Source organism: Bacillus bruguierae (genome assembly GCF_037104725.1).
GTDB lineage: Bacteria > Bacillota > Bacilli > Bacillales > Bacillaceae_G > Bacillus_A > Bacillus_A bruguierae.
In genome coordinates, this window is the sequence record NZ_JBAWSX010000002.1 from 1 (window position 1) to 55063 (window position 55063).

A 55063-nucleotide genomic window follows, 5' to 3' on the forward strand; every position below is an offset into this window, starting at 1 on the left:
CAATGGCATGATAATCATTGGTTATCTGATTACTTTTCTTGTGTAGAAAATCTTTTCTTTGGTTTTTTGCTTTTGTTGTTACTTTTTGATATTCTTTCACTTGCTTTTCATAATTTTTACTATATACGATATTTCCTGTTTCATCTGTTTTTGCATTGTTCTTTTTGCGTGCTAAGGATTTATTTATTCTTCGTTGCCTTTTTTCTATGATTTTGTTATACCGACTGTACTGAGCTATTCGTCCTTCGCTATCTACATACAATTCGCTTTGACTGTAATCTAGTCCAATTACTTCGTCAGCAGTCACTAATTCTACTTGATTTTCATTTGGACAAAAATAATCAACAGAAAGAGAAACAACATATTTTGTTCCTTCTCGCTTAATTGTTGCTTTTTTAATAATTCCATCAATCGGTAATTCTCGATGTAGATGAATAGAAATACCTTCTTGAAACTTTGGAATACATAAAAAATAAGAACCGTTTTCTTGTGTGATTTTTATGTTTCCGTTAGTTTGATTCGTAGTATAGCTTAATTTTCCCTGTTTTTTACTATGGAATTTAGGCATACCTTTTATATCTTTCAACGTAGGAACATAACCGATTGTTTGCATCTTTTTACGAACTGACTTTTTATATTGAATAGGTTGTTTCGCGTAGGTTTCATTATATTTTTTAATGGCTGCCTGAAATCTCATTTTTGCGTCATTATAAACAAAAGAATCATTACTTTTATCTAAGTAATCATATTTGGCCGTGATCGTTGTATAATTCGGAACTTTATAACGAATACATCCACTTTCAAAACCGATAGATTCTAAATATTCATACAAACCAGAGACATATTCGTTATACACTTTTCGTTCACATCCAAACGATTTTTCTAATTTCGTTACTTGTTCAGGTGTGGGAAAAATAGCGTATCGAAATGCATAGGTAGACCATCCATCCGGTAACGACTTTTTTGTTCCTTTTATATGTACACCCTCTTTTGTGGTTGCCATATACTTTCTCCTTTCTTTCTTATTTTCATATTTATTATATCGCATAGCCTCAAAAGTACATACAAAGAACATATGTAGGCGATCACCTACCGAAAATTCATCCCCCACCTAATCGCCGGGCTACGCACTTCTCGCTCCTTGGGGAAGGGGAATATGTTAAAAAGTGTAGATATTAATAGTAAACCCTAGAAGTGGCAGAGTATTAGACTTGTTCGGGGGTCATTTGCTACATTTAGGAAGAGGTGAAACGAATGCATAGAATGTTGATAGATAGAGCTAGCGGGAAAACTTGGAGTATTCAAAGAAACGATAGCATACTTGCCACTTCGACTGGGGGCAGAAAACCCCGGGAGAAGCAGTTTGACAATGCTGAGCAGGCAGCCAAGCAGATGGAGAAGGAAATTTGGCAGAGACTGAAGAAAGGAATGATCTATCATAATTTGGAGGTATCGGCAGGAGAACCGGTGTTGCAGTTATATTTGGGAAAGGGATACACAGGGTTTCTTCCTTTTGTCCCTATACCAGGAACTAATTCATCGTATGTTGGATATGTTATTGGTCAGTTTCAGCGAGAAGAGATTTATTTAATAGACGAGTACGGAGGGAAACAGGTCGTTTTTGAGCTTGGAGAAAATCATCTTGTATACGATATGTACTATTGTCCTTATGCGGGTGAGTTGGTATTGAATGATTGTCATTCGATAAGAGGATATGAGGTGGAAAGCCGGAAGCTTAAGCTTTATTCGGAACCACTGTATACTGAATTAGCGGTAGGGAATACGCTGTCCTTATCCGGTGATAGAGTACTCTGGTATCATGATTCCAAGCTTATTGTGTACGATCTTATAAAGGAAAAGGTGGTCTGCCAGATAGCAGTAAATTGCGAGGTGTATGGAGGGCACAGTACACAGCTATGTGCTGCGCTGTCGCATAGCGGAGATAAGTTCGCTTATTGTACGAATAGTAGGGAAGTAAAAGTATATGATATTGCCTCTGGTCAAGAAGTAGTACTGCCCAAATCTATCCATGCTATGACAACAAGGATAATCTTCTCTCCGGATGATCATCTTTTGTTTACTCAGGAGCAATACGGGCATTGGAATTTACTTGTATATGATTGGCAGGCTAAGGAGAAATGCGAGGATTGGCAGATAGGTGAGACTAGGAGTTGTGCGATTCATGTGGGAAAAGGACTGGTAGCTGCTTATGATAGAGGGAAGGTACGACTGTATGAACTTGTAACAAAACGGCTTGTAGCAACAATCGTGATTGAGCATGTGGTGAAGTCTTGCAATATAGAATTCACTGAGGACTATTTGGCTGTTTATACAGATTATGGTTGTTTTAGTCTTTATGCATTGTAGGGAAAAGACTTCATCTTGCCGAAGTTTTTGCGAGGTGAAGCTACGTGCCAAATTTAGCATCTAGCATAGGATTTGTATGAAAACTAGAATAAATTTCTTACGTTAGAATGCCATTTAATCCGTATGCAACTTATTCAACGATAGGGTGCAATTGTAGACCAACGCTAATATTAGTCTAAAAAGTAGACACAACAAACTGCTTTTCTACATTGAGTCAAACTTTATTTTAAATTCGCATTTTTCGTATAACGTATAATTTTTTGATATAGTAGCATTGCTATTAACCTAACAAGAATAAACTAACTCAAAACGATAAAAATTGAGCAATTTGCACAAAATTTTTGTTGTGGATAATGATGAATTCTTGACTTGATGAGTATGGGGTGCTGGGGAATATTTCTATAAAATGAATGAAGAGAATAAAATATAAAGTCTTCATGGTAGTTCAAAAAGGAAATCTGGACAACTTAATTGACTTACGGCGGGAACTAAGAGACGAACTTTTGGGTAAAGAAGAGTGTTATCAGTGGACTTACCATAAAGGTGCGGTGAAATTTACTGACACTATAGTATGAAATTAGGAATGTTATATTTTAATAGATTCCAAATTTATTTTATGTGAATTCACTCTTTGGGAAGGTGATTATCATTATTAAGCTATCGAAAATCGCGCAAAATCTCGAAGATCCAATTTTTATTATGTCTTATTACAAAGGTGGTTGGAATCATGCGGAATGAAGCGATATTAGTGGTTGATGACGAGGAAGGCATTCTGATTATGCTTGAGAATCTTCTTCGAAAAGAAGGATATATCCATGTTACTAAAGCCAGTTCCGCTGCTGAGGCGCTCATGGCTGTTCGAACAACACGCTTTGATATAATTGTTCTTGATGTCATGCTTCCTGATATGGACGGATTTTCTTTGTGTATGGAGTTACGCAAGACCATAAGAACCCCTATTCTATTTCTTAGCGCTCGTTCCAGTGATTTGGATAAGTTACAGGGTCTGTATTTAGGCGGGGACGATTATGTAACTAAACCGTTCAATCCGATGGAAGTTATCGCACGAATTCAGGCGCATTTGAGGCGGAGCACTCTCTATGCGTCTGATGTTGTAAGCGCTGAGGATTTGTATCAGTATCATACTTTTTCGGTTAGCCGTACTACCGGACAACTTATTGTTAACAATGTGGATACTCCTTGTCCGGCCAAAGAACTTGAACTACTTCTCTATTTTTGTAAACATCCAAATCAGGTATTTACCGCCCAGCAATTATATGAGCAAGTGTGGGGGACAATGGTGCAAGGGGATGAGAAAACAGTCGTTATCCACATCTCTAGACTCAGAAAGAAGCTTGAAGCTGATCCGTCCAACCCTAAGTTGATTGTTACGCTAAGAGGAATTGGGTATAAATTTGTTCCACCTACGGGAGGTTAGAACAATGAACTTTATGCTTCGCATAGCATTGCAACTGCTAATGGCTTTCTTTTTTCTGTTTGTTTGTATTCATATAATTGTTATTGGAACAGCCTGGCTTTTTTGGCCACAAACAATCACGGATGGAAACAGTTCAGATATCTTTACAATTTATGTATTGGTGGTGTGCGCCCTACTTTTTCTTCTGACCTTGCTTCTGATTGGGTGGTATCTTGGGAAGCCGCTTTATTTCATTATTGTTTGGATTAGACGTTTGGCAAACGGTCAATATGATTTTCCCATGCACTGGGATGAGATCCACTCTCGCAAAAGCGGAACGTTGAAATTTCCATATGCAGTCTATAAGGAAGTGTTCGAGCATTTACGGATGCTTGGGAACACACTCCAAAAAAATGAAAAAGAGTTGCGGGAGTCGGAACAAGCGAAACAAGAATGGATTCGAGGGATATCGCATGATTTAAAAACACCATTAACCTACATATCCTGTTATTCCAGCATGCTGATAAATATGAAATATCAATGGAGTGAAACGGAACAGAGGGAATTCTTGTCTATCATTCAACAGAAGTCAGCTCACCTGAAAGAAATGGTGCAGGATCTCAATGAAACGATTCAGGGCCAGATTCCTCTAAAGGTCGAGGAAGTGGATATCGTCGAACTTGTACGCAGAGCGATGGCGGATGTCAGTAGTGCACCTTGGGCGACCGGTCATCTGTTCATGATGGATTCGGAGCCAGAACAAACTTTTATAACTTGCGATCCAAAGCTTTTGACACGCGCTATTCGTAATTTACTTGTTAATGCCGTCGTTCATAATCCAGAAGGCACCGAGATTGCAATTTGTATTTCGCAGCTTTATGACCGGATGGTGGAAATCCAGATTAAAGATAACGGGATTGGATTTAGTGAGTCGTTTGTTAAAAGTGATGCAGTAATAATACCCTCCGAACGCTCGGGCTTGGGATTGTCCATTGCGAGGCAACTAATCGAAGCCCATGGCGGAAAATTAATCGTCATCAGTAAGACGAATGAAGGGACTTCTTTGTCGATTAGGTTGTTATTGGCGCAAATTTAAGGTGAAGTTAATCGTCTGTTTACCTCCTGTTTACTAGCGTACCATATACTAAAAGAAATATCATATAAGGAGTTGTGATCTTCATGGAACCTGTAAACTTGAATACTGCATCTCATTCCAAGATGACTGGTGCGAAACATGCATTGTTTCGCTGGTGGAGGCGTTGGCCAGAATGGGTTCGATATGCGGCACTCATTTGGACACTCATTTATGGTACGCTAGGGATGTATTGGTCACTTGGAGGCTTAGGTTTTCCATTAGGCTTGATGAACGATCCGAATGCGTTAAATTCATTTTTTAAACATGTTACAGCTACTGATGCAGGGCCAGTCATTGCTATTCTTTGTTTTTTTGGTGTGGTAGTGCTTTTTATGTTCAAGTTCAAAGTGCGTGGTTTTATCCGAACGATTCTAATTTTTTATGCTTGGAGCGTCGCGATGATTCTTTGCTTTATAATCACGGATACCCGTCCAATTATGTTAGTAGCCTATGCTCCTATTTGCTTGATTGGGACTCTTTTCGGGCTATCGTTACATTATTTCGATCACATCACATGGCCGGTGGTAAACCAATTTATTTGTCTTGTAGGAGGAGTGCTATGGGCAGCGACGGCCTTGTCATTTCAACGACAATCCAGAGATGCTTGCAGACATTGTGGGCATAAAAACGGCATGAGGCGTTGGATGGCTTCTAATTCTATGGCGCGCTGGGGAAGATTAGCAACTTATGTTGCGATCTTTGCCCCTGCTTATTACGATATTACCCGTATTGCATGGCTGTTTGGAATACCTCTAGGAGTTACAAAGGAATTATTTCAAAGTCTTCAAGAGTCAGGGGCTGTATGGGCCGGGGCGGGCCTAGCTTTGGTATCGATTAGTGGAGCCTTTCTTACTCGCGGACTTATAAAGCCGTGGGGAGAAATCTTTCCTCGTTGGATTCCGTTTTTGGCTGGGAAGCGCGTACATCCTGCTCTGGCCATCGTTCCTGCTGGATTTGTCTCCATACTGTTAATCGCCGCTGGTATTCAGATCGTCCTTAATTTCTCTTTTAGCAGTGATTTTCAGAACTGGGGAGCATCAACGCCTCTCTTGTTATTTCCAATTTGGGGAATCGCGTTGGGAGTGGCTACAATTTTCTATTATTACCAAAGGAAGGAGCGCTGTAATTACTGCGGTCTATAGGAGAGGACTTCATTAACGATGAATGCTAACATATTAAGCATTGTACCTGTAACTTTGTAAATCCGCAAAATCCTCATACTACTCCAATAACTAACTTTACTGTTGTTTATTTTGAGAAAAGATTAGCTAAAGTATAAAAATACTCACTCGATTGTTTTTTTGTGTAAAAAAGAGCCTTGTTCTATACGAAGAAAATGAATAGTAACGCAAATATACTACTAGCATTCTTGTAAGAAAAAATGGTTAAATCCTATTTTCTTCTCAACAACATGACATTTTTATTTCTCAACATGATAATCATCATTTATATGATAATATAAAAACTGTAGTTCCCTTAATCACCGTTCCTGTAACATCAATATGTAGAGGAGCAAACCCTCATTTAGAGGGTTTGTTTTATAAAACACATAAAAATTTCACGTACTATATTTGTTGTGAAATTTTTATTTTGACAAATATACTTATGGGTGCCACCGTCTGCTCAAGTCATAAAAACGCTATCCTGGGGCAATAAAAAAGCAATTAGAGTACATCCAGATAGATGCAGAGAAGTGTGTGAATCTCTAGATGTATTTACGTTTTATCTGATAAAGAGTATAGCTGATGGCAAGCGTGATGCAAGAAAATAAAATAGCAATGCTAGAAAAAGCGAGTAAGTAAGCATTATACTTCGCTATATTTGCGATAATTGCATGACTATCAAAATGAAGAATGCCTCCTATAACGTTGAAGAGAAATAGGAATAAGAAGATCGTAATCAGTCCATCTAATGCACCTTGTATGTCTGGCTTACTTAAGGCAATATGCGTAGAGATACAAATTGCCAAGATAAGAAAGATCCAAAAGTAAGGGTTTAATAGATTACTAATCGTAAAAATGCTTTTCAATAATAGGATTGAAGATAAACCAGTATGTTTGATCATATCACTCATAGCGCCGCTTGGCTGAATATTTGTTTCGATACCATTCATAAATACTGAGTATGAGTGGGGGATAAGACAATACATGAAGCCAACTAGCGCTGCAATTCCTGAAAAAATAGGGGCAACACCGATGAAAAAATTACCTATTTTTTGATATATACTTTTAGGGTTGTATTCGTGCTGCACATATCCTAAATACCCGTTACTTGTATTCGTTGGAAACCACTGAATACCCACGATTTTATGCCCGAATAAGACGCACATAAATGCATGTCCAAATTCGTGAATGGGTGTTCCAATCCATGAAGTGAAGAGGAAGCCATTTCTTCCGAAAGCTCTTGTCCAATATGTTCGCGAACGATTTTCTAAATATCCTAATACAAATCCAACTAAGACAATATATCCTACTAATGAAGCTAACTGTATAAAGGTTGTAATAAGTATAGTAAAAAAGAAGTTTCCTAATTCCATTTTGTCACCTTATCTATATGTGATTTTATAAATAGTAGATTACATGAATTCCTTAGCATCAGTCTACCATTATTTTTGTTATGGAAATAGAAATGAAGAAAACCCTCTTGCATTTGCAAGAGGGCTCTTCAATTTATAAAAGGATCAACCTTCTAATAATAATGATTTTGGATCTTCAAGCATTTCTTTAACCGCAACTAGGAAGCTAACAGCCTCTTTTCCGTCTACGATACGGTGATCGTAAGAAAGGGCGATGTACATCATTGGACGGTTTTCCATGCGCTCTGCATCGATTGCAACAGGGCGTAATTGGATTTTATGCATACCAAGGATACCTACTTGTGGGCTGTTTAGGATTGGTGTTGACATAAGAGAACCGAACACGCCACCGTTTGTAATTGTAAATGTACCACCTTGTAGTTCTTTTAATGTAAGTTTGTTATCACGAGCTTTTTTACCAAGATTACTAATTTCGCTCTCAATTTCAGCGAAGTTTAATTGGTTTGCATCACGTACAACAGGAACAACTAATCCATCTGGAGCTGCTACAGCGATTCCGATATCGTAGAATTTCTTAATGATAAGTTCATCACCTTGAATTTCAGCATTTAATAATGGGAATTGTTTTAATGCTGCTACAACTGCTTTTGTGAAGAATGACATGAAGCCAAGACGAGCACCATGTTTCTTTTCGAACGCATCTTTACGTTCTTTACGTAACTCCATGATAGCTGTCATATCAACTTCGTTAAATGTTGTTAACATTGCAGATGTTTGTTGAACTTCTACAAGACGTTTTGCAATTGTTTGACGGCGGCGGGACATTTTTACGCGCTCAACTGGTTTTTCAAACTCAGTAGTTGCAGCTGGTTTTGGACTTTGTTTTTCTTGTTTTGGCTCTGCTTTTGGCTCTGCTTTTGGCGCAGTAGCATGTGCTTGAACATCATGTGGTCTAACGCGGCCAAGTGGATCAGTGCTGCGTACTTCGTTTAAGTCGATTCCTAATTCACGTGCCATTTTTCTAGCAGCAGGTGATGCGATAGGACGATCTGTATTTGGAAGACCTTGCATCGGTGCTTTAGTTGGCGCGGCAGTTGGAGCCTCAGCTTTTGGTGCTTCCGCAACTTCTTGTTTTGGTTCTGCTGGAGCAGGTGTACTTACTGCTGCCGCTGCATTTGCATCTAAAACTGCGATAACATCGCCAATTTCAACTGTATCTCCAGGTTCTCCTAGTAATTGTGATACAATACCTGAATCTTCTGCAATGATTTCTACATTGACTTTATCTGTTTCAAGCTCAACAACGCTTGCGCCTTTCTCAACTTTGTCGCCTACGTTGATCAGCCATTGTGAAATAGTTCCTTCTGTAATAGATTCTGCAAGCTCAGGTACTTTAATTTCGATCATTTTAAATGTCCTCCCCTATTTTGCCTAACAATTGATTTAATATGGTTATATAAATAATCTTCTCTAACCGTGAATGGGGGAGACCCCCATTCACATGAAGTTAACAGTATTACTTATTGTGAACAAATTCTTGTTCTTGTTGTAGCTTGAAATTGATATTAAGAGTTTGATTAATAATCAATTCTTGTTCTTTTCTATGAACATGAGGATCGCCGCCTGATGGACTTGAACGGTCCGGACGTCCAATATAGTTCGCTTTTACTTTGTCAGAAGCAAGTTCGAATAGAATTGGTGCAACATAATGCCATGCGCCCATATTTCTTGGTTCTTCCTGTACCCATACGATTTCTTCCAAGTTTTCAAAACGCTCAGCGATCGCTTGGATTTTCTCAGTAGGGAATGGATATAACTGTTCAACGCGAACGATATGCACTTCATCTAGCGTATGTTCTTTCTTGTTCGATTCAACATCTACTGCTAAATCGATTGCCATCTTACCTGTAGTTAATACAAGACGCTTCACTTTACTTGTTTCTGTTCCAAGGTTCGGTTGCTCTACAACTGTTTGGAAGCTACCTTCACTTAACTCAGAAGCAGGTGAAGATGTAAGTGGATGACGTAACAAGCTCTTTGGCGTCATAATTACTAATGGTCTTACATAATCAGTTCCAAGACTTGCTGCTTGGCGGCGCAGGATATGGAAATATTGCGCTGCACTTGTTAAGTTGGCAACTGTCCAGTTATTCTCTGCAGCAAGCTGTAAGAAACGTTCTGGACGAGCGCTGGAATGCTCAGGACCTTGCCCTTCATAACCATGAGGAAGGAGTAAAACAAGTCCGGATTTTTGACCCCATTTTGCTCTTCCTGCTGAAACGAATTGATCAAATAATGCTTGCGCTGTATTAGAGAAGTCTCCGTATTGTGCTTCCCACATTGTCAATGTTTCAGGAGAAAATACGTTATAGCCATACTCAAACCCTACAACAGCAGCTTCAGAAAGCGGACTATTATGAACCGCGAAAGAAGCGCGTGCTTGTGGCAAGCGATGCATTGGTGAATATGTTTCGTTTGTTTCTGTATCATGTAATACAACATGGCGCTGTGCGAATGTACCACGCTCTGAATCCTGTCCTGTCAGACGAATTGGCGTACCGTCTTGTAAAATCGAAGCAAACGCTAACGCTTCGGCATTTGCCCATTCTAGTTTACCGCCATCTTTAAATGCGCTCTCACGACGTTCAAGGATTTTCTTTAATTTTGGATATACATTAAAACCTTCTGGCCACTGTAGAAGACTCGTATTTAATTCTTCAAGTGTTTCTAATGGAACACCTGTCATCATTTTTGGAATTCCATTTGCAACTACTTCTGGAACTTCAACATTAGCAGTTACTTCTTTTTTATCTGAAGAAACTTGATTATATTCAGCTTTCAAATGCTCTTGTATAAATTGCGTAATTGTTTCTACTTCTTCAGCATTTAAAATGCCTTTCGCCTGTAACTCTTCAGCATATAAAGCTCTTACAGTAGGATGCTTGCTAACCTTTTTGTATACTTTCGGTTGTGTAACTGCTGGATCATCCATTTCGTTATGACCAAATCGGCGATATCCGATTAAGTCAATTAGGAAATCCTTTTTGAACAGCGTACGGTATTGGAAAGCAAGAGTAGCTGCAATCAGACAAGCTTCAGGATCATCAGCATTTACGTGTACAATCGGAATATCAAAGCCTTTCGCAAGGTCACTTGAATATCTTGTAGAACGAGAATCATAACTATCAGTTGTGAATCCGACTGCGTTATTAGCGATAACATGAATCGTTCCGCCTGTTTGATAACCTTTCAGTCTGCTTAAATTCAGTGTCTCAGGTACAATACCTTGACCAGGGAACGCTGCATCACCGTGTACTAAAATTGCGAAAGATTTAGAAACATCTTGCTTTGGATAACCTGCTTGTTCGCGATTTTCCTGAGCAGCACGTGCAAATCCTTCTACAACTGGATCTACAAATTCAAGGTGACTTGGGTTATTTGCTAAAGTAACTCGTGTAAGAGCGTCTTCAGATCCAACCAATTGCTCTTTACCTAAGTGATACTTCACATCGCCAGTCCAGCCGATATTGTTCTTATCTTTATCTTGCATTGGTGCTGAATGTTTAAATTCAGTAAACATGTGACTATATGGTTTTTCTAATGTATGAGCAAGTACGCTAAGACGTCCGCGGTGAGCCATCCCGATCATAATATCTTTTACGCCGCCCTTAGCGCCTTCAGAAATCATTTCATCAAGCATAGGAACTAGCATATCAACGCCTTCGATAGAAAAGCGTTTTTGACCAACAAATGTCTTATGCAAAAATTGTTCGAAACCTTCGACCGCTGTCAATCGTTTTAAAACAGCAATTCGTTTCTCGTTTGATAGTGGATGATACAAAGAAGATGATTCCACCATTTGTTGTAACCATGCACGTTCTTCACTATCTTGAACATGAGCGAACTCATAAGCTAAAGATTTTGAATAAACATCTTTTAATCTATTAACAGCATCAAACGCTGTTTGAACATCCGCAGGTGCATCTGCCCAAACCATTTTTGCTGAAATCGCTTTCAAATCATGTTCACTTAGTCCATCTAAAGAAAACTGCCCATCCACTTTTTCTTCCAGCGGATTAATATGTGCAGAAAGGTGACCATATGAACGGATATTTTCTAAAACCTTGGCAGCTTTTAGAACTTTTTCTATATCTGTATTGTTTTGAGAAGAAAAATGAGAGCCGCTAGTAGTCTCCTCTGTAAAATCTGCATAAAAAGGAGGAGCACCCCATCTTGCAAAAAGCTCTTCTAACTCTGGATCAACAGAACCTTCCCCGGCTACATAACGATCGTACTGTTCAATGACATAGCCAAGGTTAGGACCATGGAACTTAGCCCAAGGGCTGTTTGTATTTGTATTCTTCCTCGTCATTTGACAAAACCTCCTACTCGTTAGAACCAGTAACGAGTGCAATTCATTTTATACTCTTATGTTATTACGATAATTTACATAATACAAAACGTTATTACTTATCTGTTTTGTAAAAAAACATTCACAATTACTTATCACCCAGCGGATTTCTTCGTATTATCAAGGGATTTTACAGTAAAATACTAAATATAGTATGGTAAATTAAACCTAGGGATAAAATGGTGATAGAAAAAATAGGTTAAAAATAGTTGAAAATTTGCGAATATTCAAGTGGTAACGTTCCAAATTATGTATATTAAAATAATAAGCGCTTTCAAAAATATTATACAACAATATAACAAAGTATAATAGAGAAAATGGCGAATTTGTGAATTTTTTGTTAAATTTTTGTTAACTAAAAGATGAAAAGTAATAGAAGAGGGAAATATGATTGATAGATGTAAGTAGAATGATAGAAATGATATAAAGATATAAAAGATTATCTCCTACTATATTTTATATATTCTTGCTAACGAGTTATTGATACTATTTTAATTAAGTATCCGCGTTATTTATTTAAAAGCTGGGATACGAACAAAAAGTTACACATTATGGACCGAGACTATATAGTTTCTTATTGATTGCAATATCATATTGGGTGTTCTTTTTGCAACTGACGAGGTAGTTTAGTAGAGTGAGTCTTAATGATAGAATTCGTTTAAAGAAGCAGTGGTTATAAAACAATTACAAAGTATGGAGATATACCATGAAAGTCAATCAAAGAAAGAAAAGATTAGAATATTTACTGGAACAACATAAGATGAGGCAACAAAAAGATTACGGTGCTTTATTTGATGAATGTTTGATATCTCTTGGAAATAATGTAACGATTTTTTCAAAAGAAAGAAGTATAGAATTATACTCGACATTTCAAGATAAAGTTCCTTTTACTCAGTACGCTCGGATTGATTGGAGTAAAATTAACAACACCAAAAATATTAATCATGTAATGGAGTTTGCACACATTTTAAAGCAAGAATATGTTTATATTTATTGGAGTTACGGCACCTTCCCTGTACTAAGAGTACAAATTGATAAGGTAATAAAGGTTTTCCATGATGTAACAGCAGTGAGTGCGGATACGTATCTTTATGTTCCTAATAAATATGTAATTGAGATTTATCATGAAGGTGAGATGAAAATAGGTTTTTTATAATCTTCTGTTGTTTAAATAAGGGTGAGTTAATTGAAGAAAAAAGTAAGACAAATTATAGAAGAACGCAAAACAGTTCATCTTGAAAATAGCTTTTTAATTGAAAAACATTGGAAAGAACTTGCGGACTTATTAAGTAAAGATATTGAATGTACGATTAAGTTCCTCGATAGTGCTTCAGAAGAAGAAGTAGAATGGATTAGCGAAGTATTTGAAGATATAAATTGTGGTACGAAGAATAAAGAGTATGTGGCCTGTTTGAAACGTTTAGTAAAAAAATTCCCCAATTCAACAATAAAACCTTCTGTTGAAATAGCGGAAAAAATGATGCTTTAAATAAAAGCACATTATATAGTTGTTAAGAAGCCTATTTAATAAAACCTGTTTCTATCTGAAAATTTGATGAAAGAAGGAGCAACTACTGTAGGAGCAGTGATTCTGACTGTTGTAGCAGCTGGATTTGCTGTTTTCACAGAAGGTGTGAAATGGGATGTTGATTTAGATGGTGAAGATGATAGCATTAAGGATATGATGAAAACGAGTGCGAAAAATGCTTGGTCAACAATAGTGGGGTGGTTTAAAGAACATGAAAAAAAGTATGGATTTTAATAAGAAAGCCTTTGCACATTATATGGCTGTTTATCCTGTAAATGAAATAAGAGTCCACGTAATTGGCCTGGTCCTTTTGGGGGCAGACGTGTTTGTTCTTTTGCCTGCTTTCGCGAATCCTTTTCGATTACTCTATGTATATATAGTAACTCCTCCAGTTGTTTTTTTAAATTTGTGGGCGATATGGATTGCTATCAATCCTCGGAAACGACAATTACAATACACTCTATTTCGAGGAGTATATGGCATCATATGTTCAGTCGGATTATTGGTTATAACTCAAAAATATGCATATGAAGTGTTACAATTACAAACGCCAATCTATTTTATTTTTTCAGTTGGTTTGTATAGTTTTGCTTTGTATCATTTTTATAAAAATCATATTAAAAAACTTCAGGAACCAAGAAAGAAATTAAATGTATGGAAAAAAGAGACTGGTAGTGTAAAAGTAGCAGCTTTTGCAGTAGGATTTGGACAGTTAATTGCTAATATAATTCTTAGCATTGCAACACAACAGATGGGAGCAATTGTATTTATGTGTGTATGCACAGTGCTTTCGTTTGTTTTCTTTTATATGATTATAGAACTCCATAAGTATTATTATTTACAGAAGCATATAGAAGGTGGGGGAAAAATACGTATAGGCTTTTAAAGAGAATTTGTTGAAAGCGCATTCCTCTTATAGTCGATTAAAGGCTAGAAAAAATAGAAGGGAGAGTTAATCTCATGAATGTGGAATTACATTTAGATAGCAGGGAAGTCTTTTTTCTATTTCGAATGATAGGGATGGAAGAAGTTAAAGGATTTGAAAATCCATACAAAGGCTATACCTTAGAGCAAATAGATCAAGAGTGGGAGGAAGTGAGAACAACTCTTCTAGAAGATGGAGTATTGGAAGAAATAGACGGTAAACGCATCATTGAAGCAAGTGCATTGTATTTTTTAGAGATTTGTAAATGCAATGACGCGGTTGTTAAACTTAAAATACAAAGTAAGGAACAGGATGTAGATTCATATTATTATATTTCATTAGAGAAACCCGAATTTATGATTCTTGAAGAAGAAAGAAATTTTGCTTCAAAAACTACATATATTTTTAGGCTAACAGAAGGATTGAATGAGTATATTAATACGATTGGAAGCTGGTTAGAAGATGCAGAAGAGCAGTTTATAAATATGAATGCGCGCATTCAAGTAGCAACATATGACCAATTAACTGAGTTGTCTTCCAGCGTTCCGGTTGGAAGTCTAGAACAATTTTTAATAGAAAAAGAGGAAGTAACAAAGGAATTTGTAGAAGTATTTACATCATCATTGGAAAATTCTGAATGTTTAGGTGAATATACTATTTTTTTAAATGAAGATGGGAAGCACAATAAAAAAAATATAAGATTTTTAGTAGGTCCAGGTTGTAACTGGTTCATGGTTCAAAAACAAGATGAGTTAGAAGTCTGTAATTTAAATGATGAGGTATTTTTAGAAAGATTGTTTTTTGAAACAACAGGAATTACTATGACAGTTGGTTCAAAGTATACCATGAAAGCTAGAGTGAAAAGAGGGATAAATAATGCTTGGGCAAAAACGATAGGCTGGTTCAAGTGAGATTCTGCGCTATTAAAATAATACTTAAAAATATATAAGGCGTATGAGGAAGAGCGGGAAATTATGCAATTTTCTAAAGAAAGGTTGTTACAAAGTGGTTCTATTGTTCCGTTAAAAGAAGAGACAGAAAAGAGTGTAATTTACGGAAGAAAACAAATGTTTATAATTGAAGAAGCTGTTATGTATGACTATATTGGTTGTTTTTATCTAGAAGGACACATGAATCCTGATTATGCATTTGTATTTAATTATAGATATATTTAATAAATTAAATTTATGGGTTTTGTAAATGAGTTAGAAGAGGCATTTGTAGGATTGCATAATTGAATATGTTCTAGAAACAGGGAAAGGAACCTATGCAGGTTCCTTTTTCAATATGTTAATGATATTCATCTGCATTTTGGAATTGAGTAGTGGTTTATTGTAGTTTCTGACTGGTTTCGTATAAACCGTGAATGTATTCACTTAAAGATCTGTATATCGGTTTTCCAATTTGTATTTGTATATCGTGGTGGGATATCTATTCTATATTTCTCTTATAATTTAGTTTTAATAAACTCTTAAAGTCTAGTTCAGCAATTAAGACACTTAATAATATAAGTGTTGCACCTATGTAACCCTTAAATGTGAGAGTTTCACCTGTAAAAAAGAAAGCGAAACCTGCAGAAAACACAGGTTCTAATGAAAAAATAAGACCTGCATGTGTAGGACTCGTATGTTGCTGCGCGATGACTTGGACAATGAAAGCCATCGCTGTACAAAATATGCTTAATACTAAAATTGAAAACCATGATTCAAAAGTGTTAGGAAGTTTTGGGGTTTCCATAATCATTGAGAAAATGATACTAAATAGACCAACAAAACCGAGTTGTAACACGCCAAGAGCAATTGAATTAACATGCTTGGTCATTGTTCCAGTAACGATGATATGAACAGCATAAAATAAAGCGCATAAGATACATAATATATCACCATAACCTATTTTCAATTCACTATTTAATGTTAATAATCCTATTCCTACTATGGTTAAAACGATTGCCAATACAACCTTTTTTTCAGGTCGTTGTTTTAAAAATATAGATGATAATACTGGAATGAATATGACTGTGAGACTCATTAAGAAACCAGCATTAGAAACAGTTGTATACTTTGTACCAAAAGTTGCAAAAACATAAACGATAAACAAAATAGAAGCTAATATAAACGCATATTTTACAGTTTTAAAATCAATTTTGATTAAATGTTTGTAAAATATGATGCCTGATAAAAGGAAAGCAATAATAAAACGTAATGAGATTAAATTATATTCTTGTATGTAAGTGAGTCCAACCTTTGTAAGTAAGATGGATGCACCCCAAAAAAATGTAACCAGTAGTAGCATTAAATCAGCTTTTAATTGTAGTTTCATCTCTATTTCCTCGTTATTTATAATTTGAAATTCTATACACTCTTTTTATTTATTTTAATATTAATTCTGAATATTTAAAACAAAAATATCCCATGTGAATTTATAGGTATAACTTTTGATAATAAAGAGAGCGTAGTGTGTCTTTTAGTAAAACATACCTAAATAAGTATTGCTAAAAAACATTGACAGAATATTAATGCAACCTCTATAATACAAAACATACTTATTAAAGAACGTAGCTACGTCATATAAATTGAAATATAATTGAGCAATGAAGGGAATATAAGTAGTGCTTATCTCACTGTTTTAGAGAGCTGATGGAAGGTGCAAATCAGTACAAAGATAAGGATGAAATTCGATCCTGGAGCATTTTTTTCGAAGTAAAGGGTGACCTTTATGAGGAAAAGACGGTCAAATATGAGATCGTTAACAAAGTTGAGAGGCAGACTGAGTCTGCAACTAGGGTGGTACCGCGATATATTCGTCCCTACTGATACAATCAGTAGGGACTTTTTTATTATATGGAAAACATAATATAGGAAATGCAATGAAAGGAATACAGTAATACTTATTTCCCTGTTTCAGAGAGCTGATGGAAGGTGCGAATCAGTACATAAATAAGTGTGAATTTCAATCCCGGAGCATCTTTTTTGAAATAAGGGGCGACTTTTATAGAGGGAAAGACGGTCAATAGATCGTTAACAAAATGAAGAGGCAGACGTAAGTTTGCAATTAGGGTGGTACCGCGGTGTAAATCGTCCCTGTCATTTAGGACAGGGATGATTTTTTTTATTAAGAGAAAACTACAATGGATTCTATTAAAATCTTTTGTAAAATAAAAAATTTTTATATAAAAATGAGAGGAGAAAATTATGGGATTACAAAAAAGGTTATTGCCGCGGCATGTCCGTTTGATGGCACTTGGAGGAGCAATCGGCACAGGTATATTTAAAGGGACTTCTGAAACAGTATCAATAGCGGGGCCAGCAGTTATTTTTTCTTATCTGTTTGCAGGGTTATTGTTGCTTGTGGTAATGAGTGCACTTGCGGAGATGGCCATCGCTTATCCAGGAATGAATATGAAAGGATTTATCCGTAAAGCACTTGGACCAAAAGTCTCATTCGTGATTGGATGGATGTACTGTTTCATGTTGTTAGTTGTATGTGTCATTGAAGTAATTGCTGCAGGAAGCTTTCTGCAATATTGGTTTCCAGCTATGTCTTTATGGTCTTTAAGCTTTATTAGTGCAATTTTCATTGTGGCTATTAATTTTATGAATGTAAAGCATTACGGCGAGTTTGAATTTTGGTTTGCTGGAATTAAAATTACGATGATTGTTCTATTTCTTATTTTAGGCGGAGCTATTTTATTTGGAGTAATTCCAAGCAATGAAACACACTATATGCAAAACTACGTACAGCACCAGGGATTCTTCCCACACGGCTGGTCAGGAGTATTTTCCGCATTGTTAATCGTAATTTTTTCTTACGGTGGTTCCGAACTTATCGGATTGACTTTAACAGAAATGAAGGATACAGAGAAAGTATTACCTAAAGTGATAAAAGGAGTATTTTGGAGAATCGTATTATTCTACACACTTCCAATCCTTATCATTTGCGGATTAATTCCATGGAATGAAATTGGCAACCAAGCAAGCCCGTTTGTACAAGTATTATCGGCAGTTGGATTTAAAGGGTCCGCTCATATTATGAACTTCGTCCTTATTACTGCTGTATTGTCCGCGGCTAATTCCGGTATCTATGGCTGTACACGTATGCTGCATTCCTTAGCTGCAGAAGGGGAAGCACCGAAACAGTTTTCATATGTTGCAAAGAACGGTGTTCCAGTATATAGCGTAATCTTGAGCTCTATCGTTCTTATCAGCGGGACATTTGTCGCATACTTTTCACCTGACCGTGTTTTTGGGTATTTAATGGCAATTCCAGGATTTACAGTATCAGTGGTATGGATCAGCATATGTTTATCGCAGCTAAAACTTCGCAAAACATATACAAAGCTACCGCATTTTAAAGTATGGGGATTTCCATATGCAACTTTGTTTACTGCGATTACATTAAGTATTTGCTGCGTGGCGTTTACATTCAGCGATCAAAACCGAGCGAGTATTTTTATTTGTTTAGGCATTCTAATTATCTTAATTCTATGCTCTGTTTTTGTAGGCAAAAAGAAAAACGTATAGTAATACTACATTTTAAAGATAGATGAAAGGCAGACAGTTGTATGGTCTGCCTTTTTATTGTAAGAACATCTATAAAGTGAAACTTCCGTCAGTGGGGGTTTTCTTCATCCCCCACCTATCTTCTTTGCTTCTCTCTGAATCTTGAGGTGGGGGTCTTACTGCCCGTTAATGCGGGATAAATGAGTGACCATTTTTACGGACATTTTTCTCTCCATAAGGTACACTCTATTAGAATAAATGCTTGAACTATCTTAGTGGAAATAGTTGCTGAATAAGCAAGTGTAATTATTGAATAGGTAATAAATAGAATTTTAATTGTAATAAACTAAAAATTAAGGAGCCTGTTATGACAATTATCGATAAATTAAAACTAACGAAATTCAAAAATATGGCCGTAATCAATCAACCAAGCGACTACAATGTCTTTACTGAACAACAAACGACCCTTTCGAAAGAGCATGATGCGATTTTTATTTTTGTAGAAACACTTGATGAAATGGTTACACATACACAATCAATTCTTAATAATGAGCAGCTGTTACTTGAAAAAGGCTATGTATTTTTCGCATATCCGAAAAAAGGGAATACTCGCTATGAAACCTTTATTCACAGAGATGAAATGTTTCCAGCAATGAACGTTGGAGAGGACGGATATATAGGGAGTAGCGATATCAAGTTCGCACGTATGGTAAGCATGGATGACATTTTCACTGTTGTTGGTTTAAAACGTGAAAAAAAGAAAGCAAAGAAAACGGCGAATGCCAGCCAATGCGTTGCAGATTATGAAGACAATGTCAAAGATGTTGAAGAATTACTAGCCGATCATCCGAATGAACTTAAATTTTACCAAAGCTTAACCCCTGGATATCAAAAAGACTGGGCACGTCATATATTCTCGGCAAAGCAGCAACAAACGCGTGATAAGCGCCATCAACAAATGGTTGATATCCTTTCACAAGGATACAAAACAATCGATTTGTTCCGTCGGAAGAAGAAATAAAGTGAAGCTTTTATTAGTGGGGATTTTCTTTATTCCCCACTGATGGTTAGTATATCACCATAACCTATTAGTAACAGTAGTTAGTCTGCCTAATTTTAAAGGAGAATAAGCTCCTTTATTTTTTTTAAGCATAGCATGTAAAAGACTATGAAATATTTATAAAAGTGGGTGAAAGTATGCGATTAGATTCTCAACGTATTATAGGTTTCCCAGGCATGGGCATGGGCGGTTTCCCAGGCATGGGCATGGGCGGTTTCCCAGGCATGGGCATGGGCGGTTTCCCAGGCATGGGTATGGGTGGTTTCCCAGGTATGGGCATGGGCGGTTTCCCAGGCATGGGTATGGGTGGTTTCCCAGGTATGGGCATGGGCGGTTTCCCAGGCATGGGTATGGGCGGTTTCCCAGGCATGGGCATGGGTGGTTTCCCAGGCATGGGTATGGGTGGTTTCCCAGGCATGGGTATGGGTGGTTTCCCAGGCATGGGCATGGGCGGTTTCCCAGGCACGGGCATGGGTGGTTTCCCAGGTATGGGTATGGGCGGTTTCCCAGGAATGTAATAACCTTTATTTTTAATACTTTATATCTGGATAGACTACACTTAGTTGGATAGAAAAGTTAAGATCAAATAGATTAAATTTAACCTGAATTAGGAGAATCAAGCTTAAAATGAAGCCTAAATAAAGCCCCAATCCCTTCAAAATAAAAGGATTGAGGCTTTTTATTTTGTATAATCCCGACTGAGTTCGAATTAGCAATAGCTATTTTATCGCTTTTATATGTTTAACACGAAGCACTTTTTTAGCGTTTGTTCTGCTGCGTAAATAAATTTCACTAGCTAAGCTTCTCAATAAGTAATGATGCAGCATTAATTTTCTGTCCACTTAGAATTGGGAGTAACACATTTGTAGTCGGTCCTATATTTCTAAGTTGTAGTGTTGAACATCTAGGAATATGGATAATAGCTTGTCCGGTGAGCATTAGACTCGCTCCATCCACTTGTCTTTGTATACCATAATTAGTAAGTCGCCCACCTACTAAAGAATTATTTAAAATTAAACCATATACTGAAATAGAAGCAGGACCATCAATTAATAATATAAATTCGATTTTATAATCTCCTGGTTTAGGTATTATTAGGGTGTCACTAGGTGGGGTAAACACTATATGATTTAATGGGCCATTTCTATTAAATATTACGTTTGCACCTGATTTGACCTCTATAGGATTGTTACCCACAAGTGTAACGTAACCATAAGCTGGCTTCGGCAATATTATGCATCTCCTCATTTATTCTTTTTATCATTTTATGTGATCAAGTTAAAAATGAGTGTATGCTTGTCTAGTAAAAATTAATTTATATCCTTAAACTATAGTCAGTACATAATACCGGATCTTTTTTATTAGGGAAAGGGGAGGTAAAGCGTAAATTCGAAATAGTAGATGGTATATGAAGTCAGCCTTTTAAATTATTTTACTCCTGTGTGTTTTCTTTTTTAAATTCTTTTCGTTTATCTAGCCAAATATGAATTAAACGTACTAATTCAACCGTTTCTATCTCACAAAATTCCCCCTTACCATCTTCGGCTAAATTGTCTAGTACGATAGTTGTATCTTTTCGAACTTCTAAACCGCAAATGTTGCCATTTACTTCACCGTAATTCTTTTCTCCGTTTAAAACACTATGTATTTCTTCTAAAATCCACTCTCCAAAGGCAGAAACTTCAACTCCTAAAAAAGTTTCAACGAGTTTAATTTCTTGGGGGAGTCTTATAACTAATTTTCTATTGTTAAGTACCTCAAAACTATATTGATATTTCATTACTATTGTACTCCTTTATGCTAAAAATAAAATTTAATCTATTGGAAAAGGAGAGATAACTTTCCCGTTGCTATCTATATACTATAGAGGAAACTCGATTAATACTGTTTGAAACAGGTGCATCTTTCTGACAAAGACGCTCTCCGAAAATTGCAACCCTATCGTCTGTTATTAGTTGGAATCACGGTTTTGTAAGTAATTTTCATACTCCGCTAACCATACTAACATCAAGTTTTTTAATTCAATCGTTTCAATTTCGCAAGTATTCTCTTTTTCTTCATAATAACGATGAACAATTTTAGTATAATCTGCTTGTATTTTCAAATCGCAGCTATTTCCACCTATTTCAAGATGGCTAACTTCGCCATTTAATACTCTATTAAGATATTGCAGACCATGCTCACTATGGATATCGTCTTCTAACAAATCTGAGACTAAAGAAATTTCATTTGGTAAACGAATTCTTAGCCCACCAAGCGGATGATGCCAAAATTCATATGAATATTTCATTGATATAACCTCACTATCTTTTTGTGTATTGTGGATAAGTAATGGCATTTTCTTCATTCTCAATAATCATCTCAACCTTGAATGAGGAAAAAGTTTACCCTTGTAGAATTCTATCACCTATAAAAATAAAAATTGGATACCATAGTCACAACAGAATTAAAAGAAAAGGATATTAAGAGGCATGAGCCTCGTACAAATACCGAGCCCATGCCCAAGAAGAAGCTTAATTAATTTGTCTAACTTTATGCAGATCACTTCATAGAAACTGCTTTTCTTTTAGTTGTTATCTTTATAAAATTTTTGCGCTTTTCCCCAAGCTTCAATTAGCTTTCTTAATTGGATTGTTTCAATTTTACATATATTAGGATCGTGGATAGAATATAAATCGGCAATTATAGTCTCAGCCTTTTTTACTTGAACTGCGCATAATATACCTTTAAATTCATTATATTCTTTTAAGTTGTTTAATACTTCATCAATTTGTTGTAACCACCAATTAATTGGAATGCCTTGTATATCATTTTCTAAAAATGTTGCCACAATTTCTAGTTCTTTTGGTAATTCTATTTTTAAAGAATCTAGGCCTTCATTTTTTATTATATTATAGTTATATTTCATATTTTGGTACCTCGTATTCTTCAATATATTTGATAAGTGGTTATGGTTGTATCATTAGATGGTGAGTGGTTATTTCAATCATACAAGGGAAAAAAAGCAATCTCACCAATGCAAGCATATTGCCAGTTAAATAAAGCAGCAGACTTTGCGGGCCTGTAGTCATAGTTTAAGGAAATTGTTTGGATATTGGTACTATAAACAATGTAAAGATGTAACCGAGTTGTAAAAGATATTAAATCACAGTCATCCTTCGATTACATTACGATACATCGGAATAACAAAAGAACAAATAGAGGACAGATTAAAAACGTTATCTGATTAGATAGCGTTTTTTATTTTCTTTGATAGGTAAATGAAAAAACATAGGTAAATATTCTGGATTGTTGCATAGTATTTTGGAGAGGTGATGATTTATGGGCAATAAAAAATGGGGAGATAGGGATTGGACCTGGTTAGCAGGGATTTTAATTGTGATAATTATTTTTCTAATAGCTAATGTTTTTGATTATGTACACATTGAAGCCAATTTTTCTATAATATCTAGTGCAGTATCAATAGCTTTAGCTCTTGTAGCTATTTTCATTGCACTTAAACAAGATAGCGACAATCAACGAGTCAACAATCAAGTTTCTTATGTGTTACATGAAATATCAGCCAATGTAAAAAAAGTGGATGCTAAATTAGACCCTAATGTACTAAAAAGCGTTAGTAAAATTAGTGAAGAAACAGTAGATGAATATAGTCAAGAAATTGGAAAAAAAGATTCATATACAAAAGAAGAAGTTGATGAAATTCTTAATAAATTTAGTAAAGATATAACAGTAAATATTAAAGGAATTTTAAATGAGAATGCTATAAAAGCAGAGGCTAATAGTGAGTATTCCTGTAGACATGCTCACGAGAGAATGTTTTGAGTATAATTGAAGAAAACATTAGAAAATATTCACTGGATGTACGAGAAATAATAGTATACAAAAATAGGGGATTTGTAAGCGGTAAATACTCTCCGTAAATACAAGCATGAGATTCTTAACTCTAATGTTGGATTAATAGCTATATATTTAAAGTTAAGCACTCGGTTATTTGAGTGTTTTTTGTTGTGTGAAAATTACTAAGTAAGGCTTTGTTTTTCCTGCTGTCTCAAAACAATTTTGAGGCTAGGCAGGTGGGAAATATAAAATTTAAAGTAATGCATTACATTTCTGTCATTTCAGGAGGATGTAGTGCGAATTTTGAGAAGAAATTATATTTAAGTCAGAGAAGAGCGATACAGTTGACGCTTGGTTTGGATTTCGATGAAGAGAAATTTCGTCAAATATGTAAGGAAATGCTTCAAGCATGTCCTTACATATTTGAACAGTTCTGTGTAATTAGTCTTGATATGAGAGGCTATGGATTAAAATCAGTTAAAGCTAATATATTAAATGAAAATTTAGATCCGTTTGATGAAGAAGACTGGAGCAACCTTATTACTGTCGCTTCTAGTGATAATGATAGCAAACAACAAGAACAGCAGCAACATGATATGACGGTTCCGTTGAAAAAAGCACAAGAAAACGCCCTTAGGTTTCGCTTTATGTGCTTTTCTTATTTTTATATTGTATGAATTTCGCATACTATCTTGATTACAAAACGTATATTTATCGTTTTGTAAAATAAATAATTCTGATTTTTCTGTTATTTGTTTAGAAACAACGAAACTAAGGATAAAGTCCATAAAGACAGAAAATTCTGGTAAAATTAAGTTTGTATACATAATATGGATGAGGAGGATTTATATGTCGGTAACTATGGGTAGCGAAAAAGTTACAAAGTTATTGAATAATTGGTATGTTGAAATTCGTTCAAGAAACATTACTAAAGCACATTGTATGAAAGAACAGATTGATAGCATGATCCAAGAATTAAAAGAGGAAGAACGGGAGTCATTAGAGGGGAAGAATTTACTACTATATTATTCTCTTCTCGATTTTCGATATAGTTACTTAATTGATAATGTAAGTTTATCTCAAGAAAGCTTTGATAAGATTGAGTCTTTCAAAATACCAAAAGATGAGTTTCTATCTTATTATTATCATTTTTTTAAAGCAATTCATAAGGGTGCAACGGGCAGATATAATGAGGCAAGCGAACATTTTGATAAGGCAGAAGAATTTTTAAAGGGTATTCCTGACGAATTGGAAATGGCTGAATTCTATTACAAATTAGGTTCATTTTATTATGATATATATCAAGGTCTTTTAGCGATTAAGTATGTTAGTAAAGCAAAAGAGATTTATCGTAAATTTAATGGATGTGAAATAAACATTGCTTTTTGTGAAAATTTATTAGGTTTAGCTTGTACCCATTTAAAGGAGTGGGAACTAGCAGAAGAACATTTTGCAACTGCGATGAATCAATTTCAAAAGATGGATGAAGAATATTATATTTTAATGGTTCGACACAATTTTGGTTTGTTATATGCAAGTCAAAATCTTTCCACATTAGCAATTCGTTATCTTTCTGAAGTGGTTGAGAAGAAGCCTAAACATTATAAAGCTATCTTTGTTAAAGCGAAAGAGCATTTTAAACTTAAGGAACATGAAATAGTAAGAGAATTAATTGAAAAAGGATTGCAAATTTGTAATGAGTTGAAACATGAGGAATATCAGCATCGTTTTATGATTTTAGATGCGCTGAATGAAGATCTTCCTGCTGAAAAACTTGAAAAAGTAGTATTAGCAGGAGCTAAGTATTTTGAAAGAGAAGAGTTATATACGTATATGCAAGACTCTATGGAAGAGTTAGCGATTAAGTTTTATCAAGAGGACAACCATTCTAATGCTAGTAAGTATTTTTATTTAAGTACACAAGCGAGAAAAAAAGCAGTTGATAAGGAGGCATTGAAATGAAAAAAACAATGACTATTTTAATGGGGATGGTAACGGTATTAACTTTAACATTTGGCGTGCAAATACCAGTAGAAAAACAACAAACTCCGGAATTTACAAGATATGCAGATGGAGATCATCACTAAAAGTACTTTGTTATATTTTGATTGAAGTGAGTTCGGAAATGAAATAGTTGCAAAGAAAAAGCCATACGAATGATGAAGTGACCCAAAAAAGTTAGACAGGTTATTTCATTAGGAAACTTTCTGGACATGAGCTCGGTATTGTACGAGGGCTCATGCCCAAAAAGTTTTGTCTTAATTCTTTTCTGATTATAGTATTCAATATACTTTGCTAGTTCTTGCTTAAATTGTCCAACACTTTCAAATTCTTTTAGATAAAGAAATCCTGATTTCATGATGCCAAAGAAGTTTTCAATCACTGCGTTATCGTAACAGTTCCTTTTACGTGACATACTTTGTGTAATGCCACGTTTATTGAGAGAATGACGGTATTGTTTCATTTGATAGTGCCAACCTTGATCAGAATGAATAAGGAGTGTGACCACCTAACAGAAATAAACACTTTTTGCTAAAGAAGAGTGAACACATTTCTGGAAATTTGTGCACAACTGTGGTCGCTTGACATGGAGCCTCTGCGTACAAGATGTTCTTGCAGAGCCGCATCATATAAAGGAATTCGCAAGGATACCTAGCCTATCATGCACGCTTCTCCATGTAAAGCGGATGCTCCGAACTGGAAAAAGTGTTCAGCCTTATCAAACAGTAAAGTGTCCAATCTTATTTAGCGGTCACAAGGCTTTAACTCAGTATCTAACAGGGCTGTTTATTGCGGTGATCTTTGTAGGAAATCACACATTAAATACAACAATAAAAAGGGTTAAATAACGACAATTAGAACTAAATAAACCTAGTCATATCAAGCGTTTCAGAAGTCAAAAATTAAGATCAGGTAGTTTAGTATTCAGACCGTATCTAACTGTTGTTATCATGAAAAGGTGGTTATGTTAATGAAAAAGATCAACTATCAAGCCTTGTTAGATAAATATTATGTGCTGGTACAATCACAGCTATAGATCGTTGTCGCTTAAACCTTGAGGCTAGTTTATTGTACAAGTATAGCAAGTGCCATAGGAAATTTTACGTTATGCCCCTGAATATGATTGACGTGTTTTAGTTTAATAACAAAAGTTGTTTAAATATTAAGAATAGAGTAATTGCGTTCAATCCTTATTCTAAAGTGGTTCATTATTCGTATTTGATCTTCAGTTAACCTCTCTTTATTCCAGTACATATGCATTAAGCTATATTCGAATATTTCCTTTAATTTAATAAATAGAGAAAGTTTCCCTAATATCTCTGGAGATATATCATTTTCCTCTTGATATCCGTCGATTATTGCTTTCGTAATAGAACGCCCATAGTCAACTATGTTGCCATTCCCTACAAACGAATACTCCAACGCACTATATATTGGAACAGCTAAATCAAATATATAATAATGTTTTTCACAATCTTGAAAATCAACCATTGTCAAGTTCGAATCATTATCTACCAATATGTTTTCTAACCATAAATCCCCGTGTAGTAAACCATATGTTGAATGACATTTTGGCAAATCTTTAATTGTAGATAAAACCTCATGTGCAATTTCTCTAATAGTGCTCTCTTCTTTAGGTATATATTTATGAAAATTATATTCCTCATTATCATGCCAATCGTTGATATATTTAGTTGGCATTATATTTTCAAATTTCTTTGATAAACGATGTAATCTACCAATTTGCCGACCTAATTCTTTTAATACATTGGCATTCCATTGACTTCTTGGTAGGTGTACACCAGAAGCTGCAGTATATAAAACAGTTAAAACATCCTTATCAAGTGTTATCTTTTCTACTAATTTACCGTTTAAAGAAGATATGGCAGGCGGGACACCAAATCCTTCATTATATAAAAAGTTTGTATAGTTAACCTCTTCTAACTGTTCATCATATGTTTTATAGTTCGTTATTCTAGCGAAGAAGGTACCTTGTTCTGCAATACACCGATACATTTCATTTGTTACTGATTCAACTTTAATAAAATTCACTGGATATATTTCGTTAAGTAATTCAAGTATCTTTTGTTCCATATACGTTTTAATTCCTCCAATCCAATATAGATAATGACTTTCTTACAAAACTAATCTGCTTCGTTAGTTTAATAATAAGGTAATTCTTCCAACTTCAAAAAAACCTCCTTTGCACTTAATAGTATATCAAAACTAGGAAACTTTTCCGTATGATTATAAGTTATTTCCATTTCTCGTGCCTTCTGTATTTTCTTAGCAGGATTATTCTTAATGACTTCACATTCAATCATATAATTAAGAAAAGCACGAATACGTTGCAACTTAGAGTTTGTAGTGGTTGCGTTGTTCCCCTTCTTTTGATAATGCAAGATGTATCGCTTCATAATGTCCAAGTTTTATAGATTTCTTGCACCAGAACCTTTTATAGTCCTTCCACCAAAAATACCCTTCAAAGTAGCCTTTTTTTAAGTGACTATTTTGAAGGGTATATATTATTGTTGATTGAAAATTGTAGTTTTAATATTTTTTTCGTTTAAAAACTTTTCGATTTCTTTTTGCTTTCTACCATTAACTTTAGTAAAGTGCTTTGTAAAAGAAAAATCTGTCTTTAACAAGTTACCATTTTGCGAGAGTTTGTCTATTTCCTGTTGCATTTCTAATAAAAGTGCCGTAAATGATGAAATATATTCATAGATTTCCTTTGAAGGTTTTTGATAATCATCAGGTATATTATTATTACTAATAAAATCATGGAAATTCGCATCATTTTTTTTTCGCTAGATCCATTAGTTTTTGTAATTTTTCTCGATCGGATTCAGTAACATTCTCATCAGAAATTGTTGAAGAAAGTGGAATGATGTTTTCAGATAACTCCCAACTATAATCCAAATAATTTTTTATACTTTGTTTCATTTCATCTTCATTAATATTTTCATTCTTTTTTTGAGAGTTGAATATATTTTCTGGAATTTCAATAGCAATATCATTGATAGATTGCATATTGCTTAATTTATTATATCGTGCATCCTTTACTTCATTAGATTGTGTATCGTGTGAACAAGCAGACATAAATACAATAGTGAGCGGCATTAATAGAAATAAAACATGTTTTTTCATTTTAATGTCATCTCCTTTTTGCTTAATTAATACCTTTGTAAAATGGCTAAATTCCATTTTAAATACTTTACTAAAAGTGAGTATAAATGTTTTATTGCATAGTAAGATACTCCAGCAATTGTTAAATCAATGAGAAAAGCTACAAATACACTATAAACATCTGAAAAATAAATTTGTAGTAAAATATGGGGATAATCAAAAAATACATTGTGGTAATTTATAGAAAAGTATAATAATTTGTAGAAAATCATGGCATTTTATAGAAGGTAATAATATAAGAATAATTAAAAAATATGTAAAATAACTTATTGTTGGTTCTTGCCACCTCTATTGAGACTTCATACTTAGTGTCGGTAATTATGTCATAATGAAATTTTGGGAAAGTTGGTACGACATAACTTATTTATGAAATAGCTTCTTCTTCAATTAACGGGGGAGATTTGCCCGAAAAGAGGGATATATCATTGTGAAAGTAATATGAGGTTGAGTTTAGGAGGTGTATAGTTAATGATTAAAAAATGTAGAACTTGAATCAGAATCATGGTTCATAATCCGAATGTATAGCAAAACTGCGTAAAAATATGCCACCCGATTGTATGTTATTTCTATTTCTCGTACCTTCTGTATTTTCTTAGCGGGATTATTCTTAATGACTTCACATTCAAATCATATAATTAAGAAAAGCACGAATACGTTGCAACTTAGAGTTTGTAGTGGCTGCGTTGTTCCCCTTCTTTTGATAATACAAGATATATTGCTTCATAATACTTGTAGTATAAATAACATTTTAAAGATGTATATTTTTGCTTGAATAAGTATGTTCTAAAATGATTTGAGAAATCCAGTTAAAATATAGCTACTAAGCCATTTCTGTTCAAAATATATGTACATGGATATTTGTTGTACATTATTTTTGTGGATTTTTTTATATGTGTAGTTGAATGGTTTGTGTAACAATACCACTTCAACTACATATATGCCAACAACTGGAGCGTTTCTTACCTTCTTGCGTTCAGCTCCGGTTTATTGAGCGTTCATTGTTTATGGATTCCACAATTTGTTCTTTTGTGGGACTCCCATATTGCTTGTTAATTTCTTTAGCTAAATTATCTAAAAATTCATCAGATAAAAATGGACTATATTCTTTGAACATTAAAATCCTCCTTTAGCGTAAGTCCTCAAAAATATTGTTCTAAAGCATAATAATATTTATGTTAATAACATTTCCGTTTTCCATGGTTTTAATCTTTTTACATAAAATTTATTTACATTTACTGAACACAGGAGTACTATTATCACAGTTTTAAATTTCTAAATCGCTGAAACCATTAGGTACGGGGGAACCATTTTTGTGGGTTGTTACTTAACTCAAGGGGTGAATCCTTTTAAGGTAGGGCTACTCAAAGGTCCGAATCCGACAGCTAACCTCGTAAGCGTTATATGAGAAGGAAGGTGGAACTTGTGACGCAAGAAAAATAAAGTGTCTACAGGTCTTTTAACTATGACTTGTAGACACTTTTTTATTTTCCATAAATAATAATGCTCTTTTGAGAAAATTCTTTTTTTATGGGTAATATATTATCAAGTTAAAATGTTTAGGCGGTGAGTAATAAATGATTTCATCTATAAAAAGGTTATTAATTGGACGACCTTTAAAATCCACTGAATTAGGTGAACAAAAACTTAACAAAACGAAAGCATTGGCCATACTTTCTTCTGATGCTCTATCATCAGTAGCTTATGGTCCTGAACAAATATTGATTGTATTGGTTACGGTAGGAGCAGCGGCCTTTTGGTATTCAATTCCTATTGCAGTTGGTGTATTAATTCTATTAACAGCGCTCATATTGTCTTATTGTCAAATCATCTATGCTTACCCTCATGGAGGGGGAGCATATGTTGTTTCAAAGAGTAACTTAGGAGTAAATCCGGGCTTAATTGCTGGAGGCTCTCTATTGGTAGATTACATATTAACTGTTGCTGTAAGTGTGTCAGCTGGCACTGATGCTATAACTTCTGCTTTTCCCACCTTACATGATTTTAATGTGGAGATTGCCATTGTATTTGTGATTTTCATTACACTTTTAAATTTAAGAGGGGTAACGGAGTCGGCTTCAATATTAGCTTATCCTGTGTACTTATTCGTTTTAGCTTTGTTCATATTAATTGGAGTGGGTATGTACAAAGTTATAACAGGTGGAGTTTCTCCTGAATTACACACTCCAATAGGTACACCTGTTGCAGGTGTCAGTTTGTTTATTCTTTTAAGGGCGTTTGCTTCAGGAAGTTCTGCCTTAACAGGAGTCGAAGCTATTTCTAATGCCATACCTAACTTCAAAAATCCAGCACCTAAAAATGCTGCTAAAACGTTAATGATGATGGGTATCTTGCTTGCTATCCTGTTTTCAGGAATCGTATATTTAGCCTATTATTATGGCATCACTCCAAGTGGAGAAGTAACCGTAGTTTCGCAAATTGCTGAAGAAATTTTCGGACGGAATTTCATGTACTTCTTTATTCAAGGAACTACAGCTTTAATATTAATCCTTGCAGCAAATACTGGTTATTCTGCTTTTCCTTTACTTGCAGTTAATCTTGCAAAAGATAAGTTTATTCCAAGGATGTTTTTGGCTAGAGGCGACCGATTAGGATATTCAAACGGGATTATCATACTTGGAATTGCTTCTATCATCTTGATTCTTGCTTTTCATGCAGAAACAGAGCATCTTATTCCACTTTATGCAGTCGGAGTATTTCTCCCATTTACTTTGTCTCAATCGGGGATGATGGTTAAATGGTTTAGAGAAAAGTCTAAAGGTTGGATACCTAAATTTATTATAAATACAATGGGTGCCGTAATTAGTTTTACCGTCACATTAATACTCTTTTTAACAAAATTCTCACAGGTTTGGTCAATATTAATATTTCTACCTATCATAGTTTTGCTTTTTCATCGAATTAGAAAGCATTATGAAGCAGTTGGAGACCAACTTAGGCTTACAACCTGTGAAATACCTGTAACCATTGAGGGTAATGTTATGATAGTGCCTGTTGCTGGCATGACTCATGTTGTAGAAAACACCTTAACTTATGCTAAATCTCTTTCTCCTGAACAAATTATTGCTGTACATGTTTCATTTGAAAGAGAAGATGAGAAGAAGTTTGAAGAAAAGTGGAAGAAATGGCAACCTGATATAAGACTGGTGACACTGCACTCTCATTACAGAAGTATCATCAGCCCTCTTACGAAATTTGTTGATACTGTAGAAAATAAAGCAAGGGAAGGGAATTATCAGGTAACGGTTATAATTCCACAATTTATTCCTAAAAAAGGGTGGCATAATATTCTTCACAATCAATCAAGTTTACTTATTCGAGCCTTCTTACTGTATCGGAGAAACGTGGTAGTAACAACTGTACCTTATCATTTGAAAAAATAAGGACTTGAATTAATGTGCTTCTTAATGCTATAGGTATTAATCGGAGCTGTTACGCCGCTCTTTCTTCTTGAACTAAACGGATGCATTAGCGAAACAGTAACATTCAATATTAAGCTTGAGGTTAATATTACATCCTCAAGCTTTTTTCTATGCTTATAGTAGTATTATGAAATGAATCACAAAAAAACTGTTATGGATAAATAACGGTTCAGTAATTGATTATGGCCTTTTGCTGCATTCCTCTTTTCTTTAAGGTCTTGGTTTTCGAACATCTCTCTTATTGATTTATCAACCGCACGTTCAATGATTGAAAGAACTTTTTGGCGATTTTTTTCAAATTCATCAAAAGATTGTTTATGACGCATTATATCTGCAATTTCTGCAACAGCCTTTTTTAGTTTTACACGTTCAAGACTAGCATCAGACTTCTTCATGGGCTGTGGTTGCTTAAATTTACTGTTTAATTCTTTTGTCTCATTCAACCTCAATTCTAAATTTTCTTTATACCTTCCCACATTTTTCTTCCAACAGCTAGTTTCTGTTTTTCTTGTCGCCCATCTCTTAGTAAATTCTTTTTCATCGTAACGTAACTTTAATTCAGCTTTATATTCTTCGTCTTCATTTTCGCTTCGAATAAATTGGGCTAAAAGGTCAGCGTGCAAGGATTTTAATTCCTTTAACCATTTCGACACAGATTCTTTCTCTTTTCTTAATTATTGTACTGATTGTTCATTCAGCTTGTTTTTAATATCCAACTCGACTAATTCTTGAAAATGTCCATCATTTTTATTTAACTATACTAAAATGATAATAGGATAGCATGTTCAATATAGAATATATATCCTATTTTTTTATACAAAATAGATATAATAACCAGATATTCAAAAAAATTGTCTATTATGTATATAATGTCATTAATGAAATGTGTTTTTTATTAGTTAGAGAACAAAGCCCACAGCGGGAGGCGTAGCGTGGTCGGTAAACCGAGCGTAAAAGGGTTTAGGAGGTAAAGGTCTATGCGTGTACAAGAGGTGATCCTAGAGAATGGAAAGAGATACATATTAGTAGATAATGAAGGCATTCCTGTAATTCCTGTGATGAAGTACCTCAAGTATTTGGATGTTACAGGAAAAAGCAACAATACACAGAAAACGTACTGTTATGCACTAAAACAGTATTTCCTGTACTTACAAGAAACAGAGAAAGATTACAAGAGTATTAGATTAGAGGACTTGGTGGAGTGGCTTCGGAATCCGTATGAGAGCACCAAAGTAACGTCCCTTCGATCTGTGCAGGCAAAGAAAACAGAGAGAACGGTAAATCTTACGATCACCGCTGTCACAAACTTCTATGACTATTTGTACCGAAATGAAGAGTTACCGCGTGATATGGAAGAGAAATTGATACGTCAGGTCTTTACAGGCGGGAGAACGCGGTATAAGAGTTTCCTTCATCACGTCAACAAGGACAAGCCATCTATGCGGAATGTGTTGAAGGTAAAAGAACCTCGCAAGAGGGTGCAGACGCTTACAAAAGAACAGGTGAAACAGGTCTTAGCGGCAGCAACGAATATACGGGACACCTTTCTCATCCAGCTCCTGTTTGAGACGGGATTAAGAATTGGAGAGACTCTTTCATTATTTTTAGAGGATTTCAAGTTTAGTCATCAAAAAGGGCATCGCATTCGCTTGACGGATCGTGGGGAATTAGAGAACGGTGCGAAACTGAAAACAGGAGAACGGGAAATCTTTGTTTCACAGGATCTCATGGACTTATATGATGACTACCTGTACGAAGTCATTGACGAATTGGACGTCGAAACCAACTTTGTGTTCGTCAAACTGCGCGGTAAGAATACGGGTAAACCAATGACCTATGGGGATGTAGAAGCTCTGTTCAAACGGTTGCGGCAGAAAACAGGAATCAATGTCCACCCTCACCTGTTTCGTCATACGCACGCTACGATGTACTATCAGGAGACGAAGGATATTAAACAGGTGCAAGAACGCCTTGGTCATTCACAAATCCAAACGACCATGAACCTTTACCTTCATCCTTCGGACGAAGACATCCGTAAGGATTGGGAAAAGGCACAGGACGCATTTCAAATCAATCAACAGAATGTCGTGAGAGAATGAAACAAACTTATCAGATTGATACAGAACAACTTGGATTTCATGAACGATTGAAGTGCGAGCTGTCGAGTTATCCCGTGAAGATCATAGAGAAAGATGGCTCTGTTGCCACCCAGCACGTGAAAGACCCCTATTTTTTGGTTCACGATGTTTGGAATCCCAGCTTTTTAGAAAACATTTCGCAATTTCAGGAGGTGGCGAAGAATTATAGAGGAAGACAGAATATGTCTTTTCAAATTAATAGTGCGACTGTTAATCTAGAAATAAAATATGTGTGGTATCAGAAATTATTTAAGGAAGAATGGACATTAAACAGCGTATTTAATGGGCAACCAACGTACTTGCGAAGGTTAACGGCATTTCTCAACGAAAAGTATCCTGCCCTTCCCTTCCCTCTCTTCTTAATTTAGACATCGACCAAACAGAACGGGAATGGTGGTTTTGGCTTGAACAGCAAGGTGTTCCAACACAACAAAATGTAAGAGACATAACATATGGTGTTCTCACACAAAAAACACCCACAGCAAACTTTTTACGAGTTATTCATTCCTATCTTTTTCCGCTGACCGATACGCGTGAAGAATGGGAGAAAGATCGATGGGATGTGCGGGTCTTGTATGACAAATATGGAGTTACCTATAACAAAAGCCAGAATAACTATTACATTAATTTCACCAAAATTGAACAAGTGGAAATGCGTCAGCATATTAAAAAATATATTAAACAACGCTTACTTAGTAAGAATCATTTCTCATGGAGTACAGCTCAAAGTTATCTAGCTTATTTACCAAAGTTCTTGTCACTTATATTTTCCTTAGAACCTTCATGGACGAATTTAAAAGGATTGAAACGATCACATATGGAACGGTATATTCAATGGTTACATGATTATGCAAGAAATAATTTGACTCGAAAAATTGCGAGCCCTGAACAATATATATTAATGATACTGACCGTCATAAGAAAGTTCTTGGAAGACATCCAGCGATACGAATACGATATTGCTCCTGAAACCAATATACGATTGTTACTCTTTCCTGAAGACAAGCCGAAACGAAAAAAGAAGTCTGTTGATCAAATTGATTACATTCCTGACTTTGTGTTAGAACAATTCTTTATGCACATCGATGACTTACACAAAGAGGTCATTCCTGTGGTATGGGTTGCTTTTAAAACAGGATTACGTATTTCAGATGTATTGGGACTCACATCTAATTGTTTAGAGTGTCTGAACGGGAAATACTCCATTGTCACGAATATTGAGAAGACCTACGTACAAGGACACCGAATCCCGATTGACGAAGATTTGGCAAATATCCTCGCTGTTTTCATTCACAAATCCAAAGAGAATAGCAACCAGGAGAATAACCCCGAAGGGTTAATTTTCGTTCATTATCGTGGCTCTCGAAAAGGCAATCCTTATTATCAAAAATGGATTCAACGAGAATTAAACAAACTAGCAAAACAAAAGAACATTCTAGATGAGAATGGAAAACTGTTCCACTTTAAACTGCATCAATTTCGACATACCTACGCCATCAAAATGTTAAATGGCGGTGCAGATATTCTAACTGTACAGGAACTGTTGGCGCATGCCTCGCCCGAAATGACCTTACGGTATGCCAAACTGTTGGATGAAACGAAGCGAAAAGCATTTGAATCGGTTATCAACCAAGGTGTGTTCAGTTTTGACCTAAATGGCGAGGTGCAAGAAGTTAAATCGGACGAAGACATCCCAGAGGACATTCTGCGCTCTCTTTGGCAGGATCATAAGTTGAACGCGATGGACAACCCGTACGGGACGTGTCATGCCCGATTGAAAGGGAATTGTCCTCATATGGAAGCACCTCCTTGTCTTACGTGTAATGGTGGAAGTCCATGTAAGGACTTGGCAATCGGTTTTTCAGAATATGATGTACAAAAGTATGCGCTTCACGTAAAAACAACATCTAAATCCATTGAGGTCGCAAAACAGCACGGTCGGGATGATATGGTAGAAAAACAGGAGAGAAACCTACAACGTTATCATGACATTTTAAACAATATCCGCGAAGGTAATATTATCTTTGGAAGACAAGATCGGATGAAAAGAAAGCAAGGTGTGAAAAAATGACTAATTATGACCGTAAAGAACATTTAAAAGCAATTCATGCATCAAGAAAAGCGACTACTTCGCAAAAGGTGGATAAAGCCATCCAAAGGCTCGTGCGAGCCAATGATCCTATCAATTTTAATAGTGTGGCAAGCGAGGCTGGCGTAGCAAAAGCCACGCTATACAATAACCGTGAACTGCGTGAACGGATTGAGAGCCTGCGCCAGCAACAAGCGGAAACTCCTACGCCAAAACAAATCAAGTGTGAGCTAGATGAAAACAATAAAGATGCAATTATCGCCTCTTTGAAACGTAAGATTAAGAAGTTAGAAGAAGAGAAAAAGCAACTGCGTGAGCAGTTAAAATTTGCATACGCGGATGTATACAAACAGATATAAGGAAATATTGTGGCTTTAAAACAAAGTTTGATAATTTATAAAAAAGTCTGATCGTTTAAAATAAAGATTGATAATATGTAAAAAAGTTTGATCAAAATCCTGTGTTGATGTGCAGGATTTTTTCTTATTCAGCAATCGGTCCATATTCTGGAATATCTGATTGTATAAATGATTAAATCTTGAGATAATTGTTATTAAGGAGAAGGGAGTTAAATGGAATAAGATTGCTTAATAAAAGAAGTAATGAAAATATGACTTACAAGGGGAAGAGTTATGAAGCATAAAACATCAGAAAGATTATTTAGAATAGATTGCGGAGATATCTATCTCCAAGAGTTTTCCATTAAAGATGCAGATAATATATACAGAATTTCAAATCAACCCGAAATATTTAATTTCTTGCCAGACTGGAAATCAACAAAAGAACAAAGGGTAGATTGGGTTACCAATTATGAAATACCAGCAAATAAAGCATTTTTTGATGCCGCTGTAAATACCTCAAACATAGATGGTCATTTTTTAAAACTAGGGGTATTTATTAAGGAAACCGATGAATTTATTGGTTGGTGCTGTACAGGTATTAAAGATGAGCTACCTTCACCGAATAGAGAAATTATGTATGCCATTTCAAGTGAATATCAAAAGAAAGGATACGCTACTAAAGCGTCTACAGGATTGATTAACTATTTATTTACAAATACAAATTTAGATGTCATTAACGCAGTAGCTTTAATTAACAACGTTTCATCAAATAAAGTTATTGAAAAATGTGGATTTACTTATCTGAGTCAACAGAAAATAGAAAACGAATTATATAATCACTATATATTGAATAAATCAGAGTGGATAAAAAATCATTAATAGAAAATGTTGTTGTTCCAGAAAAGAGTATGAAGTAAAAGGGCTATACATATTAGACATGACTAATATGTATAGCCCTTTATTTTTTATGAATTTTTACAATTTAGGTCTTGATAACAAGTCTTGAATAACTCTTAGGCTTCTCTCTCATCAGTCTGTTGTGATCCATTATGTTTCAAACCTCCATTTTTGTTATTAGCTAAAGATGTAAATGTGAAGGTGATTTCTGAGAGATTAGGGCATAGTAACATTAAAATCACATTAGACACTTATTCACATGTACTGCCAACGATGCAGTTAATAAAATGGAAGAGATTTTGTAGGGAATGTGACCACTGGTGTTGTAGAGTATGCGAGTAAATAAATAAAAACCGCATCAAACATTTATTTGACACGGTTTCTACAGTTATGATCCCGACTGGGTTCGAACCAGCGACCTCCACCCTGTCAAGGCAATTTTCTTAACAGATGAAAGAAAGGGAGTTAATAAAACTTATATATATCAAGGCTCTCAAGTTATTATCCTCATTGAGAACTACTTCAATTAGAGTTTCTTACGGAAAATACTAAAGGAGTTATATTCATTGGTCAAGTACTTTTTGCAACGACCTCCACAGAAATACTTTTGAGTAGGTACTCTCAAGGTGAATAACCTTATCAGTCTACTTTTACGTCTTCGCTTTGGTAGTAGTGGCTAATGTTGTTAGCATATACAGTTATGCCATTGAGTGAAAAACGTTTATTCTTCTGGATGTTATCTTTTGTGTATGTACCCATAAATATTAGCGACTCACCGGCTGACAAGCGTATCTCTTGACCAGTCTTAAGCACTACAGTGATTCCACCGTTACCCTTTGAGTTTTCTTCTTTTTGTCTAGCTCGTAGTTCTTTGTATTCAGCTACCTTTTCTTGGTGCTTGGCGTTTTGCTTGTCGTACCAATTCTTGAAAGCTTTAAACATATTGACCATCTCCCTTTAGTTTATATTTCCATTATATGCTAACAAATACAAAATAGGGAGTACTCTGTGTACCTTTCTCATAGCGTATAGCTAAATAGTCAAAACCCCACCCTCGATAGGCTCATTTTTGAGTAAAGTACAAATAGAGCTATGTCTATATAGTTTCCTTTCTTAGCAAACAAAAAAAGAGGAGTAGCTGATTAGTTAGCTGTCTCCTCACGTTCCTTAATAGCTCTGTACAATGTAGCTCTGCTTATTTGTGTAACCTCAGCAATCTTGTTCATAGTCATCTTGTTAGCTTCTCTATTGTCGTACAGCTCCAAAGCGTGTACTAAGCTAGCATTCTTTGAAGTATACTTCTTAGCTCTACCTTTATAAGCTCCACGTTTCTTAGCTTCTTCAATCCCTGCTCGCTGTCTTTCTAATAGCATTTCTCTTTCCCAGTCAGCTACACTCAGTAGAATATTTGTGATTAGCTTACTTGTAGGCGAGCCATCAAATACCCCCATATTGAGAACATGCAGTTTAATTCCTTTCTCATTGAGTTGGCTAATAAGGTCTATGCCTTCTCGTACATTCCTAGCTATTCTATCCATCTTGGTAACGATGAGTGTATCCCCTTGAGTTAGCTGGCTCAGTAGGTCATTTAAGCCATCTCTGTTTAGGTTCTTACCACTAGCCTTATCTTTGTATACCTCCTCAGCCCCTGCCTTTTTTAGTTCAGTGAGCTGACTCTCTAAGTTCTGCCCTTGAGTTGATACCCTAGCATATCCATATATCATAGTGTTTCCTCCTTAGTATTTATGAGACACTTATATGAGACGTTGTTGACTCAATAGTATCAACAACTTAGTTTTGTGTCAATAGACTTTAGTCAAATGAGATGATTTGGAGTGAGCTGTTAGTTTGCCTCATGATTTTAGAACTGAAAAATCACAAGGATAGGGGTATCTCAAATACCGATAGTAGCCATACAACGTTACTATGAGAATGAAAAAATTTTTTTCAACTAAAAGGTTGACTAAAAAGCTCCCTCCTCAGTAGCCAACCAATGAGTTGCTATCTCAATGCTTTTGACAGTTAGTTAACCTTATTAATAAACACTAACTTCATAAATATAATGTATTTAGTTATAACTGATGAGTAATAACTAAGAGTTGAACTAATAGTCAACCAACTCAGATAAATAATAAATAAAGAACTAATAAGAATAACTAAATAGATAACTAATAGTTCAACTAATAAGAATAACTAAATAGTTACTATCTCGTAAAGAAAACAAATAAAAGAACTTACGAGCTAGCGACTAATAGTTGAACTAATTAGTTAACCATCTCAGTATTTTATTTATATATGAGAAGGATAAACTACATAGTAATTAATAACGATAACCCTTGAGGTGGAGCTAATTTGCTTCTGTCTCAAGGGTTATTTTTTTATTTCTTCCCTTGAGCTAGCAACGATTTAGGTTAGCCACTTAGAAGAACGATGAGTTGGAGTGTATAAGAATAAAGAGGATAAAAGTACCTAAAAGTGGATTGAACCTTAGAGCCACAAGGAGTTTAGCTAAAAAGATATCGGTAATTTGAAACACCTCAAAGGGCTAACATCGGTAATTTGAAACACCTCAAAGGAAAGCTGACCGAAACAATGTTTAGTGCAGGTCAAAATAGATGAAGATGAAAAGGGTCACTATAATGTATCGACCACGGAGGTAGTGCAAATTTGTTTTCAAAAAAAGTTTAAGCCTTAGAGTCACAAGCGATTGAGGGGAAATTAAGTAGTTTGGAACTGGAGTGTTAGACCTTATTTTGTCACACTAACCTCATAAATATAGTGAGGAGTAAAAAACTTAAAATAATTTTTCTGCTAGTTATTACCAAAAGTGCTGCAAACGTTGATATAACCATAACTAACTAAAAGTTAGCAGTAAACACCAACTTCATAAATATAGTGTAAGGACTTTTAAGAGGTTTGCTAGGTTACATTCTACGGAGTGCAACTCATGGAGGCTTCTTTGAAGTTTTCACCTTTTCTGTCAGAAGGTTTTTCATTAGCTCTTCTCTGAGCTTGCGACTCAGAGGGGGCACCTCATTGTCCATCTCGTGGGGTAATAATCGTTTATTCATTTCATCTCCTAAGTTTAGTGGCTTACTCTCTTGAGCCATTTTTCTTTTTGGAGAGTGTATAACAAAAATGTTATAGAGAATCTAACAAAGGAGGTAAGTCGATGACAGTAAAGTTTTTTATTGACCTTGATAGGATTTGCAAGAGATATGATATAACGCAAATTGAGCTGGCTGAACGAACTGGGTTAAAACAACCTAGCTTAGCTCGGATTAAGAAAAGTAAGTCGGTGAGCTTGGGGGTTCTAAACAAGATAGCTACAGCTCTTGGGGAGAAAGACCCTTCACGACTGCTAAGTGTTGAAAATAAAAACTAAATAGAAAAACTAAGGAGATGAAACAAAATGAGTAAATTCATAATTAAAGAGAATCGAGTAGGCACACTGAGCTTGATTGATGAGTTAACAGCCTCTGAGGTACAACGTGAGTGTTCTAAGTGCCATGAGGTGAAACTCGCAGAGGAATTTCAAAAGTACATTTATGGCTATTTGCGTCCTCAATGTAGAGTGTGCTTTAAAAAGACAACAAGAGAGTATAACCGAAAGAGCCAACTCAATAGATACATTAAGAATCTAAATGATAGAGCGTTGAATGTTGGATTAGAAGGAGATTACACAGTTGAAGACTACGAGCGACTGATTAAGTTCTCACAAGGTAAATGCATGTTGAGTGGCTTGCCTCTTGGGAATGACGGACAGTTAGACCACCTCATTCCACTGAACTCGCTCATGGTAGGTTCAACAGCAAGTAACTTGTGGATAGTACACAAACGAGTTAACGAGAAGAAATGGACACGTTCAATTTTCGAGTATTTAGAAACTGAGGAAGGCAAACAGATGATTGACTGCAAGAGGTTAAAAGAGAGTATGAGCTTCTTAGCTGACCTAGCAGGCTTTACCCTTGGTGAGTATGTTCAATTGGTTGCCGACTCAGAAGAAATAAGTAGAAAAACAAGGGAGCTATTTAAACAACAAAAATAGGGGTGAAAGCAGATGGATTTAGATAAAAAGATTGGAGATTTACTCAATGAAGGATACGAGTTAGTTAGTCCAGCTCAGAAAGAAGCCAGAAGAAAATACAACGAGGCGCAAAACAATAGAGATGGGAGACATTTTGTCATGCAAAAAGTTGATAACTATTCCGTGATAGCTAGTCAATTAACGCAAGGTCAAAAGGGCGTACTTCTCTTGTTAACAACTGCTATGAGTATGAACGGAGAAGGTAAGTTATTTAAAGATAGTGAGAATAGATTAACTGTTAGTGGTGTAGCTGATATGATTGGCAAAAAACCAAAGCAAACCTACAATGTACTCACAGAATTAGAATCTTATGGGTTGATAACAAAAGAGCAAAAAGGCAAAGAGGTTTTTGTTAACATCTCAGAGGGCTTTTACTCTTGTGGTGAGCTACAAGGCAAAGTATCCTTTGTGAAGATATTCAAGAAGCGACTGCAAGAGGTTGCTAGGGAGTTAACACTAAATGAGCTGGGTTTCTTAGCTGATTTGCTTTCTCATATGCACTATTCAACGCATTTGCTTTGTAGCAATCCCACTGAGAAGGATACAAGTAATCTAGAACTTTGGAGAGGTAAAGACATAATTGAACTACTTGGATATTCAAAGAGCTTTGTGAGTAAGACACTCAAGAAGTTCCGTGAGTTGAGAATTACTGTTGAGATTAGAACTGTAAGAGACGTAATACTTCTTCATCCTAATTTAGTGAGTCGCCAATCTAAGCAAATAACGCTTGAAGAAATACTTGAGGTGGTAGACAAGAGCCACCTTACTTCTAAAAACTATCGAGTTAGCAACTCGCAGACTAACCCAATATAAGATTAACAAATTTAAACGTGAAAGTCAACACCTTTTGAGATAGCTACAAAGCCCGCTAAGAGGCTCTTTCCTTAAGGAAGGTTAACGGTGCAGAAGCTCATAGAGTGGAGCTGAGGAGCCCATCTGATGGGTTTTATAGCTATCTCAAGGGAGAGGCTAACAAAACTAAAACTATGGAGAGTGATTGAATATGTTTAACTTTTTCAAGAAAACTAACGAAACTAAGATGGAGAAATTACAAGCTCAACAAGGAGACTTACAAAGCTCTATCTCAAAGGTAGAGAGCAAGCTAGGTCGAGTGCAGTCAGCGTTACAACTAGCGGAAACTGATTTGATGCTTGATGAGTCGCAAACTAATAAGAAGCGTGTTGAGAAGTACCAGAAGGCTATTGAGGAGTTTAACTCTGAGATTGCTAACTTACAAGACCAACTTAATAGTGTAAGTGGTGAAATCTCAAAAGTTCAAGCTGATGAGGAGCTACTACGAATTGAGGAACTAGCTAAACAAGACGCTAAGGGTTACGAATTTTCTCGTAGAGGCTACAAAGCTAAAGAGTTAATGGAGCGTATAGGACGTGAGATTGACAGACGTACTAATTACGCTGGAGCTGGTGACCCAGAAAGGTTAATTCGTGATGTTCACTATGAAGGTAGAGGAGGTATGAAGTACGCTCCAAATAACTTCCAACCTTACCACCACCAAGAAAACCCTGCTCATGTAGAAGTTTGGGAGAAAGAGACTCAAGAGGCTGACCAGCAAATTAACAAAGACTTTGAGGAGTTACAACAAGCTGTTAACAAATACTTTGGCAAAGAGCTAATGTAATCAGACAACAACGAGGGAGTTAACGCTCCCTCAGTTTACTGCTTTTAAATAATTCAAACGAGGTGCAAGGCTAATGAGAAAGGGGACTGAGAAGGCTTTATTTGAAAGTAAAGTTGTTGAAATGAAACTAAAGAATGAGATTAACGAGTTACATTTCCGTGTGAAATACGAGAGATTGATTGAACAAGCAACTCGGCTTAACAAGGCTATTGAGCGTAACGATTCAACAATAAAACACTGAGGAGGCTCTATCTCATGGATAAAACTAAACGTAAATATGCAAGGTTACTGACTGAGTACCACAGAGCAAGCAACGAACAGGACTTGAAAGCCCTGTCTACTGTGCTGTTACTACTTGAGGACTTTGAGAGAGCTTATTGTAAGCTGTTTGGTTTTAGCGCTCTCATGGTACTAATGGACGAAATGCAGGAGCAAGGGATTTATATTCACTAATTAAATCTACGGAGGGATTACATTATGAATAACGTTATAGGATATGTAAATATGATTGAGAGTGGAAGTGCACACAAACAGCACAACCCAAAGAAGGCGGTAACTACTGAGGACTTTGAGAGGTTACAACTGTTAGTTAAATACTGTGAGGCTAAAGTTGAGAACTTAAAGAACGACCCAACTCGTAACATTGCATCAAAGGAGATACAAGCAGAGAAGGAAACTAGGGAGTTAGATAAATTCTATGAGGAGCATGTAGCTAAACATGGAAACACACTGTGAGGAGGTGGACTCAATGAGTAGACCATTTAAACAAAGTGATGAATTTAAGAAGTTAGCAGGCGAGGTAGCAACTGCTAAAGCTAACAACGATGAGGACACACTCAAGGAACTAAAAAAAGAACTCAGAAAAGAGCCTTCTATTTGTGGAGCTGTACAGGGTAACGGAAAGATTTGTATGAGAAATCCATACATGAGAGAAGATGGGACTACTCTGGGTCGTTGCCGTGTACATGGAGGTAAATCTATAGGTCAAAAAACTGAGGAAGGGAGGCGAAGAAGTTTGGCTAACTTAAATCCAAAAGCAAACTTGATTCACGGAGTGTACTCAAAGGACTTCAAAGATAAGCTGACTCAAGAGGAGACTAATTTGTATAACTCACTAATGGAGTACTATACGGATAATTATGAGGTAGACCCTTTTAACTTAACACTAGTAGATAGATACGCCATGAACATGATTAAAACAGCTCGTTTGGATTCTAAGGACTTCCTACGAGACAGTCAACAGTATAATGACTTTGAGATTAAGATGATTCGCTATGTTGAGTCTCTTGGATTAAACAACAAGTTTAAACAAAGCAAGGACAACAAGAATAACCCTAATGAGATTAACTTAAACGCTCTCTTTGACATGGGAGACGGAAACTAAGAAGTTAGCGAGCTCGCAATTAATCTGAGGAGGGAGAACTGCATGAGTCTTAAAGAATTAGGTATAGAAAGCTTCAATAGCTTCGATGTTGGAGCAAATACGATTATCTGCTTGTCTACAACTGATGGTAAACCAATAGTAAAAGAACGAGCTAACATTATCTTTGAGCAACTCAACAGCTCTAACCCTAAAGAGTTATGGTGCAGAGAAAGGATTATTCTGTTGAACGACAAGGATAGAACAGATTATGCACTTATTAGATTAAATTAAGAGGGGTCACAGCTTACTAGTTGTGGCTCTTTTTTTGTACAAGATGATTCGCTATGAGGTATCATTGGAATAGACTATTTAAGGGGGAAAGTTATTATGAGAATCAATACGTCGGAATATTTGACTATAAGTGGATTTTTGGAAGAGTTTAATGCATACATAAAAACAAATAAAGAGCTTAGAAAAACATTTGAAGATGTTAACCAGACAGTTAAAGATGTTGTTGATATGAGTAGAGAACTGCATGATGCAATAAATGAAGCTACGAAAGAGCTTTCCTCTCGGATAAGAGATATTGATTGGAACGAAACTATGAGAACTTGGAGGGAGTCTGCTGAGAAGCTCGGAGAAAGAGGGTGGACATTTCCATTAAGTATGACTCCTAGTGAAGTGGTTGAGTTTTCTGAGATTAAAGATATAGATACCGCAATGGAAGAATACTTTAGTCACGATAATGGGTATGCATATACGAGCATGAAAAGAGATGTGCTTGACCATAAGCTTGTTGAAAATTGGAAAGGTTTATTAGAACAATGTTTTAATAGCTATGAGAACGGAAACTATTTAGTAGCCATTCCAAACTTATTCATTATTGTTGAAGGTATAGCACGTATGCTTATATCCGAAAAGTTTAAGAAATACAAAACAAAGCAAAGAACAAGCTTGAAAGGTCAGTATGAGAAAGTAAGAGAAGAGGTATCTACAGATAGAATCTATGTAGTTGCATATGTGTCTGTCATAGGTTTTTTAAACCAAGTATTTCAACAGGGGAATTTTGATAAGAATCCAACTCGCTTTCCAATCATAAATAGAGATTGGGTACTTCATGGTAAAGATACTCCAAGTAATTGGAAAAAGGTAGATGCTTTAAGATTATTTAATGCTATCTATTCGCTTACCGCTGTAGACTTCTTACTTGAAAAACCAAAAGAGCAACTAACAGAAGCATGAGTATTCCTCTCTTGTGCTTCTTTTTTTTATGAGATGGCACTCAATCGAGCGACTAATAAGGTCTACCTCATCGTTTACCCTATGAGAGCTTGTCACTACAAGAAAACAACATGCCAGATGCTATACCAGCATTAATGCCACCCTAGAAGGAACATCGAGCATATACCAGATTGAGCCAGCTCAATGGTTTAACTGCTTTTTGTTAATACTAGATTGAGTTAACTATTACTTACAGTAATAACTAATGTGTGGCGCTACACGGTTAAACTTCTAGCCAATTCCACAAGTTCCCTTTGTTACATCTTCTCTGCTCAAATGCAAGCATATTGCTAAGTGTTCCCCAGAAGTACCCCTTAAAGTCTGTTCTAATTCGTTTCATCTTCTTAGCAAATACAGATTGTTTAAATGCTTGTATGGCTATCTCAGCGTATTCTAACAAGCTTGGAGCGTACTTCTTCTGAGCCAGTACCACTTTGCCCCACAGAGAATAAACCTCTTTAGCAGAACTAATAAAAGGTTTAACTGCATTGATAAACTCAGTTGGAATATGTGAGTTGTCCAAATAAGATACATCGAGCTCGTTACGTTTATTTAATTCTTGAAGGTTAGCTTTAGGAATAATTGTTTCGTTCTCCTCAGTTTGCTTCTTAGTGCTGTCCTCACAAGGGGTTTCAGCTTCCCTGCAAGATGACAAATTGAGGTGACACTCAAAGGGATTAATCACACAAATGAACGCTCCATAACCTCCAGTTTTAATCCTCTTTTGTTCAATACGAGTAATGATGCCCAACTCGCTTAAACGCTTTAGAGCACGCTGTACAGTACGCTTAGAGTAACCTACCGAGTCTGCTAATGTTTGGTTTTTCATATAGCTTACCCCTACAAACTTACAGCTATACTGAGACAGCTTAATAAGGATAACTCGCTCGCTATCTTTGAGCTTGTACTCCTTGAGTGTTTTATCAATTGTGTTGTCCATCTCAGCGACAGACTGAAAGCTTTCATATTGTTGTAACTTATACATATTCCTTTCCTCCTATATAGATAGGAAGGAACACCCCTTGAGCTAGTACCAATGAGCATGATACAATAGCAAGGAAGCTCCTTCGACTCCTTTGAGTCCTTTGAGTTTTCTTCTGAGAGAGAACCCTTTCCGGTCGCCAAACTAGGAGGGTTCTCTTTTTATTTGTTTTAAATCTCAAGTGAATTAAGCGGATTAAACTTCTCGTTCTGCTCTCTCAAGGCAGTTCCCCAAAGAGCAAGATACCTCTCAGTCATTCTCAAACTGCTATGTCTCAGCATCCTTTGAAGGGTGAAAACATCCATTCCAGCCATCAAGCAACGATGAGCAAAAGTGTGACGGAAGGTATGAGCTGATAAGCGAACATCAGTAAAGTTCATTACCGTTTTGAGTCGTTTAAACATGAGTTTGATGCTATTAGGACTCATTTGTTTCCCTTCTCGTGTGGTAAAAACGTACTCTGGGAGTTTTCCTAGCTCACGCTCAATGAATATTTTGTACTCACACAGTTCTTTTACAAGCTTGTCTGTGAGGGGGACTGTTTGTTGCTTTCGAGCTTTACCAAATAGGGTTACTGTTTGGTTTACTAAGTCCAACTCACTCCAGCGAATGTTAATAAGCTCACCAAGTCTTGAGCCAGTCCCAAAAAGGAAAACAATAATAGTGTGGTCTCTGTAGGCATATAGACTCTTATCACGTGTTTTAAGTCTCCTATAGTAACTAAGCATTTGCTTGATATGGTAATCTTGAAAGACCTCAATTTTTATATCCTCTTTAGCCAGCTTCATTTTACGAATAGGGTTTTCTTTCTCGGTAAGAATGTCCTCATGTTGCAAATAGTTAAAGAAAATCTTTAGGTGATGAAGCTTTGTGTTTCTTGTTACTACATTGTTTTTTCTTGTTCGTTGACAATACATGAGATAGCTCTTAACAGTTGCTTCTCTGATGTCTCGTGTATCAATGAGTTCACGCTCAGAGCAGAATACTTGGAACTCATGCAGAGTAGCCATATAAGCTTGAATAGTACGAGCAGATAGGTTACAAAACTCCTTTTCTTCCTTGAAGTCCTTCATAGCAAACTTAAGTAGCATTTTCTTATCAGTCCTTTCTCAGTTTTGTAGACACAAAAAAAAGAGGACTACCTCTGAGCCAGCTGATTAGCCGACTAGAAGTAGTCCTCTTTTAACTTGTGGTGTCTGATGGAGACCCCCACAGTTTTAGCTTTTGAGAATACCCTCTCAAGCCTTGATACTATTGAGTTTTATGACCCCGGAGAGGCTCGAACTCACGACCTCCACCCTGTCAAGGTGGCGCTCTCCCTGCTGAGCTACGGGATCATGATGAAATGGTGATGTGTAAATATCTTTGTTATTTTATGGTTTCTATTATAAATCAAATGATGTGAACTCTACAAGACTTTTTGTTTATAATATTGCAAAAAATAACCAAGAGGGTGTTGGTTTTCATTTTACATCAACATATGCGTAATGCATGATAGGGTAGTAAAAAGGTATATTCTAGAAAATGTGATATGATGGAATAAATAGGATATTGATGTATAGGGGGAGCATGGCACAATGTTTAAAAAAGGGATTTTTTTTGTTGCCCGAGGTCTTGTTTTAGTAGGATTAATAGTTGGCGGCGTACAGCTGTTTTATAAAACGGATAAAAAAGAAAGTAAAGCCGAGAATGCTGAACAAATAAAAAAAGAGGATCTATCAAAAAATGTTCCGCAAAAAATAACAGAAATACATAGCGATTTAAATAATATAACAGGTTGGGAGAAATATGAAAAATATGAAGATGTGAATAGCCCGTCATGGGAGGAGTCTAAAAGTTCTTTTGAATTAATTTCTGTTACGTTGAAGGAAGCTATTTCTTTATCGAAGGATGGTTTGAAAGAAGATTTAGAACGGGCTGAAAAATTACATAATATAGCAGTGAAAAATCATGATACGCAAGCTTTAAGATATGTTCACCGTATTGTCCACGACCTAGACGTTAAAATAAACGGAATAAAAGTGGAGAATGTTTTTAATAGTACAAGAGCCGGAGCTGGAAATGGTAGTGAAATACCTGTTTACGATGAATATATTAAGCAGCACAGCAAATAAATGCGAAATGGACACATGGTCGTTTCATCCATGGCTAGATGCTCTTGTCCCCTCTTAAAAAGAAAAGGGTGTTTATGTTGATTTTTTTCAGTTATATATATATTAATTTTTCGACATATAAGTCGCTGTTATGCAGAATACAACATGACTGCTACTTGCTTTCTCCTTTTGTTTTAAACCTTGCATGTGGTAGAAAAGGGCCCCGACCGCTTCTATGCATAGCCAGATGCTCTCGTCCTTCGTTAAAAAGAAAGTGGTTTTTATGTCGTTTTTTTAATTTGTATTTATATAGTATTTTTTAGGGCGGATTAACAGTTCATTTTTTCTATTCTATTAATATATTATATAAAATAATAAATAATATTTTGTATAAATGAAGGGATATGTATGGTAAGAAAAACGTTTAAAATGTATGTGCCAAGGTATAGAACGATTTCTATTAATGGAGCAGTTCTTGATGTAGATGTATCTCATGATGAATTTATAGATGAGTTTATACAATGGATTGAATCGAAGGGCTGGTCATTTATAGGGATAACAGATGAGATAACAGAAGGGGAAGCTAGCGATAATTTCATAGACTTCTTAAGAGATGAGGAAGATAAGGAGGAGTAATTCCTCCTATTTTTATACATTGTTAATCTGTCTTTTTTTGTAAAATTATGATATACTGCAAATTGGCGAATAAAAAGGTAGTTTCATATTCCATTTTGATTTTTATAATAAATAACGTATACATATAGAGTAAAGAAAAGGGAGAGTAGCATGTTTAGCTTTAAGAAAATTTCGGCTTTAGTTATTGCAAGCTTGTTATTTTTGTTTGCGCCTGTTAAGTTGTATGCAGAAAGTTTGCAAGACCCGAATGTGTTTGGACAGTTTGCTGTTTCAATCGATGCGAAAACAGGTGATGTTTTGTATGACAAAAATGCGCATCAGCGTGCTTTTCCAGCTAGTATAACAAAAGTGTTAACGAGTATTTTATTGATGGAGCATGTGCAGTCTGGAGAGCGAATTGCTTTTTCTCAAAAGGCTCTTGAACAAGAGAAAAGTAATTATCAAATTGAATTTCAAGCAGGGGAAACGGTAGATCGGGATACTGCCCTTATGATTTTAATGGTGCTAAGTGCAAATGATGTAGCGTATGCGATTGCAGAGCACGTAGCAGGAAGTCCAGAAAATTTTGCGAAGATGATGAATGAGAAGGCAGCGCAGTTAGGTGCAAAGGATAGTCACTTTGTTACGCCAAGTGGTCTGCATGATCCCAATCATTATACAACGCCGTATGATATGGCGATGATTACGAGAGGTGTGATGAAGCACCCGGAAATCATGACGGCAATGAATACGAAGCGAACAACTGTTACAACATCAAGACAAACTGTTTCTATTTTTAATAGAGGACAGTATTTTGAAAATCCAAATTGTATTGGCGGGAAAACAGGTTTTACAAATGAAGCTCATAATACACTTGTACAAATAAATGAGAAAGATGGAAATCGTATCATTAATGTCGTAATGTCCTCACAAAAGCCAGAAATTTATGAAGACATGAGAAAGATTGCTGATTATGCATTTCCGCAATTTGCAAAACAACAAGTGTTAGATAAAAACAACTGGACAAAGGAAATGCTTTACTTGAATAAATCAGTAAATGGTGAATTGGAACGAAGTGTTGACCTTGTATTAAAGCAAGGAGAAGCTAAAAATGTACAAGCTGTTTTTAAAGAAAATCATGTCGATGAGGCGAATTTATATAAAGCAGGTCTTCGCCGCGGTGATGTTATTGGGACTGTAGATATTAAAAAAAATGATCAAACGATAGAAAGTATTAATGTTCTTTCGAAAGAGGATGTTGTGTTTGAGAAGCCGAAAGAGAGTAGTGTAACAAAGTCTACTTTTTCGTATAAGCTAATGGCTGGTATTGGTGCAGGTATTCTTATTTTCCTTAGTATTGGGGTATTTCTTTGGAATCGTAAAAAACAGAAGAAGTTGTCTCGATGAAAATAGGTAAATGAATTTTGCCTATTTTTTATTGTGTTTTTTGAATATTCGTTATAATATATTTGTGAGTTCTTTAAATAGAACATCGAATTTGAATATTTTGTGCAGTTTGCTTATATAAAGACGAAATCAACGAAAGGAAGGAGACAGATGAAGTTAGTTTGGAAAGTTATTAGTAATATCATTTCTTTTGTTTTGTTTACGATTATGGTTGTTTTAGCGTTTGTTGTTATTTCATCAAAGGCGAGTGGCGGCGATCCAACAGTGATGGGATACCAGTTCAAGACGGTATTATCAGGATCGATGGAACCTACGTTTTTAACAGGATCTATTATTGCAATTGAACCAACGAAAGATGGTTCAAAATATAAAAAAGGCGATGTTATTACGTTTAAAGAGAAAGATAAGAGGATTGTTACTCACCGCATTATTGATGTGAAAAATATAAATGGAAAAGTGGCCTATGAAACAAAAGGGGACAATAATAATGGTCCTGATTTAAACCCAGTTCTTGCTGAAAATGTAATTGGGAAGTATGCAGATATTACTGTTCCGCATGTTGGTTATTTACTAAACTATGCAAATTCGAAAGCAGGAGCAGCATTGTTATTAATCATTCCAGGTGTTTTATTGTTAGGTTATTCTGTAGTTACTATTTTTGGAGCATTGCGCGGCATTGATTCTGAAAAGAAAAACAAGTCTTCCGATGCAGGACAATCTGTATAAATGGTTATACTCTTTAATTATTGAGAGTTAACATATATATAGTTTAGTAGGAAGTTGGAATGACATTAAAAAAGTATTACTTCAAACAGATTATAGTGTAGATGAGAAGGGTATTTCTGCAGGGAAATCTGATAAAGTGAAACTTCCATCAGTGGGGGTCTTACTGCCCGTTAATGCGGGATGAATTTACAATGAAGTTTGGATTTGTTGATAATAACAAGGATCAGAATGAATTCCAAGGCGATAAACTTCAATTGAGATGGACATTTGCTGCGCAGCAAATTGCTGGTGAAGAAAGATAAAGTTTAAGAAATTTACAAGGCTATCTTTATTAGATGGTCTTGTTCTTTATATAGAATGTTATAATTCTTTATAAGGAATATAAATTCATCAAATGGTAGGTGTGAATATGAAAAAATCCTCAAAGAAAGTAAGGAATATACTTATATTACCATGTATATGTTCTATGGCTTTTTATATGGGATCTCAAGTAGTGACATATACCGAAGCATCTTTTTTGAATCAACAGAAAGTAGAGGCAACCTTATCAACTGCAATGGTTTTTCCAAAAGCAATTGAAAAGTTAACAGGGGAAGCAAAGCAACATAGAGAAGCTATTTTCAATCATTACAATGTGATAAATCGTGCAGTAAATGGAAATGAAACTGTTGCAGAATTAGAGGATAAGCTTGTTACATGGAAGCAAAGCCGTGAAGCAATTACGGTGGAAATCACAGCGCTGCAAACTAACTATACGGAGATTGACTCATATTATAACAAAGCGGTAGAAGATGCAAAGAAAAATAAAGAGGGTTCTGCACAAGAAGTATTAAAGTATGTGCAAACTGGTTTTACAGAAATTCAAAGTATTTGCAGTGAAGTTGATAAACAAGCAGTGTTACAAAAGATAGATGAACGCATCGGGGCATTAGAAAAACAAATTAATGAAGAGAAACAGAAACAAGCAAACAATGTCCAGAACATATCACCTGTACAGCCTTCAAAACAAGGAGAGAAAAAGCAGGAGAATCATACGAATGAAGAACAGTTGAAGGAAAATCAACCAATTACAGCGGTGCCAGCACAGCCTGAGGGAAATAAAGAAGAGGCAGCTGCGGAAACAAAGCAGTAACACATAAACTTCGGATATGACTAAAAATATGTTCCAGGGTGAAAAAGTGAATTTCAAATGTACATTTCATGCATTGCAAGATACAATAAAGAAAGATCATAGTTTTTAAGCAAAAAGATAAGATATTTTTCCTTTTTTATAGCATATTTTTATGAGGGATGCTTATGAAGTGAAAATAAAGAAAAGCATTATATATGTATAAAAAAAAGAGAAATTGTAAGAAAAGTAACGGAAAAGACAGGAAAATAAATTAAAACAACTTAAAAGCAGAAAATACAGAACTTTTTGAGATTTTATTTCTATACCACTTGTTCTTTATAATGAACCCAAGGGAGCTTATTAAAGAACATACATAGAGATAATGGGGTACAGAAGCGCAACGATTATGTCGATACGAAGAAATTATTTTATTAGTTACACCTCTTATCTACATAAGAGCTAACAATAAAAAGAGAATTGGGGGAATTTAGAATGGGTCTTAAGAAAAAGTTAGGCATGGGAGTAGCATCAGCAGCATTAGGTTTATCTTTAATCGGTGGAGGAACGTTTGCATACTTTAGCGATAAAGAGGTATCCAATAATACATTTGCGGCTGGTACGTTAGATCTTGCACTTAATCCAAAAACAATCGTTGATATTGATAACTTAAAACCAGGCGATTCAGTGAAAAAAGAATTTTTATTACAAAATAAAGGTTCATTAACAATCAAAGATGTAAAGCTAGCAACTAAATATACAGTAACTGATAGCAAAGGCGATAATAATGGTGAAGATTTAGGTAAGCACATTAAAGTGAAGTTTATCTGGAACTGGGATAAACAAAGCGAACCAGTTTATGAAACAACATTAGCTGACCTGCAAAAAGTAGATCCAGATGTAGTTGCAAAAGACGTGTTTGCTCCTGAATGGAGTGAAGAAGGTGGATTAAAAGCTGGTTCAGAGGATTACTTATGGGTGCAATTTGTGTTTGAAGATAACGGACAAGATCAAAATATCTTCCAAGGCGACAAATTGAATTTAGAATGGACTTTCAATGCTTCACAAACTGATGGCGAAGAGAAGTAAGAAATATAACAAAAGCGGAGGATTTCCTCCGCTTTTTATAATACAAATAAAAAGAGCACCTTCATAGAAAGCACTCTCTCTGCATCATTTTTGTTTTTGTTTCCACTTATTAAATTCTAAAAATTCACGAAACTGTTCTTTTGAAACACCAGAATGCATGGCTTCTTTAACGAGTTTTATCCACTCAGAGTCCAATGTATATTCTTCAGATGGCTCATCATGAAGAAGTACATCAACAGGAACGTGCAGAACGTTAGAAATCTTTTCGAGAAATTGAATCGAAGGATTTTTTTGTAAGTTTCGTTCAATGGAACTAATATATGACTTTGCAACGCCTGCTTTTTCGGCAAGTTCTGTTAAGGAGATGCCTCTTTGTAGACGCAGTCGTTTTATACGTTCTCCAATCATATTAGCGCACCTTTCTTACTGTATACCTAAGATTTAATTTATTATAACACATTTTTCTTTAAAGAAAACAATGTCGGTTAGTTCTGTGCTGATTGATTTCCGTGTTGCAAAAAGTTAGATACTTCTGCACTACTAATATTCATATCTAAAGCTTCCAACAATAAATCAATCCATTCTGAATCAAGTACTTCTTTGTTATCAGTTTGCACAAATGACGCCTCCCTAATAATTGCGGTTATAAAAGCTAGAAAACTAAAAACGCACTAAGACTATTATAATATCTAAAACTATAATTGCATTAAAAAAAGTAAAATTCATATATATTTTTGAAAAATTACCCAACAAGGCTAATATCTTGTATTACACACAAAAATTTTAATAGTTTTGTAAATATTTATCAATATATTCTATTGAAATTAAAATATCATTATATTTATTTATATTTAATAATGAAT

Annotated in this window: 56 protein-coding genes, 1 tRNA gene, 6 pseudogenes, 1 riboswitch and 2 other annotated features; of the genes and pseudogenes, 41 read left to right on the top strand and 22 right to left on the bottom strand. The window is 35.5% G+C overall.

Translation table 11 applies throughout. The features are described 5' to 3' along the window. The coding region (locus WAZ07_RS04080) for an RNA-guided endonuclease InsQ/TnpB family protein (protein WP_336471429.1) at positions 1 to 1003 on the bottom strand (1003 nt) is incomplete at its 3' end. Between the two features lie 251 nt (positions 1004 to 1254). On the opposite strand from WAZ07_RS04080, the gene WAZ07_RS04085 reads away from it, so the two are divergent. The 4 genes from WAZ07_RS04085 (at position 1255) to WAZ07_RS04100 (ending at position 6061) form a co-directional block, all read left to right on the top strand. Continuing rightward, the gene (locus WAZ07_RS04085; RefSeq protein WP_336471430.1) at positions 1255 to 2367 is read left to right on the top strand and encodes a hypothetical protein; all 1113 of its coding nucleotides are present in this window, start codon (positions 1255 to 1257) and stop codon (positions 2365 to 2367) included. A gap of 727 nt (positions 2368 to 3094) precedes the next feature. Then, positions 3095 to 3805, top strand: a complete 711-nt coding sequence (locus WAZ07_RS04090) for a response regulator transcription factor (RefSeq protein WP_336471431.1) — start codon at positions 3095 to 3097, stop codon at positions 3803 to 3805. A gap of 4 nt (positions 3806 to 3809) precedes the next feature. Beyond that, positions 3810 to 4880, top strand: coding sequence for a sensor histidine kinase (locus WAZ07_RS04095; RefSeq protein ID WP_336471432.1), 1071 nt, complete (start codon positions 3810 to 3812; stop codon positions 4878 to 4880). An 83-nt stretch (positions 4881 to 4963) separates the two neighbouring features. Further along, complete coding sequence (locus WAZ07_RS04100) at positions 4964 to 6061, top strand: hypothetical protein (protein WP_336471433.1); 1098 nt, start codon at positions 4964 to 4966, stop codon at positions 6059 to 6061. 563 nt (positions 6062 to 6624) lie between these two features. On the opposite strand, the gene WAZ07_RS04105 is transcribed toward WAZ07_RS04100, so the two are convergent. The 3 genes from WAZ07_RS04105 to WAZ07_RS04115 form a co-directional block, all read right to left on the bottom strand. Then, complete coding sequence (locus tag WAZ07_RS04105) at positions 6625 to 7455, bottom strand: hypothetical protein (RefSeq protein ID WP_336471434.1); 831 nt, start codon at positions 7453 to 7455, stop codon at positions 6625 to 6627. Positions 7456 to 7599: 144 nt separating this feature from the next. Next, positions 7600 to 8862 carry a 2-oxoglutarate dehydrogenase complex dihydrolipoyllysine-residue succinyltransferase gene (odhB, locus tag WAZ07_RS04110; RefSeq protein WP_336471435.1) on the bottom strand — a complete coding sequence of 421 codons (1263 nt, stop codon included), beginning with the start codon at positions 8860 to 8862 and terminating at the stop codon, positions 7600 to 7602. A 109-nt stretch (positions 8863 to 8971) separates the two neighbouring features. Further along, positions 8972 to 11827: a 2-oxoglutarate dehydrogenase E1 component gene (locus WAZ07_RS04115; RefSeq protein WP_336471436.1), complete on the bottom strand. Its 2856-nt coding sequence runs from the start codon at positions 11825 to 11827 to the stop codon at positions 8972 to 8974. Between the two features lie 745 nt (positions 11828 to 12572). Here WAZ07_RS04115 and WAZ07_RS04120 point away from each other — a divergent pair. From WAZ07_RS04120 to WAZ07_RS04145, 6 genes are all read left to right on the top strand, one after another. Continuing rightward, positions 12573 to 13022 carry a CDI toxin immunity protein gene (locus WAZ07_RS04120; RefSeq protein WP_336471437.1) on the top strand — a complete coding sequence of 150 codons (450 nt, stop codon included), beginning with the start codon at positions 12573 to 12575 and terminating at the stop codon, positions 13020 to 13022. A 30-nt stretch (positions 13023 to 13052) separates the two neighbouring features. Beyond that, a complete protein-coding gene (locus WAZ07_RS04125; RefSeq protein ID WP_336471438.1) occupies positions 13053 to 13355 on the top strand; it encodes a hypothetical protein in 303 nt (100 codons plus the stop codon). 66 nt (positions 13356 to 13421) lie between these two features. Beyond that, positions 13422 to 13628, top strand: coding sequence for a hypothetical protein (locus WAZ07_RS04130; RefSeq protein ID WP_336471439.1), 207 nt, complete (start codon positions 13422 to 13424; stop codon positions 13626 to 13628). Then, the gene (locus WAZ07_RS04135; protein WP_336471440.1) at positions 13606 to 14280 is read left to right on the top strand and encodes a hypothetical protein; all 675 of its coding nucleotides are present in this window, start codon (positions 13606 to 13608) and stop codon (positions 14278 to 14280) included. Before WAZ07_RS04130 ends, WAZ07_RS04135 begins: the two co-directional genes overlap by 23 nt. Before the next feature lie 74 nt (positions 14281 to 14354). Next, a complete protein-coding gene (locus WAZ07_RS04140) occupies positions 14355 to 15230 on the top strand; it encodes a hypothetical protein (RefSeq protein WP_336471441.1) in 876 nt (291 codons plus the stop codon). A gap of 63 nt (positions 15231 to 15293) precedes the next feature. After that, positions 15294 to 15494 (top strand): DUF4176 domain-containing protein, encoded by a 201-nt coding sequence (locus WAZ07_RS04145; protein WP_336471442.1) that lies wholly within the window; start codon positions 15294 to 15296, stop codon positions 15492 to 15494. A 256-nt stretch (positions 15495 to 15750) separates the two neighbouring features. Here the strand turns inward: WAZ07_RS04145 and WAZ07_RS04150 are convergent, their stop codons facing one another. Further along, complete coding sequence (locus WAZ07_RS04150) at positions 15751 to 16638, bottom strand: DMT family transporter (RefSeq protein WP_336471443.1); 888 nt, start codon at positions 16636 to 16638, stop codon at positions 15751 to 15753. Positions 16639 to 16900: 262 nt separating this feature from the next. Continuing rightward, positions 16901 to 17130: a binding site (T-box leader), on the top strand. A 46-nt stretch (positions 17131 to 17176) separates the two neighbouring features. Continuing rightward, positions 17177 to 17404 (top strand) — a binding site (T-box leader). Positions 17405 to 17510: 106 nt separating this feature from the next. On the opposite strand from WAZ07_RS04150, the gene WAZ07_RS04155 reads away from it, so the two are divergent. The 3 genes from WAZ07_RS04155 (at position 17511) to WAZ07_RS04165 (ending at position 20396) form a co-directional block, all read left to right on the top strand. Beyond that, entirely contained in the window at positions 17511 to 18839 is a 1329-nt protein-coding gene (locus WAZ07_RS04155) for an amino acid permease (RefSeq protein WP_336471444.1), read from the top strand. Between the two features lie 346 nt (positions 18840 to 19185). Continuing rightward, positions 19186 to 19839 carry a YdeI/OmpD-associated family protein gene (locus tag WAZ07_RS04160; protein WP_336471445.1) on the top strand — a complete coding sequence of 218 codons (654 nt, stop codon included), beginning with the start codon at positions 19186 to 19188 and terminating at the stop codon, positions 19837 to 19839. Between the two features lie 176 nt (positions 19840 to 20015). Beyond that, positions 20016 to 20396, top strand: coding sequence for a hypothetical protein (locus tag WAZ07_RS04165; protein WP_336471446.1), 381 nt, complete (start codon positions 20016 to 20018; stop codon positions 20394 to 20396). Positions 20397 to 20670: 274 nt separating this feature from the next. On the opposite strand, the gene WAZ07_RS04170 is transcribed toward WAZ07_RS04165, so the two are convergent. The 4 genes from WAZ07_RS04170 to WAZ07_RS04185 all read right to left on the bottom strand — a co-directional run bounded on the left by WAZ07_RS04170 (position 20671) and on the right by WAZ07_RS04185 (position 22786). Next, the gene (locus WAZ07_RS04170; RefSeq protein ID WP_336471447.1) at positions 20671 to 21108 is read right to left on the bottom strand and encodes a hypothetical protein; all 438 of its coding nucleotides are present in this window, start codon (positions 21106 to 21108) and stop codon (positions 20671 to 20673) included. Between the two features lie 202 nt (positions 21109 to 21310). After that, the gene (locus WAZ07_RS04175) at positions 21311 to 21658 is read right to left on the bottom strand and encodes a hypothetical protein (RefSeq protein ID WP_336471448.1); all 348 of its coding nucleotides are present in this window, start codon (positions 21656 to 21658) and stop codon (positions 21311 to 21313) included. 171 nt (positions 21659 to 21829) lie between these two features. Continuing rightward, positions 21830 to 22225, bottom strand: a complete 396-nt coding sequence (locus WAZ07_RS04180; RefSeq protein WP_336471449.1) for a hypothetical protein — start codon at positions 22223 to 22225, stop codon at positions 21830 to 21832. A gap of 219 nt (positions 22226 to 22444) precedes the next feature. Continuing rightward, positions 22445 to 22786: a hypothetical protein gene (locus WAZ07_RS04185; protein WP_336471450.1), complete on the bottom strand. Its 342-nt coding sequence runs from the start codon at positions 22784 to 22786 to the stop codon at positions 22445 to 22447. A 54-nt stretch (positions 22787 to 22840) separates the two neighbouring features. On the opposite strand from WAZ07_RS04185, the pseudogene WAZ07_RS04190 reads away from it, so the two are divergent. The 5 genes and pseudogenes from WAZ07_RS04190 to WAZ07_RS04210 form a co-directional block, all read left to right on the top strand. Then, positions 22841 to 23108: pseudogene (locus WAZ07_RS04190) on the top strand (tyrosine-type recombinase/integrase); the annotation flags it as partial. 91 nt (positions 23109 to 23199) lie between these two features. After that, positions 23200 to 23700: a hypothetical protein gene (locus WAZ07_RS04195; RefSeq protein WP_336471451.1), complete on the top strand. Its 501-nt coding sequence runs from the start codon at positions 23200 to 23202 to the stop codon at positions 23698 to 23700. A gap of 209 nt (positions 23701 to 23909) precedes the next feature. After that, positions 23910 to 24392 carry a DUF5986 family protein gene (locus WAZ07_RS04200; RefSeq protein ID WP_336471452.1) on the top strand — a complete coding sequence of 161 codons (483 nt, stop codon included), beginning with the start codon at positions 23910 to 23912 and terminating at the stop codon, positions 24390 to 24392. Between the two features lie 172 nt (positions 24393 to 24564). Continuing rightward, positions 24565 to 25677 (top strand): Rap family tetratricopeptide repeat protein, encoded by a 1113-nt coding sequence (locus tag WAZ07_RS04205; protein WP_336471453.1) that lies wholly within the window; start codon positions 24565 to 24567, stop codon positions 25675 to 25677. Then, on the top strand, positions 25674 to 25802 hold the full coding sequence (locus WAZ07_RS04210) for a Phr family secreted Rap phosphatase inhibitor (protein ID WP_336471454.1): 129 nt from the start codon (positions 25674 to 25676) through the stop codon (positions 25800 to 25802). The genes WAZ07_RS04205 and WAZ07_RS04210 overlap by 4 nt, the downstream gene beginning before the upstream one ends. A 108-nt stretch (positions 25803 to 25910) precedes the next feature. Here WAZ07_RS04210 and WAZ07_RS04215 read toward each other — a convergent pair. The 5 genes and pseudogenes from WAZ07_RS04215 to WAZ07_RS04235 form a co-directional block, all read right to left on the bottom strand. Further along, positions 25911 to 26215: pseudogene (locus WAZ07_RS04215) on the bottom strand (IS3 family transposase); the annotation flags it as partial. Between the two features lie 656 nt (positions 26216 to 26871). After that, positions 26872 to 27810, bottom strand: a complete 939-nt coding sequence (locus tag WAZ07_RS04220) for a phosphotransferase enzyme family protein (RefSeq protein ID WP_336471455.1) — start codon at positions 27808 to 27810, stop codon at positions 26872 to 26874. A gap of 68 nt (positions 27811 to 27878) precedes the next feature. After that, a complete protein-coding gene (locus WAZ07_RS04225; RefSeq protein WP_336471456.1) occupies positions 27879 to 28133 on the bottom strand; it encodes a phage integrase SAM-like domain-containing protein in 255 nt (84 codons plus the stop codon). A gap of 108 nt (positions 28134 to 28241) precedes the next feature. Then, positions 28242 to 28866, bottom strand: a pseudogene (locus WAZ07_RS04230) (NDxxF motif lipoprotein). A 1012-nt stretch (positions 28867 to 29878) separates the two neighbouring features. Beyond that, complete coding sequence (locus WAZ07_RS04235; RefSeq protein ID WP_336471457.1) at positions 29879 to 30019, bottom strand: bacitracin ABC transporter ATP-binding protein; 141 nt, start codon at positions 30017 to 30019, stop codon at positions 29879 to 29881. Between the two features lie 154 nt (positions 30020 to 30173). Continuing rightward, positions 30174 to 30318: riboswitch (cyclic di-AMP (ydaO/yuaA leader) on the top strand. Positions 30319 to 30479: 161 nt separating this feature from the next. Between WAZ07_RS04235 and WAZ07_RS04240 the strand changes: the two genes are divergently transcribed. After that, positions 30480 to 32306 (top strand): APC family permease, encoded by a 1827-nt coding sequence (locus WAZ07_RS04240; protein ID WP_336471458.1) that lies wholly within the window; start codon positions 30480 to 30482, stop codon positions 32304 to 32306. Between the two features lie 176 nt (positions 32307 to 32482). Here WAZ07_RS04240 and WAZ07_RS04245 read toward each other — a convergent pair whose 3' ends face one another. Further along, complete coding sequence (locus WAZ07_RS04245) at positions 32483 to 32998, bottom strand: hypothetical protein (RefSeq protein WP_336471459.1); 516 nt, start codon at positions 32996 to 32998, stop codon at positions 32483 to 32485. Between the two features lie 324 nt (positions 32999 to 33322). Here WAZ07_RS04245 and WAZ07_RS04250 point away from each other — a divergent pair, with 324 nt between their 5' ends. The 5 genes and pseudogenes from WAZ07_RS04250 to WAZ07_RS04270 form a co-directional block, all read left to right on the top strand. Then, complete coding sequence (locus WAZ07_RS04250) at positions 33323 to 34444, top strand: tyrosine-type recombinase/integrase (RefSeq protein ID WP_336471460.1); 1122 nt, start codon at positions 33323 to 33325, stop codon at positions 34442 to 34444. Then, positions 34441 to 36554 (top strand): annotated as a pseudogene (locus WAZ07_RS04255) (tyrosine-type recombinase/integrase). Before WAZ07_RS04250 ends, WAZ07_RS04255 begins: the two are co-directional and overlap by 4 nt. Then, positions 36551 to 36931 carry a DUF6262 family protein gene (locus WAZ07_RS04260; protein WP_336471461.1) on the top strand — a complete coding sequence of 127 codons (381 nt, stop codon included), beginning with the start codon at positions 36551 to 36553 and terminating at the stop codon, positions 36929 to 36931. The pseudogene WAZ07_RS04255 and the gene WAZ07_RS04260 overlap by 4 nt, the downstream one beginning before the upstream one ends. 273 nt (positions 36932 to 37204) lie before the next feature. Beyond that, positions 37205 to 37792, top strand: a complete 588-nt coding sequence (locus tag WAZ07_RS04265; protein ID WP_336471462.1) for a GNAT family N-acetyltransferase — start codon at positions 37205 to 37207, stop codon at positions 37790 to 37792. Positions 37793 to 37981: 189 nt separating this feature from the next. After that, positions 37982 to 38115, top strand: a pseudogene (locus WAZ07_RS04270) (site-specific integrase); the annotation flags it as partial. A 334-nt stretch (positions 38116 to 38449) separates the two neighbouring features. On the opposite strand, the gene WAZ07_RS04275 reads toward WAZ07_RS04270, so the two are convergent. Together WAZ07_RS04275 and WAZ07_RS04280 are read right to left on the bottom strand one after the other, a co-directional pair. Continuing rightward, a complete protein-coding gene (locus WAZ07_RS04275; RefSeq protein ID WP_336471463.1) occupies positions 38450 to 38752 on the bottom strand; it encodes a hypothetical protein in 303 nt (100 codons plus the stop codon). A 200-nt stretch (positions 38753 to 38952) separates the two neighbouring features. Continuing rightward, on the bottom strand, positions 38953 to 39534 hold the full coding sequence (locus WAZ07_RS04280; protein ID WP_336471464.1) for a recombinase family protein: 582 nt from the start codon (positions 39532 to 39534) through the stop codon (positions 38953 to 38955). Between the two features lie 1448 nt (positions 39535 to 40982). Between WAZ07_RS04280 and WAZ07_RS04285 the strand changes: the two genes are divergently transcribed. The 10 genes from WAZ07_RS04285 to WAZ07_RS04330 all read left to right on the top strand — a co-directional run bounded on the left by WAZ07_RS04285 (position 40983) and on the right by WAZ07_RS04330 (position 46141). Further along, positions 40983 to 41195 (top strand): helix-turn-helix domain-containing protein, encoded by a 213-nt coding sequence (locus tag WAZ07_RS04285; RefSeq protein ID WP_336471465.1) that lies wholly within the window; start codon positions 40983 to 40985, stop codon positions 41193 to 41195. Between the two features lie 27 nt (positions 41196 to 41222). Then, positions 41223 to 41858, top strand: coding sequence for a hypothetical protein (locus WAZ07_RS04290; protein ID WP_336471466.1), 636 nt, complete (start codon positions 41223 to 41225; stop codon positions 41856 to 41858). 12 nt (positions 41859 to 41870) lie between these two features. Further along, on the top strand, positions 41871 to 42710 hold the full coding sequence (locus tag WAZ07_RS04295) for a MarR family transcriptional regulator (protein ID WP_336471467.1): 840 nt from the start codon (positions 41871 to 41873) through the stop codon (positions 42708 to 42710). 190 nt (positions 42711 to 42900) lie between these two features. Continuing rightward, positions 42901 to 43536, top strand: a complete 636-nt coding sequence (locus tag WAZ07_RS04300; protein WP_336471468.1) for a hypothetical protein — start codon at positions 42901 to 42903, stop codon at positions 43534 to 43536. Between the two features lie 73 nt (positions 43537 to 43609). Further along, the gene (locus WAZ07_RS04305) at positions 43610 to 43777 is read left to right on the top strand and encodes a hypothetical protein (RefSeq protein ID WP_336471469.1); all 168 of its coding nucleotides are present in this window, start codon (positions 43610 to 43612) and stop codon (positions 43775 to 43777) included. Positions 43778 to 43791: 14 nt separating this feature from the next. Then, on the top strand, positions 43792 to 43989 hold the full coding sequence (locus tag WAZ07_RS04310) for a hypothetical protein (RefSeq protein ID WP_336471470.1): 198 nt from the start codon (positions 43792 to 43794) through the stop codon (positions 43987 to 43989). 24 nt (positions 43990 to 44013) lie between these two features. Further along, positions 44014 to 44271 carry a hypothetical protein gene (locus tag WAZ07_RS04315; protein WP_336471471.1) on the top strand — a complete coding sequence of 86 codons (258 nt, stop codon included), beginning with the start codon at positions 44014 to 44016 and terminating at the stop codon, positions 44269 to 44271. A gap of 13 nt (positions 44272 to 44284) precedes the next feature. Continuing rightward, a complete protein-coding gene (locus WAZ07_RS04320; RefSeq protein ID WP_336471472.1) occupies positions 44285 to 44920 on the top strand; it encodes an HGGxSTG domain-containing protein in 636 nt (211 codons plus the stop codon). Positions 44921 to 44962: 42 nt separating this feature from the next. After that, a complete protein-coding gene (locus WAZ07_RS04325) occupies positions 44963 to 45190 on the top strand; it encodes a hypothetical protein (RefSeq protein WP_336471473.1) in 228 nt (75 codons plus the stop codon). 96 nt (positions 45191 to 45286) lie between these two features. After that, positions 45287 to 46141 (top strand): hypothetical protein, encoded by an 855-nt coding sequence (locus WAZ07_RS04330; protein WP_336471474.1) that lies wholly within the window; start codon positions 45287 to 45289, stop codon positions 46139 to 46141. Between the two features lie 262 nt (positions 46142 to 46403). Here WAZ07_RS04330 and WAZ07_RS04335 read toward each other — a convergent pair whose 3' ends face one another. The 3 genes from WAZ07_RS04335 to WAZ07_RS04345 all read right to left on the bottom strand — a co-directional run bounded on the left by WAZ07_RS04335 (position 46404) and on the right by WAZ07_RS04345 (position 48499). Continuing rightward, a complete protein-coding gene (locus tag WAZ07_RS04335) occupies positions 46404 to 47165 on the bottom strand; it encodes a helix-turn-helix domain-containing protein (protein ID WP_336471475.1) in 762 nt (253 codons plus the stop codon). Between the two features lie 167 nt (positions 47166 to 47332). Then, positions 47333 to 48253: a tyrosine-type recombinase/integrase gene (locus WAZ07_RS04340; RefSeq protein WP_336471476.1), complete on the bottom strand. Its 921-nt coding sequence runs from the start codon at positions 48251 to 48253 to the stop codon at positions 47333 to 47335. Between the two features lie 173 nt (positions 48254 to 48426). Next, positions 48427 to 48499 (bottom strand) — tRNA-Val (locus WAZ07_RS04345). 240 nt (positions 48500 to 48739) lie between these two features. On the opposite strand from WAZ07_RS04345, the gene WAZ07_RS04350 reads away from it, so the two are divergent. From WAZ07_RS04350 to calY, 7 genes and pseudogenes are all read left to right on the top strand, one after another. Continuing rightward, positions 48740 to 49276 carry a hypothetical protein gene (locus WAZ07_RS04350; protein WP_336471477.1) on the top strand — a complete coding sequence of 179 codons (537 nt, stop codon included), beginning with the start codon at positions 48740 to 48742 and terminating at the stop codon, positions 49274 to 49276. A 387-nt stretch (positions 49277 to 49663) separates the two neighbouring features. Beyond that, positions 49664 to 49891 (top strand): hypothetical protein, encoded by a 228-nt coding sequence (locus tag WAZ07_RS04355; RefSeq protein WP_336471478.1) that lies wholly within the window; start codon positions 49664 to 49666, stop codon positions 49889 to 49891. A gap of 150 nt (positions 49892 to 50041) precedes the next feature. Further along, the gene (locus WAZ07_RS04360; RefSeq protein ID WP_336471479.1) at positions 50042 to 51277 is read left to right on the top strand and encodes a D-alanyl-D-alanine carboxypeptidase family protein; all 1236 of its coding nucleotides are present in this window, start codon (positions 50042 to 50044) and stop codon (positions 51275 to 51277) included. 150 nt (positions 51278 to 51427) lie between these two features. Further along, a complete protein-coding gene (gene sipW / locus WAZ07_RS04365; RefSeq protein ID WP_336471480.1) occupies positions 51428 to 52003 on the top strand; it encodes a signal peptidase I SipW in 576 nt (191 codons plus the stop codon). Positions 52004 to 52103: 100 nt separating this feature from the next. Then, a pseudogene (locus WAZ07_RS26170) lies at positions 52104 to 52305 on the top strand (TasA family protein); the annotation flags it as partial. A gap of 176 nt (positions 52306 to 52481) precedes the next feature. Beyond that, the gene (locus WAZ07_RS04375; RefSeq protein WP_336471799.1) at positions 52482 to 53135 is read left to right on the top strand and encodes a DUF4047 domain-containing protein; all 654 of its coding nucleotides are present in this window, start codon (positions 52482 to 52484) and stop codon (positions 53133 to 53135) included. A 471-nt stretch (positions 53136 to 53606) separates the two neighbouring features. Next, positions 53607 to 54200: a biofilm matrix protein CalY gene (gene calY / locus WAZ07_RS04380; RefSeq protein ID WP_336471481.1), complete on the top strand. Its 594-nt coding sequence runs from the start codon at positions 53607 to 53609 to the stop codon at positions 54198 to 54200. Positions 54201 to 54284: 84 nt separating this feature from the next. Here calY and WAZ07_RS04385 read toward each other — a convergent pair whose 3' ends face one another. Both WAZ07_RS04385 and WAZ07_RS04390 read right to left on the bottom strand, forming a co-directional pair. Next, entirely contained in the window at positions 54285 to 54608 is a 324-nt protein-coding gene (locus WAZ07_RS04385) for a helix-turn-helix domain-containing protein (RefSeq protein ID WP_336471482.1), read from the bottom strand. A gap of 77 nt (positions 54609 to 54685) precedes the next feature. Continuing rightward, positions 54686 to 54817, bottom strand: a complete 132-nt coding sequence (locus WAZ07_RS04390; RefSeq protein WP_139207651.1) for an anti-repressor SinI family protein — start codon at positions 54815 to 54817, stop codon at positions 54686 to 54688. Between the last annotated feature and the right edge of the window lie 246 nt (positions 54818 to 55063).

Coding starts and splice junctions, on each gene's coding strand:
- WAZ07_RS04085 (WP_336471430.1), top strand. CDS start 1,255: ATGCATAGAATGTTGATAGATAGAGCTAGCGGGAAAACTTGGAGTATT.
- WAZ07_RS04090 (WP_336471431.1), top strand. CDS start 3,095: ATGCGGAATGAAGCGATATTAGTGGTTGATGACGAGGAAGGCATTCTG.
- WAZ07_RS04095 (WP_336471432.1), top strand. CDS start 3,810: ATGAACTTTATGCTTCGCATAGCATTGCAACTGCTAATGGCTTTCTTT.
- WAZ07_RS04100 (WP_336471433.1), top strand. CDS start 4,964: ATGGAACCTGTAAACTTGAATACTGCATCTCATTCCAAGATGACTGGT.
- WAZ07_RS04105 (WP_336471434.1), bottom strand. CDS start 7,455: ATGGAATTAGGAAACTTCTTTTTTACTATACTTATTACAACCTTTATA.
- odhB (WP_336471435.1), bottom strand. CDS start 8,862: ATGATCGAAATTAAAGTACCTGAGCTTGCAGAATCTATTACAGAAGGA.
- WAZ07_RS04115 (WP_336471436.1), bottom strand. CDS start 11,827: ATGACGAGGAAGAATACAAATACAAACAGCCCTTGGGCTAAGTTCCAT.
- WAZ07_RS04120 (WP_336471437.1), top strand. CDS start 12,573: ATGAAAGTCAATCAAAGAAAGAAAAGATTAGAATATTTACTGGAACAA.
- WAZ07_RS04130 (WP_336471439.1), top strand. CDS start 13,422: ATGAAAGAAGGAGCAACTACTGTAGGAGCAGTGATTCTGACTGTTGTA.
- WAZ07_RS04135 (WP_336471440.1), top strand. CDS start 13,606: ATGAAAAAAAGTATGGATTTTAATAAGAAAGCCTTTGCACATTATATG.
- WAZ07_RS04140 (WP_336471441.1), top strand. CDS start 14,355: ATGAATGTGGAATTACATTTAGATAGCAGGGAAGTCTTTTTTCTATTT.
- WAZ07_RS04145 (WP_336471442.1), top strand. CDS start 15,294: ATGCAATTTTCTAAAGAAAGGTTGTTACAAAGTGGTTCTATTGTTCCG.
- WAZ07_RS04150 (WP_336471443.1), bottom strand. CDS start 16,638: ATGAAACTACAATTAAAAGCTGATTTAATGCTACTACTGGTTACATTT.
- WAZ07_RS04155 (WP_336471444.1), top strand. CDS start 17,511: ATGGGATTACAAAAAAGGTTATTGCCGCGGCATGTCCGTTTGATGGCA.
- WAZ07_RS04160 (WP_336471445.1), top strand. CDS start 19,186: ATGACAATTATCGATAAATTAAAACTAACGAAATTCAAAAATATGGCC.
- WAZ07_RS04165 (WP_336471446.1), top strand. CDS start 20,016: ATGCGATTAGATTCTCAACGTATTATAGGTTTCCCAGGCATGGGCATG.
- WAZ07_RS04175 (WP_336471448.1), bottom strand. CDS start 21,658: ATGAAATATCAATATAGTTTTGAGGTACTTAACAATAGAAAATTAGTT.
- WAZ07_RS04180 (WP_336471449.1), bottom strand. CDS start 22,225: ATGAAGAAAATGCCATTACTTATCCACAATACACAAAAAGATAGTGAG.
- WAZ07_RS04185 (WP_336471450.1), bottom strand. CDS start 22,786: ATGAAATATAACTATAATATAATAAAAAATGAAGGCCTAGATTCTTTA.
- WAZ07_RS04195 (WP_336471451.1), top strand. CDS start 23,200: ATGGGCAATAAAAAATGGGGAGATAGGGATTGGACCTGGTTAGCAGGG.
- WAZ07_RS04205 (WP_336471453.1), top strand. CDS start 24,565: ATGTCGGTAACTATGGGTAGCGAAAAAGTTACAAAGTTATTGAATAAT.
- WAZ07_RS04210 (WP_336471454.1), top strand. CDS start 25,674: ATGAAAAAAACAATGACTATTTTAATGGGGATGGTAACGGTATTAACT.
- WAZ07_RS04220 (WP_336471455.1), bottom strand. CDS start 27,810: ATGGAACAAAAGATACTTGAATTACTTAACGAAATATATCCAGTGAAT.
- WAZ07_RS04225 (WP_336471456.1), bottom strand. CDS start 28,133: ATGAAGCGATACATCTTGCATTATCAAAAGAAGGGGAACAACGCAACC.
- WAZ07_RS04235 (WP_336471457.1), bottom strand. CDS start 30,019: ATGTTCAAAGAATATAGTCCATTTTTATCTGATGAATTTTTAGATAAT.
- WAZ07_RS04240 (WP_336471458.1), top strand. CDS start 30,480: ATGATTTCATCTATAAAAAGGTTATTAATTGGACGACCTTTAAAATCC.
- WAZ07_RS04250 (WP_336471460.1), top strand. CDS start 33,323: ATGCGTGTACAAGAGGTGATCCTAGAGAATGGAAAGAGATACATATTA.
- WAZ07_RS04260 (WP_336471461.1), top strand. CDS start 36,551: ATGACTAATTATGACCGTAAAGAACATTTAAAAGCAATTCATGCATCA.
- WAZ07_RS04265 (WP_336471462.1), top strand. CDS start 37,205: ATGAAGCATAAAACATCAGAAAGATTATTTAGAATAGATTGCGGAGAT.
- WAZ07_RS04275 (WP_336471463.1), bottom strand. CDS start 38,752: ATGTTTAAAGCTTTCAAGAATTGGTACGACAAGCAAAACGCCAAGCAC.
- WAZ07_RS04280 (WP_336471464.1), bottom strand. CDS start 39,534: ATGATATATGGATATGCTAGGGTATCAACTCAAGGGCAGAACTTAGAG.
- WAZ07_RS04285 (WP_336471465.1), top strand. CDS start 40,983: ATGACAGTAAAGTTTTTTATTGACCTTGATAGGATTTGCAAGAGATAT.
- WAZ07_RS04290 (WP_336471466.1), top strand. CDS start 41,223: ATGAGTAAATTCATAATTAAAGAGAATCGAGTAGGCACACTGAGCTTG.
- WAZ07_RS04295 (WP_336471467.1), top strand. CDS start 41,871: ATGGATTTAGATAAAAAGATTGGAGATTTACTCAATGAAGGATACGAG.
- WAZ07_RS04300 (WP_336471468.1), top strand. CDS start 42,901: ATGTTTAACTTTTTCAAGAAAACTAACGAAACTAAGATGGAGAAATTA.
- WAZ07_RS04305 (WP_336471469.1), top strand. CDS start 43,610: ATGAGAAAGGGGACTGAGAAGGCTTTATTTGAAAGTAAAGTTGTTGAA.
- WAZ07_RS04310 (WP_336471470.1), top strand. CDS start 43,792: ATGGATAAAACTAAACGTAAATATGCAAGGTTACTGACTGAGTACCAC.
- WAZ07_RS04315 (WP_336471471.1), top strand. CDS start 44,014: ATGAATAACGTTATAGGATATGTAAATATGATTGAGAGTGGAAGTGCA.
- WAZ07_RS04320 (WP_336471472.1), top strand. CDS start 44,285: ATGAGTAGACCATTTAAACAAAGTGATGAATTTAAGAAGTTAGCAGGC.
- WAZ07_RS04325 (WP_336471473.1), top strand. CDS start 44,963: ATGAGTCTTAAAGAATTAGGTATAGAAAGCTTCAATAGCTTCGATGTT.
- WAZ07_RS04330 (WP_336471474.1), top strand. CDS start 45,287: ATGAGAATCAATACGTCGGAATATTTGACTATAAGTGGATTTTTGGAA.
- WAZ07_RS04335 (WP_336471475.1), bottom strand. CDS start 47,165: ATGTATAAGTTACAACAATATGAAAGCTTTCAGTCTGTCGCTGAGATG.
- WAZ07_RS04340 (WP_336471476.1), bottom strand. CDS start 48,253: ATGCTACTTAAGTTTGCTATGAAGGACTTCAAGGAAGAAAAGGAGTTT.
- WAZ07_RS04350 (WP_336471477.1), top strand. CDS start 48,740: ATGTTTAAAAAAGGGATTTTTTTTGTTGCCCGAGGTCTTGTTTTAGTA.
- WAZ07_RS04355 (WP_336471478.1), top strand. CDS start 49,664: ATGGTAAGAAAAACGTTTAAAATGTATGTGCCAAGGTATAGAACGATT.
- WAZ07_RS04360 (WP_336471479.1), top strand. CDS start 50,042: ATGTTTAGCTTTAAGAAAATTTCGGCTTTAGTTATTGCAAGCTTGTTA.
- sipW (WP_336471480.1), top strand. CDS start 51,428: ATGAAGTTAGTTTGGAAAGTTATTAGTAATATCATTTCTTTTGTTTTG.
- WAZ07_RS04375 (WP_336471799.1), top strand. CDS start 52,482: ATGGGATCTCAAGTAGTGACATATACCGAAGCATCTTTTTTGAATCAA.
- calY (WP_336471481.1), top strand. CDS start 53,607: ATGGGTCTTAAGAAAAAGTTAGGCATGGGAGTAGCATCAGCAGCATTA.
- WAZ07_RS04385 (WP_336471482.1), bottom strand. CDS start 54,608: ATGATTGGAGAACGTATAAAACGACTGCGTCTACAAAGAGGCATCTCC.